A 55,199-nucleotide genomic window follows, 5' to 3' on the forward strand; every position below is an offset into this window, starting at 1 on the left:
CTGCTCCGGCGGCTGAGGCAGCTCCGGCTGCTGCAGCGCCTGCTGCCGCTGCCCCGGCCAGCACCAGCATGGCTGGTGTCGCCATGCCGGCGGCTGCCAAGCTGATGGCCGACAACAACCTGGCTGCCGGTTCCGTGCCCGGTACCGGCAAGGATGGCCGCGTGACCAAGGGTGATGTGCTGGGTGCCGTGGCTTCCGGCGCTGCTGCCAAGCCGGCGGCTGCTCCTGCCGCTCCGGTGCCGCAGGGTGCCCGTCCCGAGCAGCGCGTACCGATGACGCGCCTGCGTGCCCGTGTCGCCGAGCGTCTGCTGCAGTCCCAGTCTACCAACGCCATCCTGACCACCTTCAACGAGGTCAACATGGCACCGGTGATGGACATGCGCAAGCGCTTCCAGGAAAAGTTCGAGAAGGAGCACGGCTGCCGTCTGGGCTTCATGAGCTTCTTCGTCAAGGCGGCCGTGCACGCCCTGAAGAAGTACCCGGTCCTGAACGCCAGCGTCGATGGCAACGACATCATCTACCACGGCTACTTCGATATCGGTATTGCCGTCAGCAGCCCACGTGGCCTGGTGGTGCCGATTCTGCGTGACGTGGACCAGATGAACTTCGCCGACATCGAAAAGAAGATTGCCGAATTCGGTGCCAAGGCCAAGGAAGGCAAGCTGGGTATCGAGGAGTTGACTGGTGGTACCTTCTCCATCTCCAACGGTGGCGTGTTCGGTTCCATGATGTCCACCCCGATCATCAACCCGCCGCAGTCGGCCATCCTGGGCGTACACGCCACCAAGGATCGTGCCGTGGTCGAGAACGGCCAGGTCGTGGTGCGTCCGATGAACTATCTGGCCATGTCCTATGACCACCGCATCATCGACGGCCGTGAAGCCGTGCTGGGCCTGGTCGCCATGAAGGAAGCGCTGGAAGATCCGGCCCGCCTGCTGTTCGACATCTGATAGGAATCGATAGACAGCGATGGCCTGGATTTACCTGCTGCTGGCTGGTGTCTTCGAGATCGGCTGGCCACTCGGATTCAAGCTGTCGCAACAAGCCGAATACCGGATCAGCGGCATCGTCGGGGCCATCATCTCGATGGCCTTCAGCGGTCTGCTGCTCTGGATGGCACAGCGCGAGATTCCGATCGGTACCGCCTATGCGGTATGGACCGGAATCGGTGGCGCTGGCACCTTTCTGATCGGGGTGATGTTTTTTGGCGATCCGGCCTCGCTGGTACGATTCGTGGGCGTGGCCCTGATCGTCGGCGGTGTCATCACCCTCAAGCTTGCACACTGAGCCTGCAGTGTGAAACGGAGATCAACATGAGCACTCAATTCGACGTCATCGTCATCGGCGCCGGTCCCGGCGGCTACATCGCTGCCATCCGCGCAGCACAACTGGGCAAGAAAGTTGCCTGTATCGATGCCTGGAACAACAGCAAGGGCGGCCCGGCGCCGGGTGGCACCTGCACCAACGTGGGTTGCATTCCCTCCAAGGCCCTGCTGCAAAGCTCCGAGCATTTCGAGCACGCCAACCTGCACTTTGCCGACCACGGCATCAGCGTCAAGGACGTGAAGATGGATGTGGCCAAGATGATTGGCCGCAAGGATGATGTCGTCAAGCAGAACAACGACGGCATCCTGTACCTGTTCAAGAAGAACAAGGTCAGCTTTTTCCATGGCCGTGGCTCCTTCGTCAAGGCTGCCGAAGGTGGCTACGAAATCCAGGTTGCCAATGGCGACAAGACCGAAAGCATCAGCGGCCAGCATGTGATCGTGGCAACCGGCTCCAACGCTCGCGCACTGCCGCAGGTGGCGTTCGACGAGGAAACCGTGCTGTCCAACGACGGTGCCCTGCGCATCGGCGGCGTGCCGAAGAAGCTGGCCGTGATCGGTTCCGGCGTGATCGGTCTGGAAATGGGTTCTGTCTGGCGCCGCCTGGGTGCGGATGTCACCATCCTGGAAGGCCTGCCCACGTTCCTGGGCGCAGTCGACCAGCAGATTGCCAAGGAAGCCAAGAAGGCGTTCGACAAGCAGGGCCTGAAGATCGAGCTGGGCGTCCAGGTCGGCGACATCAAGACCAGCAAGAAGGGCGTGAGCATCGCCTACACCAATGCCAAGGGCGAAGAGCAGAAGCTGGATGCCGACAAGCTGATCGTGTCCATTGGCCGCGTGCCGAATACCGATGGCCTGAACGCTGAAGCCGTCGGCCTGAAGCTGGACGAGCGTGGCGCGATCGTGGTGGATGACGACTGCAAGACCAACCTGCCCAATGTCTGGGCCGTGGGTGACGTGGTGCGCGGCCCGATGCTGGCGCACAAGGCGGAAGAAGAGGGTGTGGCCGTGGCCGAGCGCATTGCTGGCCAGCACGGTCACGTGGACTTCGCACTGGTGCCCTGGGTCATCTACACCAGCCCGGAAATCGCCTGGGTGGGTCGTACCGAGCAGCAGCTGAAAGAGCAGGGCGTGGTCTACAAGGCGGGTACTTTCCCGTTCCTGGCCAACGGTCGCGCACGTGCCCTGGGTGACACCACCGGCATGGTGAAGTTCCTGGCCGATGCCACGACCGATGAAATCCTGGGCGTGCATATTGTCGGCCCGATGGCTTCTGAGCTGATCGCCGAAGCCTGTGTGGCCATGGCCTTCCGCGCCAGCAGCGAAGACATCGCCCGCATCTGCCATGCCCACCCGAGCCTGAGCGAATCCACCAAGGAAGCCGCCCTGGCCGTAGACAAGCGTACCCTGAACTTCTGATGACGGATCAGGAGAGTACGATGGGTCCGGTATCCCGCATCTACCAGCAACGTCTGGCAGAAAAGGGATTCCGGAGCGATCCGGCCCAGTTGCGGGCCATTCAGGAGCTGGACCGTTGCGCCGAAGAGTGGTCGCACTACAAGCGCAAGCGTTCCAGTTCACTGAAGAAATTCATCCACCGCCTGCCGGTCCCGAAAGGGGTCTACATGTACGGCGGTGTGGGTCGTGGCAAGAGCTTCCTGATGGACTGCTTCTACGACGCGGTTCCGATCAAGCGCAAGACGCGTCTGCACTTCCACGAGTTCATGCGCGAAGTCCATCGCGAACTCGCCAATCTGCAGGGCACGGAAAACCCGATTGATGTGCTTGGCGTGCGCATGGCCAAGCGCTTCAAGCTGATCTGTTTTGACGAGTTTCATGTCAACGATGTGGCTGATGCCATGCTGCTGCATCGCATGCTGCAGTCGCTGTTCGACAACCAGGTCGGCTTTGTCACTACCTCCAACTTCCGTCCGGACCAGCTCTATCCCAATGGCTTGCACCGTGATCGTATCCTGCCGGCAATTGCACTGCTGAACGAACGCCTGGAAGTGATGAGCGTAGACAACGGCACCGATTATCGTCAACGCACGCTGGAAAAGCTGCGTCTGTACCTGACCCCGATCAGCCCCGATACCGATGCCGAAATGCACCAGGCATTCGACGAGCTGAGTGCCGGCAACGACGAAGAACCGGTGTTCGAACTGAAGTCGCGCAAGATCAAGGCACGCCGCCGCCGCGGCCCGGTGATCTGGTTCGATTTCCGCGACCTGTGCGGAACGGCCAGCTCACAGAACGACTATCTGGAAATCGCCACGCAGTGTCATACCGTGCTGTTGTCCAATGTGCCCGAGATGGATGCCAGCATGTCCACCAGCGCGCGTCGCTTCACGCTGCTGATCGATGTGCTTTATGATCGTCGTGTCAAGCTGATGGTGTCGGCTGCGGTAGGGCCCACGCGTCTGTATACCAAGGGTGCGCTGGCGCACGAGTTCGTGCGTACGGCGTCGCGGCTGGAAGAAATGCAGTCGGCCGAATACCTGGCACTGGAACACCGCAGTGTCGACATCACGATTACCTGAGATCGGACTGATGCCGTTTCGTTCCCACTTCCTGCTCCCGGCTCGTCAGGCTGGTGCCGTGCTGTGCATCCTCTCGGCGGCAGCCTTGGCGGCCTGTACGCCACCAAAAATTCCCGATCCGACCCCTACGCCCGAGGAAGTGCCGTTCCTGGGCCGGCAGCTGACGCAACAGGACATTGCGCAGTTGCGCCAGCAGGTCAAGGGCCAGCGTGCCAATCTGCGTCAGGGCTGGGAGGCGGACAAGCGCAACTGCTACCAGCGCTTCTGGGTGGACGCCTGCCTGAAACAGCAGCGCCGTGACTATCTGGCGCAGGATCTGGTCCTGCAGAAGCAGGAGGTGGAGCTGAATCGCCAGGACCGCCGGCTGCAGGAAATCGACCGCCAGCTGCGCCTGCAGCAGAAGGCACACGAAGCGGCTGCGCAGTCTGCACCGGTGCCGCAGGCAGCCAGGCCCGGTCTGCCCGGCTGGGCTGCCGATGCACCACAGCAACCGGTCAGTGCCGTGCGGGCTCCGGCAACCCCCTGATGTCCCGCGCTACCTGCAGGTGTGGCCAGTCCGGTCCTGCGGGTTTGACATACAGTAGGCGTGATGCGCAGTTCTCCGACAGATTCCCCTCGGCCCGCACATAGCGAGCTGGCCGAACAGGTCACCCACATGTTGTCGGCCTATGGGCCGCTGGCACGTGACAATCCATCCTATCGCCAGCGCGATGGCCAGCTGGACATGGCCTGTGCCGTGGCCGATGCCATCGCACGCAGCGAGGCGCTGGTGGTGGAGGCCGGCACGGGCGTGGGCAAGACCTTTGCCTATCTGATCCCGGCGCTGCTCAGTGGCGAGCGCGTACTGGTATCGACCGCTACCAAGAACCTGCAGGACCAGCTCTTCACACGTGACCTGCCGTACCTCACCGGCCTGCTGGGCTTGCCGCTGCGCAAGGCCTTGCTGAAGGGGCGCAGCAGTTATCTGTGCCTGTACCGGCTGGAGCTGGCACGCCAGGATCCGGTGGTACACCTGAGAGAGCTGCAGGCCGGCATGCACCGCATCGAGCAGTTTGCGCGCAGCACCTGCAGCGGGGACATGAGCGAGCTGGAGGGCGTGGATGAACGTTCGCCGCTGCTGCCTCTGGTGACCTCCACGCGTGACAACTGTCTGGGCCAGCAATGCCCGCACAGCAAGAATTGCCATGTCAATCTGGCGCGGCGTGAGGCCATGGCGGCCGATGTGGTGGTGGTGAATCACCATCTGTTCTTTGCCGATATGGCGGTGCGCGAATCGGGGGTAGCAGAGCTGCTGCCCACCGTGCATACGGTGATTTTTGACGAGGCACACCAGCTCAACGATATCGGTACGCAGTTCCTGGGGCAGCAGCTGTCCAGCAGCCACGTGCTGGATTTCAACCGTGACATGTTGGCCACCGGCATGCAGTTGGCACGTGGTCTGGCTCCCTGGCAGGAGCTGTCGCGCGATCTGGAGCAGGCGGTGCGCGAGTGGCGGCTGGCGGGTGGTCGCCATGCCACCGGCACGCGGCTGCGCTGGACCGGCGAGATTCCCGAAGGCCTGGATCCGGATGTCTGGCTGGCAGCGATGCGCGGCCTGCAGGAGCGCCTGCAACAGACGCAGCAGGCGCTGGACATGATGTCCGAGTTGGGACCGGACTTTGTCCGGCTGCGCCAGCGTGCAGCCGAACTGATCGACAAGGTACAGCTGTTCCGGCATCCCTGCACAGACGAATCGGTGCGCTGGCTGGATGCTTCCGGCGCGCTGAGGCTGGTGCAGTCCCCCCTCGATATCGCCAGGGTGGTACGCGAGAAGCTGCTGCAAGGCAATGCACAGGCCATTCCGGAGCTGGCGGACGCGTGCGCGGATGGGTCGCAGCAAGACGATGCTGACATGCCCTGGCACGATGATCTGCCCGAGCCGGAGTGGAGCATCGTCGAGTCGCCGCTGCCTGTCGTGCAGCAGCGCGCCTGGATTTTCACGTCAGCCACCCTGGGCGAGAATGAGCGGCTGGAGTGGTTCACCCGGCCTTGCGGGCTGGATGAGGTGCCGACGCTGCGTGTCGACAGCCCCTTTGATTACGCGCGCCAGGCGGCCGTTTATGTGCCGCGCAGTTTTCCGCCACCGGGGGGTATCGATCATCTGCATGCGGTGGCCGATCTCGCGGCGCGCTCGGCCCGTGTACTGGGCGGACGCACGCTGGTGCTGACGACCACGTTGCGCGGCCTGCGCGCGATTGGCGAGCGTCTGCGTGAACAGCTGGCGCATGACAGCGGGCTGGTCGTGCTGTTGCAGGGCGAGGCGAGCAAGGCGCGGCTGATAGCGCGATTCCGCGAGGGCAGTACCGGCGCACAGGGTCAGGGTTGCGTTCTGGTGGCATCGGCCTCGTTCTGGGAAGGGGTGGATGTGCCGGGCGATGCCCTGGAGCTGGTCGTGATCGACAAACTGCCCTTTCCGCCGCCGCAGGATCCGCTGGTGGAAGCGCGCACCCGGCGGCTGGAACGTGAGGGTGGCAATGCCTTCCGCGAGTATTTCCTGCCGGAAACCGCGGTGATGCTGAAGCAGGGGGCCGGGCGGCTGATCCGCAGCGAAACAGACCAGGGCGTACTCATCATCGGCGATGCACGCCTGTTGCAGAAGAATTACGGCAATCGTCTGTTGCGCGTACTGGGTGATGTGCGTCGTCTGCCGGACGAGGCGGCACTGGACACGGCGCTGCAGCAGCTGGCCAAAACACATCAGGCCTGAAATTTCAGGCCTGATGAGGGGAGATTACCAGAGGCGGAACAGCGAGCGCTTTTCCCTGGGCTTGTAGTTCGGATCCAGATAGCGGCTCTGCGGATAGTTTTCCTTGAGCACGCGCAGGGCATCGTCACGGGGCTGCTCCATGCCCATGGCGTGGTAGGACTGCGCCATGATGCCGAGCGCCTGTTCCTGGGCTGGCGTGCCAGGATAGTTGGTCAGCGTGGACTGGGCGCGGTTGATGGCCGCCACATAGGCTTCACGGCTGAAGTAGTAGTTGGCGATGGCGACTTCGGACGAGGCCATGGCATTGACGATATAGGTCATGCGCGCGCGGGCATCGGGCGTGTAGCGCGAGTTGGGGAAGCGTGTCACCAGCTCCTTGAAGGCGGCGAAGGATTCGCGCGCGGCAGCCATGTCGCGCTCGGACAGGTCATTCGCGTTCAGGAAGTCCAGCCAGCCGGACTGCTCGTTGAAGTTGACCAGGCCCTTCAGGTAATAGGCATAGTCCAGTGCCGGGCTGGTGGGGTTCATCTGGATGAAGCGGTCGAGCGTGAAGTTGGCGTCAACGTAGTCTTCGTTCTGGTACTGGGCGTAGGCCTTTTCGAGCTGGGCCTGCTGGGCCAGCGGCGTGCCCTGGGCACGTGCTTCCAGCACGTTGTATAGCGGAATGGCCTGGTCGTAGCCACCGGACAGGCGCTCCTCGCGGGCTTCGCTGTAGATGCGGTTGGGGCTCCAGTCGGCCGTTTTCTCCTGTACCGTGGGCGGGGTCTTGCAGGCAGCCAGCAGCGTGGCCGTGCCAAGGCCCAACAGGACGGGACGGAGGTAACGGGAGATTAGAATGCTGCGATTCGGTTGAGGCATGGGTGACTACTCTTCGGTCAGGTCAGATTGCCAAAGATTATAGCCAGCAGACTTTGGCCACCAGTGAGGAAATGCAAGTGCAAGCCATAGATGACGAGGAACAGCCAGGCGCAGACGAGGTTCAGGCCGAGGCCGAACTGCGTGTGCTGCAGGTAGATGCTGCCGGCAACGGCATGCGACTGGACCGTTATCTGGCGGAGCAGGTGTCGGAGTTTTCACGCAGTTATCTGCAGCAGCTGATTGAGCAGGGGCTGTTGCGCCGTCTGGGCCAGCCCTGCAGCAAGGCGGCGACCAAGCTGCGCGTGGGCGACCGGCTGGAGCTGGAACTGCGTCCGACGGCGCAGTCCCAGGCCTTCGTGCCGCAGGATATTCCACTCGACATCGTGCATGAGGATGCGCACCTGGCCATCGTGCACAAGCCGGCCGGGCTGGTGGTGCATCCGGCAGCGGGCAACTGGAGCGGCACCTTGCTGAATGCGCTGTTGCACCATTACCCCGAATCGCGCATGTTGCCGCGTGCCGGCATCGTGCATCGGCTGGACAAGGATACCAGCGGCCTGATGGTGGTGGCGCGTGACCGCGCAGCCATGGATGGCCTGGTGCGGCAGATTGCGGCACGCGAGGTGCATCGTGAATACCAGGCGCTGGCGCATGGCATCTGGCGCGAATCGGCTGGCGGCGTGACCGCGGTCGATGCGGCCATTGGGCGCGATGTGCGCAACCGGCTGCGCATGGCAGTGGTGGATCTGGCGCACCAGGCTGGCAAGCCGGCACGCACCGACTTTCGTCTGCTGCGCCAGGGCCTGCTCGATGGTCAGCCGGTCTGCCATGTACAGGCCACGCTGCACACCGGCCGTACGCATCAGATCCGCGTGCACATGCAGCACCTCGGCCATCCACTGCTGGCCGATGCCGTGTACGGCGGCAAGCCGGTGGCCGGACTGCAGCGCCAGGCCCTGCATGCCTTCCGGCTGTCGTTGCAGCACCCGCTGACGCAGCAGCCGATACAATGCGAAGCGCCCTTGCCGGCAGACCTGCAGCAGGTGCTGCAGGCGCTGGCATGACTTTTCCCATCTGTTGCCGCCGTTGCGGTTTTCCGGCATGAACGCTTTCCAGGCCCGACGCATTCTCGAAACAGCGCTGCTGTGCGCCCAGCAGCCGCTATCGCTGCGCGAGATGCGCCAGTTGTTCGAGGATAGCGTCGCGCCCGACACCATTCGCCAGCTGCTGCACGAGATCGGCCAGAGCTGGGAGCAGCGCGGCATGGAGCTGTGTTGCGTGTCTACCGGCTGGCGTTTTCAGAGCCGGCCCGAAATGCGCGAATACCTGGACCGGCTGCACCCCGAAAAACCGCCACGCTACAGTCGCGCCACGCTGGAAACTCTGGCCATCATCGCCTACCGGCAGCCGGTGACGCGTGGCGATATCGAGGATATCCGGGGTGTCACGGTCAACTCGCAGCTGATCAGGCAGCTGGAGGATCGTGGCTGGATCGAAACCATCGGCTACCGCGAAACCGTCGGCCGGCCGGCATTGCTGGCCACCACGCGGCAGTTCCTGGATGATCTCGGCCTGTCGGCCCTGGACCAGCTGCCGGTGCTGGAAGATGCCGATCAGGCGGTGCTGCTGGAGCAGCTGGCCAGTCTGGACGCGCTGCCGGCGCAAGGCGATGCGGACAGCGATCAGCCCGAACTCGACATCACGCTGCAGCCGGTGCTTGATTCTGCTGTCGCAGAAGCGGACAATACGGGTGTTGCCAAAACGGCACCAGCGGTTGCGGACACCTCGGGAGAGGCATCCGGTTCTGCTGACACCTCCGATACATCCGATATCCCTTCGCATTCCTGATCCGGCACACGGCCGCATCCGCACGATATCCTGCCGGCATTTCTGCCGGCAGCCATGCAGGTACCACCTTATGCAAACCCCATCTGAACACGATTCCGACCAGCAGCCGTCTGCCGAGGGCAACGAGACACCGCGTCCGCGCAGCCGCAAGCCAGCCAGTCAGCCGCGCAGCCGCGCACCGCGCAAGCCTGCAGCAGATGCTACGCGCCGCCCGCGCAAGCCCGCTGAGGTTGCCGAGGGAGAGGCCATCGAGCGCGATGAAGACCTGTTTGCCGCCGTCATCTCCGGCGAATTCGATGTGGACGGACAGGGCGAGGCAGCCGAAGCACCGGCCAAGCGTGTGCTGCTGCCGCAACCCGACGCGCCCAAGCTGCACAAGGTGCTGGCCCAGGCTGGCCTGGGCTCGCGCCTGGAAATGGAACAGATGATCACCGAAGGTCGCATTTCGGTGAACAACGAGCCGGCCCACGTGGGCCAGCGCATCCAGTTTGGCGATGTCGTCAAGATCAATGGCAAACCGGTGCGCCTGCGCATTGCGCCGCCGCCCACGCGCGTGATTGCCTACCACAAACCGGTTGGCGAGCTGGTCACGCATGACGATCCGCAGAACCGCCCGACCGTGTTCCGCAAGCTGCCGCGCCTGCCGCAGGGCAAGTGGCAGTCGGTCGGTCGTCTGGACCTGAACACCGAGGGCCTGTTGCTGATCACCAACTCCGGTGCCCTGGCCAACCAGCTGATGCACCCGCGCTTCGGCCTGCAGCGCGAATACGCCGTGCGCGTCCTTGGTGCGCTGTCGGATGAGGAAAAGCAGCGTCTGCTCGACGGAGTGCAGCTCGATGATGGTCCGGCACAGTTCGGCAGCATCGAGGAGGGCGGTGGTGAAGGCGCCAACTGCTGGTATCGCGTGACGATTTCCGAAGGCCGCAACCGCGAGGTGCGCCGCATGTTCGAGGCGGTGGGCCATGCCGTGAGCCGCCTGATCCGTATCCGCTACGGCATGATGAACCTGCCGCGCTTCCTGCGTCGAGGTGCCTGGATGGAGCTGTCCGAACGCGATGTCAAGAACCTGATGGCCGAAGTCGGCCTGAAGGAAAGTGTCGATCTGGAACAGCTGCGTCGCCAGGAGCAGGGCGTGCGTCGTCGCAACCCGGATCGCCCGGGTTCTGCCGCCAGCAAGCGCGCCAAGTCCGGCCCGGGTCGCTCGGCGCCGCGCGCCGCCAGTCAGCCTGATCCGCTGCAGACCTCGTTCGGCTATCTGGATGGCCGCAAGCCGGAATCGCGTGGCAAGCGCCCGAGCGGTGGTGGTGGCCGCAGTGCGCCGGCAGGCTGGATGGGGCAGGGCAATGGCTCATCCGGCAAGCCGCGTCGCGGCAAGTAAGCGCCTGTTGCCATGGCCTGTTCCCGCGAATGCCATGGCAAGCAGGTAAAATCCCGGGGTTGTGCAGCTGACCGCATGGGCAGGTTGCGCAATCCATCCAGCCGGCCAACCCGGCCGCCCCGGATTTCATTCTCCCAACTATCAGGAAAACACATGGCTATCGAACGCACCCTCTCCATCATCAAGCCCGACGCCGTTGCCAAGAACGTGATCGGCCAGATCTACGCCCGTTTCGAGGCTGCCGGCCTGAAGGTCATCGCTGCCCGCATGATGCACCTGTCCCGCAACGAAGCCGAGGCTTTCTACGCCGTGCACAAGGAGCGTCCCTTCTTCAAGGACCTGGTCGACTTCATGATTTCCGGTCCCGTGATGGTGCAGTGTCTGGAAGGCGAAGGTGCCATCCTGAAGAACCGTGACCTGATGGGCGCCACCGATCCCAAGAAGGCCGACAAGGGCACCATCCGCGCCGACTTCGCCGACAGCATCGATGCCAACGCCGTGCACGGCTCCGACGCCGCCGAAACTGCTGCCGTGGAAGTGGCCTTCTTCTTCCCGGGCATGAACGTCTACTCCCGCTGATCGGCGGCTGACGAGGACATCACCATGACCACCACCAATCTGCTCGACTTCGATCTGGAAGGCCTGGTGGCGTGGTGCGGCCAGCTGGGCGAAAAGCGCTTTCGCGCCACCCAGCTGTTCCGCTGGATCCACCAGAAGGGTGTATCCGATTTCTCCCTGATGAGTGACCTGGCCAAATCGCTGCGCGAAAAGCTGGCTGCCCAGGCCACCATCACCCCATTGCCGGTGCTGACGCAGCAGATGTCTGCGGACGGCACCATCAAGTGGCTGTTCGACGTGGGCGGCGGCAATGCTGTCGAGGCCGTCTTCATTCCTGAAACCGACCGCGGCACGCTGTGCGTGTCCTCGCAGGCCGGTTGCGCCGTGGGCTGTCGTTTCTGCTCCACTGGCCATCAGGGTTTCAGCCGCAACCTGACCACTGGCGAAATCACGGCGCAGCTGTGGTTTGCCGAGCATTTTCTGCGCAAGCACCTGAACACCGACGAGCGCGTCATCTCCAACGTGGTGATGATGGGCATGGGTGAGCCGCTGCAGAACTACTCGGCGCTGGTGCCGGCGCTGCGCACCATGCTGGATGACCACGGCTACGGCCTGTCGCGCCGCCGCGTCACGGTGTCCACCTCGGGCGTGGTGCCCATGATGGACCGTCTGTCGCAGGATTGCCCGGTGGCGCTGGCGGTATCGCTGCATGCGCCCAATGATCCTCTGCGTGACCATCTGGTGCCGCTCAACCGCAAGTACCCGCTGGCCGAGCTGATGCAGGCCTGCCAGCGCTATCTGGAGTTCGCGCCACGCGACTTCATCACCTTCGAATATTGCATGCTGGATGGCGTCAACGACCAACCCGAGCATGCCCGTCAGCTGATCGAGCTGGTGCGCCAGTCCGGCAAGGGAGCCTGGTGCAAGTTCAACCTGATCCCGTTCAACCCCTTCCCGGAATCGGGGCTGAAGTGCTCGCCGCGTGGCACCGTGCTGGAATTCGGTCGCCTGCTGAACGAGGCCGGCATTGTCACCACGGTGCGCAAGACGCGCGGTGACGATATCGATGCCGCCTGTGGCCAGCTGGCCGGCGACGTGCAGGATCGCACGCGCGTGGAGCGCCGCATCGTGCTGCAGCGCATGGCTGATATCCAGCTGGCGCCAGGAGGGCAGGATGACTGAGTCCGGCCTGGTCCGAAGCCTGGTGGCCCTGGTGCTGACGCTGCTGCTGGCAGCCTGCAGCAGCACGCCGCCATCGATGTTCCGGGAAACGCAGGCCACACCGGCTGAACGCACACAGGCCCATCTGCAGTTGGCCATGGCCTATCTGCAACAGGGGCAGACCGATATTGCCCTGCAGGAAATCGGCAGCGTGCTGCAAGCCGATCCGGCTCAGGCCACGGCCTGGCATCTGCAAGGCATGGCCCTGCAGCAGCAGGGGCAGGGCGAACAGGCGGAGCGCAGCCTGCGCCAGGCCCTGCAGCTGGCACCGCAGGATGCCGGCATTCAACACAACCTGGCTGTGCTGCTGTGCGAGCGGCAGCAGCGCGCCGAAGCCGACCGCCTGTTTGCATCGGCCCTGACACTGCAGCCACCTGCTGCACAAGACCTGACCTTGCAGGCACGTGCGCAGTGCGCATCGTCCTCTCCCATCTCCCTATCTCAAGAGCCTCAGGAATGACCGACGTACAGAACGAGTTCCCCGCAACCGGATCCCAGGACAAGCCCCGGATTCGTCTGGATGAGCACCTCAGCCCCGGCAAGATGCTGCGCAGCGCGCGCGAGCAGGCCGGTGTGCAGATGGAAGTGCTGGCGACTGCCCTGAAGGTGCCGCCACAGCGTATCCAGGACCTCGAAAGCGATGATCTGTCGGCCATGCCGGGCGTATTTTTTGCACGCGGGCTGGCAGCCAATATCTGCCGTTACCTGGGTATCGATGCCCAGCCCGTACTATCGCGCATGCCGTCGGACAAGCCACATATCCACACCGATGACGAGTCGATCAATGCGCCGATCAACCAGTCGCGTTTCGGTGCCGGCATGCGTGGCGGCATGGGGCTGCCACTCTGGGCGATCGCCCTGGTGGCAGCGCTGGCCATCGGAGCCGTGCTGCTGTTCCTGCTGCCGACGTTCTCTGCCAAGTGGACCAGCTCCAGTGCTGCCAGTGCCGTTGCCAGCGCGCCGGCTGCTCCGATGGTGACTGGCCAGCTGGCTCCGGCAGCGGGCACGACCCTGGCTCCGGCCCCGGCATTGGCTCCCGCACCGGCGTCTGCCGCAGCACCTGCACTGCAGCCGGCAGCGCCTGCTGCCGTCACGCTGACTCCGGCCAGTGCGCCTGCATCCGCAGCGGCAACCAGCAGCGCCGGCCTGGTATTCCGCGCCAGCGGCGAAACCTGGGTACAGGTACGTGATCAGAACAACCGCACCGTGTTCGAACGCACCCTGGCTGCCGGCCAGGAGCAGGCCGTTCCGGTGGCAGCCTATCCGATCCGCGTCACGATTGGCCGCGCCGAAAACATCCAGCAGCTGCTGGATCGTGGTCAGAGCTTTGATCTGGCCGGTGTGGCGCGTACCGGCGTGGCACGCTTCCAGCTTCAGTAAGCCAGCAAGGAGAGTACAGATGGAACCCCAGACTACTCCCGTTCCGGTGTCGGTACCGCAGCGTGTCCGCACACTGCAGGCACAGGTGCGTCATGGCGACCATGTGGTCACCATCGGTGGGGATGCTCCGGTGCGCGTGCAGTCCATGACCAACACCGATACCGTGGATGCCGTTGCCACCGCCATCCAGGTCAAGGAATTGGCGCAGGCCGGTTCGGAGCTGGTGCGGATCACCGTGAACAGTCCGGAAGCGGCCCAGGCCGTGCCCTATGTCCGCGAACAGCTGGATCGCATGGGCATTCACGTGCCGCTGATCGGCGACTTTCATTACAACGGGCATCGCCTGCTGACCGAATTTCCGGACTGCGCCCAGGCCTTGTCCAAGTACCGTATCAACCCCGGCAACGTGGGCAAGGGCGACAAGAAGGACCGCCAATTCGGCCAGATGATCGAGGCCGCCATGCGCTGGGACAAGCCGGTGCGCATCGGCGTCAACTGGGGCAGCCTGGACCAGGAGCTGCTGGCCGACATGATGGACATCAACAGCCAGCGCACCGAGCCCTGGAGTGGCCAGCAGGTCATGTACGAGGCGCTGATGGCCTCGGCCATCAACTCGGCCGAGCGTGCCGTGGAAATGGGCATGGCACGTTCGCAGATCCTGCTGTCCTGCAAGGTCAGCGGTGTGCAGGACCTGATCGCCGTCTACCGCGCCCTGAGCCAGCGCTGCAACTACCCGCTGCACCTGGGCCTGACCGAGGCCGGCATGGGCGTGAAGGGTACCGTGGCGTCGGCCACGGCGCTGTCCATCCTGCTGCAGGAAGGTATCGGCGATACCATCCGCGTTTCGCTCACGCCGCAGCCGGGCGAGGCCCGCACGCAGGAGGTGGTGATCGCCTCCGAGATCCTGCAGTCGCTCGGCCTGCGCACTTTTGTACCCAGTGTCACCGCCTGCCCGGGTTGTGGCCGCACCACCAGCAGCACCTTCCAGGAGCTGGCCAAGCAGATCGATGACTTCCTGCGGGCACAGATGCCGGTCTGGCGCGATCAGTATCCCGGCGTGGAAAACATGAAGGTGGCGGTGATGGGCTGCATCGTCAACGGCCCCGGCGAAAGCAAGCATGCCGATATCGGCATCAGCCTGCCGGGTACCGGCGAGGCGCCGGCGGCCCCGGTGTTCATCGATGGCGAAAAGGCCCTGACGCTGCGTGGCGAGGGGATTGCCACCGAGTTCCAGCAGCTGGTGACTTCCTATATCGAACGGCGCTTTGGCAGCACTTCCTGAGCCCACCCTGTGGCCCGCCTGGCGGGCCTTGTGTTTCCTGCATCCGACAACAATTCAATGGCACAGAAAATTACCGCGATCAAGGGCATGAACGACATCCTGCCGCCACACTCCGCCCACTGGGAGTGGCTGGAAGGCCAGGTGCGCGAGGTCATGTCGCGTTTCGCCTACCGCAACATCCGTACCCCCATCGTCGAGCCTACCGGCCTGTTCGTGCGCAGCCTGGGTGAGGTGACTGATGTGGTCGAGAAGGAAATGTATTCCTTTGAAGACCGCCTGAACGGCGAGGCGCTGACGCTGCGCCCGGAAAACACCGCTGGCGTGGTGCGTGCCGTGGTCGAGCACAACCTGTTGTACGAGGGCGGCAAGCGCCTGTACTACATGGGCCCGATGTTCCGCCACGAGCGCCCGCAGCGCGGCCGCTACCGCCAGTTTCACCAGATTGGTGCCGAGGCACTGGGCTTTTCCGGCGCGCATGTCGATGCCGAACTGATCCTGCTGGCGCACAGCCTGTGGCAGGCGCTGGGCGTGCGTGACGTGCGCCTGGAAATCAACAGCCTGGGTCAGCCCGAAGAGCGCAAGGCGCACCGCGAGGCCCTGATCCGCCATTTCGAGGCACACCAGGAGTTGCTGGACGAAGACGGCCAGCGCCGCCTGTACAGCAACCCGCTGCGCATCCTGGACACCAAGAATCCGGCCATGAAGGACGTGGTGGAAAGTGCGCCGCGCCTGCTGGACTTTCTGGGCGAGGCCTCGCTGCAGGCCTTCGAGACGCTGCAGCAGATCCTGCGTGCGCACGACGTGGCCTATACCATCAACCCGCGCCTGGTGCGCGGCCTGGACTACTACAACCTCACGGTGTTCGAATTCATCACCGACAGCCTGGGCGCGCAGGGCACCATCTGCGCCGGGGGCCGTTATGATGGCCTGATCGAACAGGTCGGCGGCAAGCCGGCACCCGGCGTGGGTTGGGCCATGGGCGTGGAGCGCGTGCTGGAACTGCTCAAGGAGCAGGACCTGCTGCCTGCCGCACCGGTACCCGATGCCTATGCCGTGATCCCCGACATGCAATCGCTGCCGGTGGCGATGCAGGCACTGCAGCAGCTGCGCCAGGCCGGCCTGGCGGTGCAGATGCATGCCACGCCCACGGGCGAGATGGGCAGCTTCAAGTCCCAGTTCAAGAAGGCCGATGCCAGCGGCGCGCGTTTTGCGCTGGTATTTGGTGCCGACGAGCTGGCCGAAGGCTGCGTGACCATCAAGCAGCTGCGCGATGGTGCCGGCGAACAAAGCAAAAAACCGCTGGCCGAGCTGGCGCAATGGGCGAACAGCCTACAATCACAGGATTAATCCGCCCGCCGCTGGCGGGCCAGATACGGAACAAGCATGGCGATTCAGAATCTCGACCTCGAAGAACAGGAACAACTCGACAAGCTCAGGCACTTCTGGGAGAAGTGGGGCACGCTGATCACGACCGTGGTGGTGCTGGCCCTGCTGGCGTTTGCCGGCTGGCGTGGCTACCAGTGGTACGAATCCAACCAGGCTGTCAAGGCCTCGGCCCTGTACGACCAGATCCAGGCGGATGCCGATGCCGGCGATACCGCCAAGCTGGCCAACAGCCTCAAGCTGATGCAGGATGACTTTGCCTCCACCACCTACGGACAGCATGCCGGTCTGCTGGCAGCACAGGTGTTCCTGGAGAAAGGGCAGGCCGAGCAAAGCCGTGCCGCCCTGGGCATGGTCGCCGAAAAGGGCCCGGACAAGGGCCTGCAGGGTCTGGCACGCCTGCAGCTGGCGCAGCAGATGATCGGGGAGAAGCAGTTTGAGCAGGCGCAGCAGCAGCTGCAACAGGTTGATGCCAGCTATGCTGCGCTGGTGGCTGACCTGACAGGCGATATCCATACGCTGCAGAACCAGCAGCCGCAGGCGATCGAGGCCTATACCAGGGCCTGGCGCGAGCTCGACAGCAACCTGGCTTACCAGCAGATGGTGGGCATCAAGCTGACAGCACTGGGTGTGGATCTGGCCACGCTGGAAACTCCTGCAGCGGCTGCTCCTGCCAGTGCGGCAGCACCAGCAGCGGCCAGCTCTGCCACTCCGGCAGCTGCGTCGAGTGCGGCCAGTGCCTCCAGCGCAGGCTGATTTTCCCGGTTCAGGATCCCGCAACAAGGAGTACGGATGATGCAAGCAACGGTTTCCCGCAAGACTGCCACCTGGCTGGCCACCCTGTTGATGGGTGCGGCCCTGACGGCCTGTTCCAGCTACAAGCCGCCCAAGCCCACACCGCTGCAGCAAAATCCTGCCAGCGTGCCGGCCGTGACCAGCTGGACGCAGAAACTGGCCGGCAATGTGCATTTCCCGCTGCTGGTATCGGCAGAAGGCGGCCAGGTCGTGCTGGGCAGCTCCAATGGCCAGGTGCAGGCCCTGCAGGCTTCCAGCGGAGCGAGCCTGTGGCAGGCGCAGGCCGGCAAATCGCTGAGTGCCGGCGTTGGCACCGATGGCACGACTACCGCCGTGGTGGTAGACAACAACATGCTGGTGGCGCTGCGCAACGGTCAGGAAGTCTGGCGCACGCGACTGGCTTCGCAGGCCTATACGGCACCGCTGGTGGCTGGTGGTCGCGTCTTCGTGCTGACGGCTGACCGCGGCATTACCAGTTACGATGCCGCCAACGGCTACCGCCTGTGGCAGCAGACCGCCCGTGGCAACAGCGCCGACCGCATGGTGCTGGAGCAGTCCTCCCTGCTGATGCCGGCGGGCGGCATGCTGCTGGCCGGCGTTTCCGGCCGTGTGGTGGTGTTCAACCCCGACAACGGCACCGGCATGCTGGAAATGGTGCTGGCCAGCCCGCGTGGCATCCACCAGGTGGCCTCCATGGCAGACGTGATTGCCCCGGCCACGCGCGCCGATACCAGCCTGTGCGCGCGCAGCTTCCAGGCGGCGGTGGGCTGTGTCGACATGACCAATGGCAGCACCGTCTGGACGCAGCCGAGTGACGGCGCGACCGGCGTCACCGGCGATGCCGGTATCGTGATCGGCACCGACCGCACCGGCGACGTGATCGCCTGGAACCGCCAGAATGGTGACCAGCTCTGGCAGAACCGCAATCTGCGCTACCGCAACCTGAGCGCACCGCTGCTGGTGGGCAATCTGGTGGTAGTGGGTGATGGCGATGGCATGGTGCACATCCTGGACCGCAACACCGGTCTGCTGCGCAACCGCATCGCCACCGACGGCTCTGCCATCCAGACAGCACCGGTACTGGCCGGTAATACGGTGGTGGTCGTGACCTCCAGGGGCACGGTCACCGGCATCCGCCTGAACTGATTCAGGCGGAATCTGAATAAAGGAAACGGCGTACATGAAACCCGTGATCGCCCTGGTGGGGCGGCCCAACGTGGGCAAGTCCACCCTGTTCAACCGCATGACCAAGTCGCGCGATGCCATCGTGGCCGATTTTGCCGGCCTGACGCGTGATCGCCATTACGGCAATGGTCGCCAGGGCCGCCGCGAGTTCATCGTCATCGATACCGGCGGTTTCGAGCCGGATGCCGGAACCGGCAGCATTTTCCGTGAAATGGCACGCCAGACGCAGCAGGCGGTGGCCGAAGCCGATGTCGTGATCTTCGTGGTCGATGCGCGCGAGGGCCTGTCGGCGCAGGACCATGACATTGCCAACTACCTGCGCCGCCTCGGCAAGTCCACCATTCTCGCGGCCAACAAGGCCGAGGGCATGAAGGAGGGGCAGCAGCTGACCGATTTCTACGAGCTGGGCCTGGGCGAGGTGCATGCGGTATCCGCGGCGCACGGCCAGGGCATCCGCGGCCTGGTTGACCTGGCGCTGGACAGCATCGGCATTCCCGAGCCCGACGAGGACGAGGATGGCGGCGAGGAAAACAAGACCATCAAGCTGGCCGTGGCCGGTCGTCCGAACGTCGGCAAGTCCACGCTGATCAACACCTGGCTGGGCGAGGAGCGCCTGGTTGCGTTCGACCTGCCGGGTACCACGCGCGATGCCATCAGCGTGCCGTTCGAGCGTGACGGCCAGACTTACGAGCTGATCGATACGGCCGGACTGCGCCGCAAGGGCAAGGTGTTCGAGGCGATCGAAAAATTCTCGGTGGTGAAGACACTGCAGGCGATCGAATCCGCCAATGTGGTGCTGCTGTTGCTGGATGCCACGCAGGGCGTGACCGACCAGGATGCGCACATTGCCGGCTACATCCTGGAATCGGGCCGGGCCGTGGTGATTGCCATCAACAAGTGGGATGCGGTAGATGACTACCAGCGCGAGCTGGTGCTGCGCTCGGTCGAAACCCGTCTGGGCTTCCTCAAGTTCGCGGCCCTGCACTATATTTCCGCCATCAAGCGCCAGGGGGTCGGCCCGCTGTGGAAGTCGATTGCTCAGGCCTATGCGGCGGCCAACTGCAAGATGCCGACGCCGGCACTCACGCGTGCGCTGCACGAGGCGGTGCAATTCCAGGCTCCCAAGCGCTCCGGCATGTACCGTCCCAAGTTGCGTTATGCGCACCAGGGCGGCATGAACCCGCCGGTGGTGGTGGTGCACGGCAACTCGCTCGAGCACGTGACCGATGCCTACAAGCGCTATCTGGAAGGCCGTCTGCGCAAGATCTTCAATCTGACCGGTACGCCGCTGCGTATCGAGATGAAGACTTCGCACAACCCCTACGCCGACAAGGACTGAGCGGCCAACAGGCCGCTGCGTACCGCGCCTTCGAGCGTGGCCGGATAGTCGCCTTCCACGTAGTCGCCGCAGGCGCGCAGCCCCGGCAGAATCTGCATGGGCGGGCGCTGCACATCGGCGCTGCAGACAAACGTGGCGCGTTTGTCCACCAGGGTGCGGATCAGTGTCAGCAGTGACAGACCCAGTTCTGCCCGCGCCTGTTCCAACAGCGCCTGTTCATGCGCTTCCCGTGGCAGTTCGCTGCAGCTGGCGACAAAGGCCAGCAGGCGTTGGCCAGGTTGCACGCCGTCCTGTTCCGGATGGCTGAAGACAAACTGGGCCGGACCACCGGCAAGTGCCTGCATGCGCGGCAGGCGTGCCGCATCGTCCAGCGCGCACCAGGCATAGGTGGTGGCAATCGGCATCCAGCGCAGACTGTGGGCCAGCCTGATCCAGCGCTGGTAGCGTTTGTGCTGCACTTCGCAAAGGTGCGTCTGCATGCCTTGCAGCAGGCGTGCTGCCTCGGTTGCTGGCGTGGCCAGAATCACGCGATCTACCTGCAGCAGGCTGCCGTCATCCAGCTGCAATTGCCAGCCGGCGTTGGGGGAACTGGCACGCAGTGGTTCCAGGCCCTGTACCCGGCAAGCCAGACGTACATTGGCCCCCTGCGCCTGCAGCCAGTGCACGGCAGGTTCGGGCAGCAGCTGGCCCAGGGGTACGCGTGCCACCAGCGCGTCCGATCCGCCGCGCTGTGCCATCAGGGCGTCGTGGATCACGCGCAGAAAGACCTGGCCGCTGGTATGTTCTGGCAGGCTGTTGAAGGCCGATACACACAGGGGCGTAATCAGGGTGCGCAGAATGTCGGCATGCAGTCCCTGGCAGACCTGCAGCACCGTGGCACCGCTGTCACAACGGTAGCCCTGGCGTTGCCAGCGCGCAGCCACACGCAGCAGCGAGAGTCTGGCCGACGGGCTCCAGCCCTTGGCCTGCCAGATGGCGCGCAGCACGTCCCAGGCGGGCAGGGCGGAGGCCGGTGGCATGCGCAGGCCATGGCGATCGGGGCTGCGCAGATCCAGCGGCGCGCGATGCAGCAGCTGAGCCGCATCGACGCCGACTTGCTGCATCAGCTGGAGGCAGCGGGTGTATGCACCGATCAGGATATGCTGGCCGTTATCCATGGTCAGCGTGTCAGTCAGCGCCACGCTGCGGGCTCGGCCGCCGGGTTGGCGTGCGGCTTCGATCAGGCTGACATGCCAGCCCATGCGTTGTGCCTCCACCGCTGCAGCACAGCCGGCCCAGCCGGCACCGACAACGACCACATGGCCGGGGGACGCGCTCATGCCGCTCAGAGCTTGCGCACGCCGAGCGCCTGCACCTTCCAGGCCAGCCAGAATTTGCGCAGTGGCGTCAGGCTGATGCGCTGGTGCAGCACCTGGAAGTCGGACTGCTCGATTTCGCGCAGCAGCGTGCGGTAGATGCTGGCCATCATCAGGCCGGGCTTCTGGCTGCGCCGGTCGATCGTGGGCAGCAGGTCGAGCGCCCGGTCGTAGTACTGGTGGGCACGTTGCCCCTGGTACTGCATCAGGCGCCGGAAGTCTTCGGAATATTCGCGCTTGAGAAGGGTGTTGGCCTTGACGCCAAACTGTTGCAGCTCGTTGATCGGCAGGTAGATGCGGCCACGCATGGCGTCTTCGCCCACGTCGCGGATGATGTTGGTGAGCTGCAGGGCCAGACCCAGCTCGTGGGCATAGCGGGTGGTCTGCTCGTCCTGCTGGCCGAAGATGCGTGCCGAGACTTCGCCGACGATGCCGGCAACCAGATGGCAGTAGCGCTGCAGGCCGGGGAAATCCAGATAGCGCGTCTGCTGCAGATCCATCTGGCAGCCCTCGATCACCGCCAGCAGATGGCGCTGCTCGATGCCGAAGCGATCGGTCCAGGGCATTAAGGCCCGCATGACCGGATGGGTTGGCTGGCCGGCGTAGGCCTGGTGCACCTCGTTGTGCCACCAGGCCAGCTTGGCCTGGGCCACGCCGGGATCTTCCACCTCGTCCACCACATCATCCACCTCGCGACAGAAGGCGTAGAAGGCGACGATGGCGGCGCGCCGCTCGGGCGCCAGGAACAGGAAGGCATAGTAGAAGCTGCTGCCGGAGGAGGCAGCCTTCTGCTGGACGTACTCTTGCGGAGAGGCGGGCGTGGTGTCAGACATGGTGGCCGCTATTGTCCCATGTTCACGGGCCAATCCGGCTCAGGTCAGGCGATGTCGCAGGCTGGCCCAGAGCAGGGCGGGGGCATCGGCCTTGCCGATGCGCGGGCGTTGCGTGGCAATGCGTCCGCCCAGGGCGCGTGTCTTGCGGCCAATGCGCCAGCCACCTTGCATGACCAGGCGCAGTTCCCAGCCGGACAGGTGGCCGGCCTGGTGGCTGACCGTGGCCGGCAACGGCATGCCGGTGTGCATCAGGTCATCGGCACGATCCAGCAGCGCGGCAACCAGGGCCTGGATGGCGGGCTGCGGACTGGCTGCCGGCCGGCGTGCATCCACGCCGTGGGCCTGGCACAGATCCTGCGGCAGATAGTAGCGGCCTCGCGGCACATCGACCGAGATGTCCTGCCAGAAGTTGTAGAGCTGCAGCGCGCTGCAGATGGCATCGCTCTGCTGCAGCGAGACGGCATCGTGCACGCCATACAGGTGCAGCATCAGCCGTCCCACCGGGTTGGCCGAATAGCGGGCGTAATCCAGCAGATCATCATGGCTGGCGTAAATGGCAGCCTGTTCGCTATGGTGAATATCGCGGCGAAAGGCGGTCAACAGGTCCTGCAGCAGCGACAGTGGCAGCTGATGCTGGTGGATCGCCGCTTGCAGCGGCTGCATGATGCCGTGCCAGGGGGCGGCAGCCGGATAGGGCGTGCTGCTGTCAGCCAGCAGCAGCGCTTCACCATAGCGATCCAGTTCCAGCAGGCGCTGCGCGGCAGTTTGCGTGCCTTCGTCGGCGATATCGTCAGCGGTACGTGCAAAGTGGTAGAGCGCCGCCACGGCGGGCCGGATGGCGCGCGGGCACAGCCAGCTGGCCACCGGAAAGTTCTCGTAGTGGGTTACGGGCCGGGCCTGAACGGAGGAGGCAGTCATGGGATCGGTGTTTTGTGTGAATTCTGGTGTTGACCGTGAATTGTCGGTCATTGCAAGCTAAAATCATTGATTACCTGTTTGACGTGATGCGCCTGCATGGCTGCATCACCGGAATCTGCGCGGGTGGCGAAATTGGTAGACGCACCAGGTTTAGGTCCTGACGCCAGCAATGGTGTGGGGGTTCGAGTCCCCCCCCGCGCACCAGCGATTTTCAAGATCGCAGGCTGGCGCCGTGCGCTATGGCCTGCCCTTATCCAGCAAAGGAAATATCCATGTCCGTGAATGTTGAAACCCTCGAAAAGCTCGAGCGCAAGATCACCCTGTCCCTGCCCGTGAAAGAGGTGCAGGACGAAGTCACCAAGCGCCTGCAGCGCCTGGCCCGCACCGTGAAGATGGACGGCTTCCGTCCGGGCAAGGTGCCGGTCAGCGTGGTGGCCAACCAGTACGGCCCGGCCGTGCAGTACGAAGTGATCAACGACAAGGTCGGCCAGGCGTTCTACCAGGCCGCCAACGAAGCCGAACTGCGCGTGGCTGGCCAGCCGGCCATCAGCGAGAAGGATGGCGCTGCCGAAGGCGAAATGCTGTTCGAAGCCGTGTTCGAAGTGCTCCCCGAAGTCAAGATCAACGATCTGGCCGAAACCGAAGTCGAAAAAATCGCTGCCGAAGTGGACGATGAAGCCATCGACCGCACCATCGACATCCTGCGCAAGCAGCGCCGTACCTTTGCCCAACGTGGCAAGGACGAGCCGGCCGTGGACGGCGACCGCGTGACCGTGGACTTCGAAGGCAAGATCGACGGTGAACCTTTCGCCGGCGGCAAGGCCGAAGGCTTCCAGTACCTGGTCGGCGAAGGCCAGATGCTGGCCGAGTTTGAAGATGCCGTGCGTGGCATGAAGATCGGCGAGAGCAAGACTTTTCCGCTGGCCTTCCCCGAGGACTACCATGGTCAGGAAGTGGCCGGCAAGACTGCCGATTTCCTGGTGACCGTGCAGAAGCTGGAAGCAGCCAACCTGCCCGAAGTGAACGAAGAGTTCGCCAAGCAGCTGGGCGTGGGTGATGCGACCGTGGAAGGCCTGCGTGCCGACATCCGCAAGAACCTGGAGCGCGAAGTCAAGTACCGCCTGCTGGCCCGCAACAAGAATGCCGTGATGGACGCCCTGATCAAGAGCGCCGAACTGGATCTGCCCAAGGCCAGCATCCAGGCCGAAGTCAACGCCATGGCCCAGGCTGCGCGCCAGGACCTGGTGCAGCGCGGCATGAAGGACGCTGCCAATGCGGAACTGCCGGCCGAGCTGTTCCAGCCGCAAGCCGAGCGCCGCGTGCGTCTGGGCCTGATCGTGGCCGAGCTGGTGCGAGCTGAAAACCTGCTGGCTACGCCCGAGCAGGTCAAGGCCTACATCGATGATCTGTCCGCCAGCTACGAGAAGCCGGAAGAAGTGGCTCGCTGGTACCTGAACGACCAGCAGCGCATGGCCGAGATCGAGGCCGTGGTGACGGAAGCCAACGTGACCGACTTCGTGCTGGGCAAGGCCAAGGTCAGCGACAAGCAGGTCAGCTTCCAGGAGCTGATGGACCAGCCGGTCTGAGACTGATGCAGTAACGGCCGGCAGCTCCGGTCGTGCTGACAGGCCTGTGTGACGGACTCTTGCAGTCTGGCACCCAGGCCTTATTTATTCGGCATCATTCCCGTCATAATGTATGACAGCCAGGCCGGCAGTATTGCCCGGCCGGAAACCTTTGGAGCCCTACGCATGCAAACTTCGCGCAACAGTGCACTCGACGCCCAGGCCCTGGGCCTGATCCCCATGGTGGTGGAGCAATCCGGCCGTGGCGAGCGCTCCTACGACATCTACTCCCGCCTGCTGAAAGAGCGCGTGGTGTTTCTGGTCGGTCCGGTGAACGACCAGACCGCCAACCTGGTGGTGGCGCAGTTGCTGTTCCTGGAAAGCGAAAATCCGGACAAGGACATTTCCTTCTACATCAATTCCCCGGGCGGCTCCGTCAGCGCCGGCATGGCCATCTACGATACGATGAACTTCATCAAGCCCGATGTGTCCACGCTGTGCATGGGCATGGCCGCCAGCATGGGGGCCTTCCTGCTGTCGTCCGGCACCAAGGGCAAGCGCTTCTGCCTGCCTAACTCGCGCGTCATGATCCACCAGCCGCTGGGCGGCGCCCAGGGTCAGGCCACGGACATCGAGATCCATGCCCGCGAGATCCTGCGCCTGCGCAAGGAACTGAACCAGATCCTGGCCACCAACACCGGTCAGCCGCTGGACAAGATCGAGCGCGATACCGAGCGTGACTACTTCATGGCGGCTCACGAAGCGCGTGACTATGGCCTGGTCGATCAGGTGATCCGCCAGCGCGGCGAAGCGATCTGAGCCCTCTGACTGCCAGGCCTGCGGGTCTGGCGGTTTCCTGATTTTTCTTCTGATATTGCCTGCGGCTGTAGCCGCATGGCCTGATTGCATGACAACCCATAAAGACACGCCCAGCAAGACCACGCACTGCTCGTTCTGCGGCAAGCACCAGGATGAGGTCAAGCAGATGGTTTCGGGCAGCCATGGTGGCCGCTCCGTTTTCATCTGCAACGAGTGCATTGAACAGTGCACCGAGATCCTGCAGGAAAGCGCGAGTCCGGAAGAGGCCGCTCCGGCAGCTGACCGCCTGCCCACGCCGGCCGAACTCAAGGACAACCTCGACAACTACGTGATCGGCCAGGATGCGGCCAAGCGCACGTTGTCGGTGGCGGTCTACAACCACTACAAGCGCCTGCGCTACCAGGAGCAGCAGGGCACGACCGACCAGGTCGAGCTGAGCAAGAGCAACATCCTGCTGATCGGCCCGACCGGTTCCGGCAAGACGCTGCTGGCCCAGACCATGGCGCGCATGCTGGACGTCCCCTTCGTCATGGCCGATGCCACCACGCTGACCGAAGCCGGCTACGTGGGCGAGGATGTCGAGAACATCATCACCAAGCTGCTGCAGAGCTGCGACTACGATGTCGAGCGTGCCCAGCGCGGCATCATCTACATCGACGAGATCGACAAGATTTCGCGCAAGTCCGACAACCCGTCCATCACGCGTGACGTGTCGGGCGAGGGCGTGCAGCAGGCGCTGCTGAAGCTGATCGAGGGGACGCGTGCCAGCATCCCGCCGCAGGGTGGCCGCAAGCATCCCAACCAGGATTTTCTGCAGGTGGACACCACCAACATGCTGTTCATCTGTGGCGGTGCCTTTGCCGGCCTGGAGAAAGTGATCGAGCGCCGTACCGAAGGCTCCGGCATCGGCTTTGGTGCCGAAGTGCGCAGCAAGGAAAACCGCAGCCTGACCGAGATGTTCCAGAGCATCGAGCCGGAAGACCTGATCAAGTACGGTCTGATCCCCGAGCTGATCGGCCGTCTGCCGGTGGTGACAGCCCTGGCAGAGCTTGATGAGGCCGCGCTGGTGCAGATCCTGACGCAGCCCAAGAACGCCCTGGTCAAGCAGTACAGCCAGCTGTTCCAGATGGAAGGCGTAGAGCTGGAGGTGAGCGAATCGGCTCTCAAGGCGATTGCGCAGAAGGCCATGGAACGCAAGACCGGTGCGCGCGGCCTGCGCTCCATCATGGAGCAGGCGCTGCTGGACACCATGTTCGAACTGCCCGAACTCGAGAATGTCGAGAAGGTGGTGGTGGACGATTCGGTGGTGGCCGATGGCAAGCCACCGATGCTGGTGTATCGCGCTGCCGAGAAGAAGGCCTCCTGAGGTCTGACTGCTGCCAGATGCCCGCCAGCCAGCGGGCTTTTTTTGCGCCCGGCGCCGGCCGGGACGAATCCATGCTTGAATATCCGTGCACAGCGCCCATAACTGGTAGCTGAACCTAGAAGACGAGAGTACGCCTACATGACCGATTTTGCCTATCTGCCCCCCGAGAGCGTTGAGCTGCCCATGCTGCCGCTGCGCGATGTGGTGGTGTTCCCGCACATGGTGATCCCGCTGTTCGTGGGCCGCGCCAAGAGCATTGCGGCACTGGAAGCCGCCATGGAAGCGGATCGTACCGTGATGCTGGTGGCCCAGAAGTCGGCCGCCGATGATGAGCCGTCCATCGAGGACATGTTCGAGACCGGCTGCGTGGCCTCCATCCTGCAGCTGCTGAAACTGCCCGACGGCACTGTCAAGGTGCTGGTGGAAGGGCGCCAGCGTGCCAGGATCGAGGCCGTGACTGATGGTGAGGAATACTTCACCGCCAAGGTGCTGCCGGTTGCTGCCGACGAAACGCAGAAACCCGACACGGAAGACGCTGGCCGCGAGCAGGAGGCCCTGCGCCGTGCGCTGATGCAGTCCTTCGAGCAGTACGTCAAGCTCAACAAGAAGGTGCCGCAGGAGATCCTGACCTCCATCACCGGCATCGATGAAGTCGGCCGTCTGGCCGATACCATTGCCGCGCATTTGCCGTTGAGCCTGGAAAACAAGCAGCAGGTGCTGGACCAGGGCCAGGTACAACAGCGTCTGGAATTCCTGTTTGCTCGCATCGAGCACGAGCTCGACATCCTCAACATGGACAAGCGCATCCGTGGCCGCGTCAAGCGCCAGATGGAAAAAAGCCAGCGCGACTTTTACCTGAACGAGCAGGTCAAGGCGATCCAGAAGGAACTGGGCGATGGCGAGGAGGGGGCCGACCTTGAGGAGCTGGAAAAGAAGATCAAGGCCGCCCGCATGCCCAAGGCCGCACTGACCAAGGCCGAATCCGAGCTGCGCAAGCTCAAGCTAATGTCGCCGATGTCGGCCGAGGCCGGCGTGGCGCGCAACTACCTGGACGTGCTGGTCAATCTGCCCTGGAGCAAGAAGACCCGCATCAAGACCAGCCTGGCCGAGGCGCAGCGCATCCTGGACGAAGACCACTACGGTCTGGAGCGTGTCAAGGAACGCATTCTGGAATATCTTGCCGTGCAGCAGCGCGTGGACAAGATCAAGGCGCCGATCCTGTGCCTGGTCGGCCCGCCGGGTGTGGGCAAGACCTCGCTGGGCCAGTCGGTGGCCAAGGCGACCGGCCGCAAGTACGTGCGCATGGCGCTGGGCGGCATGCGTGACGAGGCCGAGATCCGTGGTCACCGCCGCACCTATATCGGTGCGCTGCCGGGCAAGATCCTGCAGAACCTGACCAAGGCCGGTACCCGCAATCCGCTGTTCCTGCTCGATGAAATCGACAAGCTCGGAGCGGATTTCCGGGGCGATCCTTCCAGCGCGCTGCTGGAAGTGCTGGACCCGGAACAGAACCACACCTTCAACGATCACTACGTTGAGCTGGATTTTGACCTGAGCGACGTGATGTTCGTGGCCACCTCCAATTCCATGAAGATCCCGGCTGCGCTGCTGGATCGCATGGAGGTGATCCGCCTGTCGGGTTACACCGAGGACGAGAAGGTCAACATCGCGCGTCGCTACCTGCTGCCCAAGCAGATGGAAAACAACGGCGTCAAGGACAGCGAACTCGAAGTGGCCGATGACGCGATCCGCGACATCGTGCGCTACTACACGCGTGAAGCCGGTGTGCGCGGCCTGGAGCGTGAGCTGGCCAAGATCTGCCGCAAGGTGGTGATGCAGGTGCAGCTCAAGCAGGTGAGCGACAAGGTCACGGTCGATAGCGAGAAGCTCAACGATTACCTGGGCGTGCGCCGTCACCGCTTTGGCCGTGCTTCCGAAGCCAACAAGGTGGGCGAAGTGGTGGGCCTGGCCTGGACCGAGGTGGGCGGCGAGCTGCTGACCATCGAAACCGCCATCATGCCGGGCAAGGGCGTGATCCAGCGCACCGGTTCGCTGGGCGACGTGATGAAGGAGTCGGTCGAGGCAGCGCGCACGGTGGTGCGCAGCCGCGCCGGCCAGCTCGGCATTGCCGATGAAGCCTTCGAAAAGAAGGACATCCACATCCACGTGCCCGACGGTGCCACGCCCAAGGATGGCCCGAGCGCCGGTGCCGCGATGACGACGGCCTTGGTGTCGGCGCTGACCGGCATTCCGGTGCGCAGCGATGTCGCCATGACCGGCGAGATCACGCTGCGCGGCGAGGTCACCATCATTGGCGGCCTGAAGGAAAAACTGCTGGCAGCGCTGCGTGGTGGTATCCGCCAGGTGATCATTCCCGAAGAAAACATGAAGGATCTGCAGGAAATTCCGGACAACGTGAAGGAAGACTTGGAGATCACCCCGGTGAAGTGGATTGACCAGGTACTGGCGATTGCGCTGGAGCGTCAGCCGGAACCGCTGCCGGGAGCCGAGCCGGTGGCTGGTACGGATGCTGACGAGGCGCTGGCGGATGTGCCGCCGGTGGCCAAGGCGAAGCGTGCCACGCGTAGCAAGCGGCAGGCGACCAAGCATTGAGCTGACTGCCGGAGCGGGGTGCATGTTGGTAGGTGAAGAAAAGATGAAAAAATTTCTTCACCTTGCCAAAAAGGCAAAAAACACGCTACAATAATTGCTTCAGCGCGGGAATAGCTCAGTTGGTAGAGCGCAACCTTGCCAAGGTTGAGGTCGCGAGTTCGAGCCTCGTTTCCCGCTCCATATTCCAGAACAAGGGAAGCTTCTGCTTCCCTTTTTCATCAGTCAGCTAGCTGGCTGCATGGAACCACTTTGGCGCGATAGCAAAGCGGTTATGCAACGGATTGCAAATCCGTCTAGTCCGGTTCGACTCCGGATCGCGCCTCCAAGAAACCACAGAAGTTTCAAGCACTTAGCTCCTTCGGGACTAGGTGCTTTTTCTTTTGTGCGATAGTCGCCGCGCTGCAAGATACTTGCCTTGCAATCTGGACGGATTGGCAATCCGCTTGCACGCCGGTCTAGCCCAGCAGCACATGCCCGACGATCCGCACCGCCATCCCCACCAGCGATCCCAGCGCCGCATACTTCCACACTGCCGCAATGCGCCGCCCGGCAGAGATCAGCACGGCGATGCCGGTCAGGTCCAGCGGTGACAGCAGCCAGCCGGCAGACAGGTTGATCAGGGCGGCATCGACCTGGCCAGCCCGATGCAGCTCCGACATCACGGCCAGCATGGCGCTGCCGCCAGCCAGGTACTTGGTCAGTGTGGGCAGCACCAGCACCGGGTCGATGTGCAGCAGGGTGAGCAGGGGAGTGAGAGCCGTCGTCAGCCAGGCGATGCTGCCGCTGCGCTGCAGCAAGCCGACCACCACCAGCGACAGCACCATGATCGGAATCGCGCCCAGGGCAATCTTGAACGCCTCGGAGCCGGCAGCGTTGATCACATCCAGCAGGCCCTTGCCGCCGCTGACAGTGGCGTGATTGAGCTTGTCCGGGCTGGGGGCTTCCTTGTCCGGTAGTCTGCGTCCGATCAGATGCCAGGTGACGGCTGCAGCGATCAGGCCGCCGACAAGCGACAGCAGCAGCGTCAGCCCGATATCCAGCCCGAGCGCCATCATCGGGAACGAGGCATTGGCCTGCGCCATGGCGAACACCATGGCCAGGGTGGCGGCGATCTGCCGTTGCGAGGTGCCGCGCTGGTCCATGATGCTCAGCGTGGCAACCGGTGCGGCAAAGCTGACGAAGCTGATCTGCAAGGCGGCAAAAATGCCGAGACCGCCGAGACCAAAGGGCTTGAGCACCGGTGTGAGCTTGTGCACGATCCAGTCCAGCCAGCCGTGCGCTTCCATCAGCCGCATCAGGAACAGCATGACGATCATGATGGGCAGCATCACGAACAGGGAAAACTCGATGCCGGCGCGGCCGGCTTGCAGGATGATGTCGATCAGCATGGTGACAAGGTCAGGGCAATCCTGCACTGTAGCAAAAGGCCGTGCCCGTACCCGTGCCGGATGCGACTTCCGTCACGCTGGTGCCCCCGGGAAAATCCCGATGCCACCCTGAAGCCGGCTTTCCATCTGCTACATTGAAGCGCAGATGCCGGCCACGAGAGGCTGTGCAGTGTGCCAACCAGAATCTGTTTGCCATGACGCCATCTGCTTTTTCCCTGTCCCGATTCTGTTTGCCGGCCCTGGCCGGTTGTGGTGTGCTGGCCTTCAGTCCCTGGGCGCAGGCGGCCAGCTGGCTGCAGGAGGATCAACTCACGCTGCGGCCGCAGGCCAGCCAGGCGGTGCAGGTGCTGGGCCAGGCCCGTGCCGAAGGCTTGAACCCAGCCGATTACAGCGCCGCTGCCTTGCAGAAAGCCGTGCAGCAGGCCGCCAGCCAGCCACTCGGTGCCGACCAGGCCGCCAGTCTGGATGCCAGATTGCACCAGGCCGTGCAGCGCTATCTGACTGACCTGCACAATGGCCGGGTCGATCCGCGCACGCTGAAGGAAAACTACAAGGATGACCACCGCAAGGATTTTGATGCCTCCGTGGTGCTGAACCAGGCACTGGACAACGGCGACCTGGGCCAGGCCTGGAAGGCCGCTACGCCTTCGTTTCCGGCCTACGCCAGCCTGCGCAAGGCCTTGCATCAGCTGCAGGCGCTGTCCGGCCATGCGGCCTGGAACAGCCAGCTGCCGGCATTGCCCAAATCGGGACGGATTGCCGCCGGCCAGGAGTGGGCCGGCCTGCCTGTCGTGGCGCAGCGTCTGGCTGCACTGGGCGATATGGCCGCGGTTCCTGCAGGCACGCCTGCCACGCTGACGCCGGCGCTGCGTGAGGGTCTCAAGGCTTTCCAGGCGCGCCATAGCCTCAGCGCCAATGGCTTGCTGGATCGCAAGACGGTCGATGCGCTGAATATCAAGCCGGAGGCCCGCGCGGAGCAGGTAGCGCTGGCGATGGAGCGCGCACGCTGGACGCCACTGGCGCAGGGCAAGCGCATGATTGTGGTCAACGTCCCGCAGTTCCGCCTGTACGGCTATGAAATCGATCAGGGCAAGGTGATTCCCAAGGTCAGCATGCGTGTCATCGTCGGCAAGTCGCTGGATACGCGCACGCCAATGTTCGACGAGGACATGACCTACGTCGAGTTCAGCCCCTACTGGAACGTGCCGATCTCGATTGCGCGCAGCGAAACCATTCCGCGCATCAAGCGCGATCCCGGTTACATGGCACGCCAGGGCTTCGAGATCGTGCAGGGCAATTCGGTCAGCAGCAGCCCGTCGGCTGCCAATCTGAATGCGGTGCTGAATGGCAGTGCCCGCATTCGCCAGAAGCCGGGGCCGCGCAACGCGCTGGGCGACGTGAAGTTCATGTTCCCCAACAACATGAATATCTATCTGCATCACACGCCATCGACCGGACTGTTCAACCGCGACAAGCGCGATCTGAGTCATGGCTGCGTGCGCGTGGAAGAGCCGGTGCAACTGGCGCAATTCGTGCTGCAGGATGATCCGTCCTGGACCAAGGAGCGCATCAGCAAGGCCATGGGGGGCAGCAAGCCGACCATTGCCCGCCTGAAGGAACCGCTGCCGGTGGTGCTGACCTACAGCACCACGGTGGTGCTGGACGGCAAGCCGCATTACTTTGCCGACCTGTACGGCCACGACAAGCTGCTGGCACAGCAGCTGGCCAAACGCAGTCCTGCAACTGTCAGCTCCAAGTAGGCGTCGGCGTTACAAAAAACCTCTGGCGCGCAAAAACCCTACTGCCTACAATGTCAGGTTAAGTAGTATCCAACCTGTGTCTATCTGTAGCCATCTGCAGTCAAAACACGGGTTTTGCAGTTGGAGTAACAGGGGTATGCGATCTTCTCGCCGTGGTTTTCTGGGACATGGCCTGCGCGCAGTGGCGGCAGGCGGATTGGTGATGCAGGCAGCGCCTGCGATGGCGGCTTTCGGTTATGGGCAGCGTCGGCTGTCGCTGGACCATTTGCATACCAACGAGCGCCTGTCGCTGGTGTATGCCGTGGGCGAGGACTTTCTGCCGCAATCCATCAGCCGGCTCAACTATTTCCTGCGTGACCACTACACCGGCATTGCTGGCATCATGGATCCGCGTTTGTACGACATCATGCACCAGGTGCGTGGCCTGCTCGCGACCAACGCTCCCTTCGAGATCATCTCCGGCTACCGCAGCCCGGCAACCAACGAACGCCTGCGTACCACGCGCGGCGGCGGTGTTGCCAAGCAGAGTCTGCACACGCAGGGCAAGGCGGTGGATATCCGCATGACTGGCGTACCGCTGGCCGAACTGCGCGATGCGGCCAAGTCTCTGGAGGCCGGCGGTGTCGGCTATTACCCGCGCGACAACTTCGTGCATATCGATACCGGCCGCGTACGCTACTGGTAAGCCGCCGTATCGCGCAGCGGGCCGGGCAGGGCGGATCAGGCCGGGGCCTGCCAGTGACCGCTCTTGCCGCCGATTTTTTCGAGCAGGCGTACGCCGCCAATCTCCATGCCGCGATCCACGGCCTTGAGCATGTCATAGATGGTCAGCAGACCGGCCATGGTGCCGCTCAGGGCTTCCATTTCCACGCCGGTACGGCCCACGGTCTCGGTGGTCACGCGCAGGTGCATGCGATGCAGCGCGGCTTCGGGTTCGAATTCCACGCCCACATGCGTCAGCGCCAGCGGGTGGCACAGCGGAATCAGCTGGGCTGTCTGCTTGGTGCCCTGAATGGCGGCCAGGCGCGCCACGCCCAGTACATCGCCCTTTTTGGCGCTGCCGGCCATCAGCATGGCGAAGGTGTCCGGCTGCATGCTGATGTGGCCGGTGGCCGTGGCGATGCGGCGGGTTTCGGACTTGCTGCCGACATCGACCATATGGGCCTGGCCGGAGCTGTCAAAATGGGTCAGTTCACTCATGGGGAAAACAATGGGAATGGCTGAAGACAATGCAGCAAGTGTAGCCGCTGCACAAAGACTGCCTCCGGTGCTGGGCATGGTCGGCTGGTCCGGCAGCGGCAAGACCACGCTGCTGGAACAGCTGCTACCGGTGCTGCGGGCACGTGGCGTCTCGGTGTCGGTGATCAAGCACAGCCACCATGACATCGTGCTGGATGTGCCGGGCAAGGACAGCGATCGTCATCGCCGCGCCGGAGCGCAGGAGGTGATGGTGGTATCGCCGCAGCGCTGGGGCCTGTTTGCCGAAACGACGGAGATGCCGACGCTGGAGCAGCAGCTGCAGCGGCTGGCGCCGGTCGATCTGGTGCTGGTGGAAGGGCAGAAACAGCTGGCGATTCCCAAGATCGAGATTGTCCGGCCTGCGGTAGGCGCATTGCCGCGCTATCCGGCGGACTGTCATATCATTGCCGTAGCCAGTGACGCGGCCCCCGCAGCGGAGGGCGTGCCACCGGGCATCGCCTGGCTGGACCTGAACGATGTGCCCGGTGTGGCCGATTTCCTGCAGCAGTGGCTGCAGCGACAGCAACAGAAGTGATCCCAACCATGATTCGAATTCTTTACTTTGGCATGCTGCGTGACAAGCTGGGCCGCGACCAGGAACAGCTCGAATGGCAGGGCGGCAGCACCAGCGAACTGCTGGCACAACTGCGCAGCCGCGATACGCAATGGGCCGAGGCGCTGGCGCCCGGCCAGGTGTTCCGCGTGGCGGTGAACCGCCAGATGGCCTACGAAGACATGCCGATTCCGGACGGTGCCGAAGTCGGCATTCTGCCGCCAGTGACGGGAGGCTGAACATGTGGCTGAAGGTGACGGTGCAGGAAGAGGCCTTCGACCTGCAGCACGAAGAGCAGCGGCTGTTGCAACAGGCCGGCGATGCCGGCGCACTGGTGGCCTTTCAGGGCATGGTGCGTGCGCATGACCAGCAGCATCCGCTGGCTGCGCTGCATCTGGAACACTACCCCGGCATGACCGAAGCCGAAATCGAGCGCATTGCGCACCAGGCCGCTGAACGCTGGCCGGTATCGGCCTGCCGCGTGATCCACCGCGTGGGTCGGCTCACGCCCGGCGCGGGCATCGTGCTGGTGCTGGTGGCATCGGCACACCGCCGCGCTGCATTTGCCGCCTGCGAATACCTGATGGACTTCCTGAAAACCGAGGCTCCCTTCTGGAAACGCGAGGAATTTGCCGACGGCAGTCACAGCTGGGTGGCTGCCAAATCCAGCGATGATGCAGCGCGCGAGCGCTGGCAGGCATGACGCAGGTGCTGGGCCTGCTGCTGGCCGGCGGGGAAGGGCGGCGCATGGGTGGCCTGGACAAGGGCCAGCTGCTGTTGCAGGGCAGGCCGCTGGCGCAGCATGTGTTGCAGCGGCTGCAGCCCCAGGTGCAGCAGTTGCTGATCAGCGCCAATCGCCATCTGCCGCAGTATGCGGCACTGGGTGCACCGGTGCAGACCGATGCCCCCGCCTGGCAGGGCATGGGCCCGCTGGCAGCACTGGCCACGCTGGCCGGTCAGGCCGCACCCGGGCCCGCGCCTGATTACCTGCAACTGGTGCCCTGCGACACCCCGCATCTGCCCGCCGATCTGGTGGCGCAGCTGTTGCAGCGCCTGCAGCAGGATCCGTCACTCGAACTGGTCTACCCCTCTACCAAGGAGGGGGTGCAGCCCGCCTGTCTGCTGGCACAATGGTCTATCGTGGCCAGCGTGCCTGGCTACCTGACGCAGGGCGGACGCAGCCTGCGTGGCTGGATCGCCACCCGCAGGGCCGCTGTCGTACCCTTTGCGGCAGCCGCCGATTTTGCCAATGCCAATGATCCCCAGACCCTGGCACGGCTTGAACAACACTGATTCCGAGACGCCATGCTTCTAGACTACTACGATGCACGCCGGCAGCTGCTGGCCTCCCTGCCGGCCGTGAGCGATAGCCAGGTGCTGCCGCTGACACAGGCCGTGGGCCAGGTGCTGGCCGCCGATGTGACGGCCAGTTATGACACCCCGCAATTCGACAACAGCGCCATGGACGGCTACGCGATTGCCGATCCGCAGGCCGAACGGCTGCAGTTCAGCCTGGTCGGTCGCATTGCTGCCGGTGACAGCGCCGAGGGCGTGCAGCTGCAGCCGGGACAGGCGGTGCGCATTTTTACTGGCGCGCCGGTGCCTGCCGGCACCAGTGCCGTGGTGCCGCAGGAAGAGATCGAAGCCGGCGACGGCCAGATCACGCTGCAGCGTCCGGCCCGCGTTGGCCAGCATATCCGCTACCGTGCCGAGGAATATGCGGCCGGCAGCCAATTGCTGGCCGCCGGCACCCGGCTCGATGCGGCGGCCATCGGCCTGGCCGCCAGCCAGGGGCATGCCAGCCTGCCGGTGCTGCGCCCGCTGCGCGTCACGGTGTTTTCCAGCGGCGACGAGCTGCGCGAGCCGGGCCAGCCACTCGGTCCGGGCCAGATCTACGATGCCAACCGTTTCCAGATGCTGGCCTGGCTGGCCGGCATGCAGGTCGAACTGGTGGACGGCGGTGCCTTGCCCGATGATGCGCAAGTCACCAGCGAACGCCTGGAAGCCGCAGCGCAGCAATCCGATGTGATCCTGACCAGTGGCGGCGTGTCCGTGGGCGAAGAGGACCATGTGCGCAATGCCCTGCAACGCATCGGCAGGATCGAATTCTGGAAGCTGGCGATCAAGCCGGGCAAGCCGTTTGCCTGGGGCCAGTCCGGCCGCGCGCAGATCTTCATGCTGCCGGGCAACCCGGTCGCCACTTTCGTCACCTTCTTCATGCTGGTGGCGCCGGCGCTGCGCCGCATGCAGGGGCTGTCCCGGCCCGATCCGGTCAGTTTCCGGGCCACCTCCAGCTTTGAGCGCAGCAAGCGCGAACCGCGTCGCGAGTTCCTGCGCGGTGTGGCCAGCATCGGGCCGGATGGCCAGTGGAGTGTGCGTGCACTGCAGGGCCAGAGCTCGGCCATGTTGTCGGCCTGCGTGGCCGCCAATGTGCTGATCGAGATCCTGCCCGATACCCCGGTGGCCGTGGGCGATACGCTGACGGTATACCCGCTGCCCGGAAAAGGAGTGCTGTGATGACGGAAGCCACCTTGCCTGCCATCACCATCGGTCTGGTATCGGTCAGTGACCGCGCTAGCAGCGGCGTATACCAGGATGAGGGCCTGCCGGCGCTGCGCGAGTGGCTGCAGGCGGCCCTGTGCAACCCGGTGCAGTTCGAGCAGCGCCTGATTCCCGACGAGCAGCCGCTGATCGAGTCCACTCTGAAGGAATTGGCCGATGAGCGTGGTTGCTGCCTGGTGCTGACTACCGGCGGTACCGGCCCGTCCCCGCGCGATGTGACGCCGGAAGCCACGCTGGCCGTGGCCGATCGCGTCATGCCGGGCTTTGGCGAGCAGATGCGTCAGGTCAGCCTGCATTACGTACCCACCGCCATCCTGTCACGCCAGGTGGGCGTGACGCGCGGCAGCTGCCTGGTGCTGAATCTGCCGGGTCGTCCCAAATCGATCCGTGAAACGCTGGAAGGCGTACGCGCGGATGACGGCCAGGTGCTGGTACACGGCGTATTTGCCTCGGTGCCGTATTGCATCGAGCTGATGGGCGGCCCTTATATCGAGACGCGCCCGGAGTACGTTACTGCTTTCCGCCCGAAGAAAAAGTAGCCGCTTCAGCCGCCAGTCATCGACATGAAGCGGATGGACTGCTCGGGTTTTTCCAGAAACTCGTGGCGCTCCGGCTTGAGTTCGATGGCTTCGCGGATGGCGGCTTCCAGTTCGTCATCGGTACAGCCGGCGCGCAGCAGCGGGCGCAGCTCGAAGCTTTGCTCCTGGCCCAGGCACATGTACAGCGTGCCGTCCACTGCCAGCCGCACGCGGTTGCAGGCGGCACAGAAATGCTGCGACATGGGGGTGATCAGGCCGAGCGTGAAGCCGGAATCAGGGCTGGTCCAGTAGCGCGCCGGGCCGCCACCCAGCTTGACATCGCTCGGGATCAGGCCGTATTTCTGCTGCAATTCCCAGGTCAGGTCGGTCAGTGACAGCCCCTGGGTTTCGCGGCCGGTGTGGCCCATCGGCATGGCCTCGATCAGGCGCAGCACGAAATCGTTGTCCATGCAGAATGTCACCATGGCATCGAGATCGATATCGTTCACACCGATCATCGGCACCATGTTGATCTTGATGCGGGTAAAGCCGGCCTGCTTGGCCGCCTGCAGGCCGTTGAGCACCTTTTCCAGACTGTCGCTGCCGGTGATCTGCTGCACGCATTCGCCGCGCAACGAGTCCAGGCTGACGTTGAGACGATCCACGCCGGCATCGCGCAGCGCCTGCGCATGCTTGACCAGCTGCGTGCCGTTGGTGGTGAGCGACAGGTCTTCCACATGGGGCAGGGCGGCAATGCGTGCCGCCAGCGCGGGCAGATTGCGGCGCAACAGCGGCTCGCCTCCGGTCAGGCGAAAGCGCGTGGTGCCCATGCGCGCAAAGGCGGCGATCACGCGTTCGACCTCGTCAAAGGTGAGCCAGTTGTCCGGCTCCTCGAAATCGCGGAACCCCTTGGGGATGCAATAGCTGCAACGCAGGTCGCAGCGATCCGTCACCGATACGCGCAGGTAGTCGATGGTGCGGCCAAAACGGTCTTGCAGGCTGGTAGTCATGCGCTGATTGTCGCTGTTTTGAGAGTCCGCACAGCGGATGGGCTTACGCGAGTCAGGCGAATCGGGTCGGACAGCAGAAATGCATGTCCTGGCTGCTGACCGGATGCGGGATCTGCAGCGCATAGGCGTGCAGTAGCAGGCGTGTTGCCATGGCCTGATTCGCGGCATCGCCATACAGGGTGTCGCCGGCAATCGGGTGGCCGATGGAGAGCAGGTGTACGCGCAGCTGGTGCGAGCGGCCGGTGACCGGCTCCAGATCCAGCACGCTGTGCGCCTGCGCCGGGCGGAAGTGGTCCCGCGCCAGACCGACACAAGATTCCTGTTCGCCCAGATGCCGCCAATGCGTCACACTCGGCTTGCCGATGGCGTGGTCCACCTTGCTGCGCGGCCGGTTCGGCCAGTCCACGATCAGCGGCGCGTCAATCGTGCTCCAATCGGCCCGTTGCGGCAGCTCACCTTGTGCGATGGCGACATAGCGCTTGCGCGTACGGCGTTCGGCAAAGTGCTGGCTCAGCGTGCGCTGTGCCTCGATGCCGCGTGCCATCACCAGCAGGCCGCTGGTGCCCATGTCGAGCCGATGCACGATCAGCGCATCGGGAAACTGCGCCTGGACGCGCACGCTCAGCGAGTCGTGGTTTTCCGGGCCACGGCCAGGAACGGAGAGCAAGCCGGAGGGCTTGTCCAGCACGATCATGGCCTCATCGGCATACACAATGGGCAGGGCGGCACTCATTCGGGCAGCGTTTCCGCACCGGCGCCGAGCACGCGTTCCACCATCACGATATCGAGCCAGCGTCCATGCTTCCAGCCGCAATTGCGGATGATGCCGGCTTCGGTAAAACCGTGGCGGCGGTGCAGGCCGCGCGAGGCCTGATTGTGCGAATCGCCAATCACCGCAATCAGCTTGCGGATGCCGAGCGCCTCGGCCCGACGGATCAGCTCACCCAGCAGCAGCGTGCCCAGACCCTGGCCACCGGCTTCCGGAGCCAGGTAGATACTGTCCTCCGCGCTGTAGCGGAAGGCCGCACGTGGCCGGAACCAGTTGCAGTAGGCAAAGCCCGCTACCTGGCCGTCCAGCTCTGCCACCAGCCAGGGCAGGTCGCGGCTGTAGACTTCCTGCAGTCGCTGGCGCATCTGTTCCAGCGTGGGTGGTTCGGTTTCGAATGTGCCGGTGCCATGCAGCACATGGTGGCTGTAGATGGCGGTAATGCGTGGCAGGTCGGCCTCGGTGGCCGGCCGGATCTGGGGCGTTGCAGACATGGGACGGAATTGGTGAAAAAGTGCGCTGGGCTTGAGCAAGCCGAAGGTATGCGTTTATAATCTTGTGTTTTCAGTGTGTCGCTGGCCGGGTGGCCAGTCGCGTGTCTCAAACGCTGAAAGAACTTTTACCACCCAAGGATATCACCATGGTCGTTATTCGACTCTCTCGCGGCGGCAGCAAGGGCCGTCCGTTCTTCAACGTTGTTGTGGCTGACAAGCGCGTGCGTCGCGATGGCCGTTTCATTGAGCGCATCGGTTTCTACAACCCCAGCGCCAAGGAAGCTGCCGAAGGCCTGCGCATCGCCCAGGACCGTCTGGCCTACTGGAAGAGCGTGGGTGCACAGGTGTCTCCCACCGTGCAACGCCTGGAAAAGCAGCTGGCCAAGACTGCTGCCTGATCCATCCGTCACTTGACGAGCAAAGCCCAGTGCGATCCACTGGGCTTTGTTTTTCCCGATTGCCGAAAAAGCCATGAGCATTGACCTGACAAGCCTGCTGGATACCGCATCACTGCCCGAAGACGCGGTTGAAGTCGCCCGTATCGGCGAAGCCTGGGGCATCAAGGGCTGGTTCCGCGTGATTCCCTACAACACGCTGACCGAAGCCCTGTTTGCCTGCAAACAGTGGTATCTGTTGCCGGCCGAACGCGGAGCGCGCCATTTCAGCGGCACGCTGACCATGCCGGTAGCGCAGGTGCGCGAACATGGCGATGGCCTGGTGGCGCACAGCCGCAGCATTGCCGACCGCAATGCCTCCGAACTGCTCAAGGGCGCGCGCATCTGCGTACCGCGCTCGGCCTTCCCGCCGCCGGAAGAGGGCGAGTTCTACTGGGTGGATCTGATCGGCTGTGCCGTCAGCAACCGCGAAGGCGTAGCCTTGGGCGCGGTGCGCGATCTGCTGGCCACCGGCCCGCAGACCACGCTGGTCCTCGAAGCCCAGGAAGATGACAAGACGGTCGAACGCCTGATTCCCTTTGTCGCCGCCTTTATCGACGAGGTGGATGTGGCCGGCAAGCGCATCATCGCCGACTGGCAACCCGACTACTGATTTTCCGGCAAAGCCTGTCCATGCGCTTCGACATCATCACCCTGTTCCCGGAACTGATCGAGCCCTGGCTGCACAGCGGCGTGACGCGTCGCGCCTATGACAGCGGCCAGGTGCAGGTGCGCCTGTGGCAGCTGCGCGATTTTGCCGAGGGCAATTACCGCCGCGTCGATGACCGTCCGTTTGGTGGCGGTCCCGGCATGGTGATGCAGGCCGGGCCGCTGGCACGCTGCCTGCAGGCGATCCGCACCGATCGGGCCGAAGCGGTGCAGGAGCAGGCCCCGGTGGTGCTGTTCAGCCCGATTGGCGAACGGCTCGACCATGCCGGTGTCAGCCGCTGGGCCGAAAGCCGTGGTGCGATCCTGCTGTGTGGTCGCTACGAGGGCATGGACCAGCGCTTTGTCGATCGCCATGTGGACCGGCAGATCAGCCTGGGGGATTTTGTCGTTTCCGGTGGCGAGATTGCCGCCGTGACCCTGCTCGATGCCGTGGCGCGCCTGCAGCCCGGCGTGCTGCAGGACGAGGCCAGCCATATCCAGGACAGTTTCAATCCGGCGCTGGATGGCCTGCTCGATTGCCCGCACTACACGCGTCCGGAAATCTGGGAAGGCGAGGCCGTGCCCGAGGTGCTGCTGGGCGGCAACCACGCCGCGATTGCACGCTGGCGGCGTGAACAAAGCCTGCGCCTGACGCGCCAGCACCGGCCGGAACTGCTGGAGCAGGCCCGTGCACAGGGTCTGCTGGACGCGAAGGACGAGGCCTGGCTGGCCGCGCAGCGGGGCTGAGGCTCAGAACGCCGGCGGCGTTTGCTGACGCGCCTGGTGGTCGAGCGCCGTGGCCTCGACAAAGCAGTCCACATAGCTGAAGTACTGCGAGGCAAAAAACATGCAGGTGACGATGATCATCAGGAATTGCATGACCACGGCGGCCACCATGGAACCAAACAGCGTGGCCAGCAGCAGCGATGCGCCAAAAATCACCGCCACGGCAACCCCGACCCAGCCCAGCAGGAACAGCACATAGGCCGGGAAGTTGCGGATGCAGGCCACCAGACTGAAGAACATCGCCTTGATGGCCGGCACCTGGTGCCAGTGCAGCAGCGCCGAGGCATGCCAGAACAGCATGGCAATCAGCACATTGCTGACCGCCGCCACCAGCGTGGCCAGCTGAAAGCTGCCATCACCGGCAATCTGGCGGATTTCTTCCGGCGAGGTGCTCACGCCCAGCAGATACAGCTTGATGAACTGGCCGCCATCGATCAGCTGCGTCAGCGCCATGCTGGCGCCGAACAGCATGGCGTAGATGCCACCCAGCAGCAGCATGCCGTGCAGCTGCTCCTTGCCGGCCCGGAACGCCGTCAGCAGCACTGTCGGCATCGGAAAATCCCCGTGCGCGACGGTACGCGTGGCGCTCATGAAGCCCAGCGTCACCGCCGGCAGCAAGGCCAGCGCCAGCACCAGTCCGATCCACGGGATCATCGCCAGAATGCTCATGGCGAGCAGGAAGATCATGAACAGGCCGAGCAGGGCGACCGGCCGTTTGCCAAAGGTGCGGATGCCCTGCTGCATCCAGGCAAAGCCACGGCTGGCAGGAACGAGCTGCAACTGCATGCGCCGTGACTCAGGCCAGCACCGGCGCGTCGGCCAGCGTCAGCGGATGGGCAATGCGTTCACGCAGCACGCGCTCGAAGTGGGTCGGATCGTGCGGCACCAGCATGCTGGCCTCGCGCGGCAGGTGGAAATCCCACAGGCGCGAGATCCAGAAGCGCAGCGCGGCAGCGCGCAGCATGGCCGGCAGCAGCTCGCGCTCGGCGGCCTGCAGCGGACGCACCGTCTGGTAGGCATCGAGCAGGGCACGTGTCTTGTCCAGCTCAAGGGCGCCGCTGGCATGGTCGATACACCAGTCGTTCAGGCAGACCGCCAGGTCGAACAGCCAGCTGTCGTTGCCGGCAAAGTAGAAATCGAAGAAACCGGTCAGGGTCTCGCCGTCGAACATGGCGTTGTCGCGGAACAGATCGGCGTGGATCGGGCCGCGTGGCAAGGCCTGGAAGGCGCTGCCGGCAGCGACGTGGTTCTGGTAGGCCAGTTCGGCGCGCAGCAGGGTGCTCTGCTGTTCGTCCAGGTGCGGATAGACCAGTGGAGCGGTCTCGTTCCACCAGGGCAGACCACGCAGATTGGGCTGTTCGCGACCGAAATCCTGGGCTACCAGATGCATGCGCGCCAGCGTGCTGCCGACGGCCGTGCAGTGCACCGGCTGCGGTTGCAGCTGGCTGCTGCCACGCAGCTTCTCGACCACGGCAACCGGCTTGCCGCACAGGGTGAACAGGATGTCGCCATCGGCATCGCTGGCCGGCAGCGGCACCGGAATGCCGCGCTGTGCCAGATGCTGCATCAGGTACAGATAGTAGGGCAGCTGCTCATGCGTCAGGCGCTCGAACAGGGTCAGCACATACTCGCCCTGATCGGTGGTGGCGAAATAATTGGTGTTTTCAATACCGCCCTGGATGCCACGCAGCTGCGTGAGCGTGCCCAGGTCGAGGCGCTGGAACAGCGGCTGTGCTGTCTCCAGCGAGACTTCCGTATAGACTGCCATGGATGCTCAGAATTTCAGCAGGTTCCAGACGCGTTGGCCGCTGCTGGTGCTGGGGGTGGGAGTAGTGGGCTTGATTTCGTAGGCGGCACCAGCGCGGCTGGGGGTCACGATCAGGCTGCGGGTTTCGCCACCCACGCGCAGTTCGTCGACCGAGCCGCCGGCATCGCTGTGGTGGATGCGCTCGATGCGCTGGTCACCGGCCTGCAGCGGCTCGGCCTGGCCCGTGGGGGTGGCGATGACCGGAGCTGCCGCATCGTGGCCGGCAGCGGCATGCTGGCCGGTCTGGGCACAGCCCGCCAATGCCAGCGTCAGGGAAGCCGCCAGGGCGGAAAGCGTCAGGGAGTGTTTCATGCTGGAAGTGGCTGAAAGAGGCGCACGGCATGGGCTCATGGCTGGCGCAATGTTCCGATTTTAAACGATTACCGTCGTGCGACAGGGCGCAGGGAGATGTCCCGGCAGCACGCTTTGCAGGCACAATGCCCACATGCAAGAATCCCCCGCCACCCCCGTCATTTCCGAACCCGCCACACCGGACAACACCCTGTTGCTGGTGGATGGCTCCAGCTATATCTACCGCGCCTTCCATGCCGGCGGAAACTGGAGTGTGCCGCTGCCGGACGGCAGCCAGCAGCCGACCGGCGCACTGCGCATCATGGTCAACATGATGCAGTCGCTGACGAAGGAGTATCCGGCTGCCTACGCGGTCTGCGTATTCGATGCCAAGGGCACAACTTTCCGCAACGATATCTATCCCGAGTACAAGGCCCAGCGCGCGCCCATGCCGGACGATTTGCGCAGCCAGATCGAGCCGATTCACGAGGTGGTGCGATTGCTGGGCTGGCAGGTGCTGGCGATTAAGGGGGTCGAGGCCGACGACGTGATCGGCACGCTGGCACACATGGCGTCGGAGCGCGGCATGCGCGTGGTGATTTCCAGCGGCGACAAGGACCTGAGCCAGCTGGTCAACGCGCAGGTCAGCATCATCGATACCATGAGTGGCAAGGTGCGTGACGTGGCCGGCGTGACGACAGAATTTGGCGTGCCGCCCGCCCTGATGGTCGATTACCAGACGCTGGTCGGCGACCCGGTCGACAACGTGCCCGGTGTGGACAAGGTCGGCCCGAAGACGGCTGCGAAGTGGCTGAACGCCTATGGCTCGCTGGATGCGCTGATGCAGCGTGCCGACGAGATCAAGGGCGTGGCCGGCGAGAACCTGCGCAAGGCGGCCGACTGGCTGCCGACCGGCCGCAAGCTGGTCACCATCGTCACCGATTGCGATCTGTCGCCGCATGTCAGTGGCTTGCCGGACATGCAGGCGCTGACCCTGCAATCGCCCGATGTTGCCGCGCTGCGCGATTTCTACACGCGCTACCAGTTCCGTTCGCTGCTGAAGGCGCTGCCGGATGAGCGCCAGGCTGTGGCAGCCGGCAACGGGGCTACCGACGACCTGTTTGCCTCGCCAGCCACGGCCGAAGCCGGCCCGGCAGCGACTGAAACCGATTACCGCATGATCACCACAGAGCAGCAGCTGCAGGAGCTGCTGCAGCGTCTGCAACAAGCCGAGCTGGTCGCCCTCGATACCGAAACCACCTCGCTGAACGCGCTGCAGGCGACACTGGTCGGCATGAGCTTTTCGATCCGGGCGGGTGAGGGCGTGTATATCCCGATCGCGCACGATGGCATGGATGCGCCACCGCAGCTGCCACTTCAGCTGGTACTGGAAACGCTGCGCCCGTGGCTGGAAAATGCCGGCCGCGCCAAGCTGGGCCAGCACATCAAGTACGACCGCCATGTGTTTGCCAACCACGGCGTGCAGGTGCACGGCTATGTCCACGACACCATGCTGCAGAGCTATGTGCTGGAAGCCCACCGTCCGCACGGTCTGGAAAGCCTGGCGTTGCGCCACCTGAGCCGCGACGGTACCAGTTACGAGGAGTTGTGTGGCAAGGGGGCGAGCCAGATTCCGTTCAGCCAGGTGCCAGTCGACAAGGCGACCCACTATGCCTGTGAGGACACCGACTTCACCCTGCAGGTGCACCAGCTGCTGTGGCCGCAACTGGAGCAGGACGAGCAGCTGCGCGCGATTTACGAGCTCGAAATCGCCACCAGCGAGGTGCTGTTCCGCATGGAGCGCGAAGGCGTACTGGTGGATGCGCAGCAGCTGGCGCGACAGGGTAACGAGCTCGGCATGCGTCTGCTGGAGCTGGAGAAACAGGCCCATGCTGTCGCCGAACAGAGCTTCAACCTGGGATCGCCCAAGCAGATTGGCGAGATCTTCTTTGGCAAGTTGGGTCTGCCGGTGATCAAGAAAACCTCGACCGGCGCACCCAGCACGGACGAGGAAGTGCTGGAAAAACTGGCCGAGGACTTTCCGTTGCCGCGCATCATTCTCGAATACCGCGGCCTGTCCAAGCTCAAGAATACCTATACCGACAAGCTGGCCGGCCTGGCCGATCCGGTGACGGGCCGCGTGCATACCAATTACGCGCAGGCCGTGGCCGTGACCGGCCGCCTGTCCAGCAACGATCCCAACCTGCAGAACATCCCGGTGCGCACACCGGAAGGCCGCAAGATCCGCGAAGCCTTTGTGGCACCGCCCGGCAGCCTGATTGCCAGTGCCGATTACAGCCAGATCGAGCTGCGCATCATGGCGCATATCAGCCAGGACCCGGCCCTGATCCATGCCTTCGAGACCGGCGCCGATGTGCACCGCGCCACCGCCGCCGAGGTATTTGGCGTGGCCCCGGATCAGGTCAGCAGCGAGCAGCGCCGCTATGCCAAGGTGATCAACTTTGGCCTGATCTACGGCATGAGCAGCTTTGGCCTGGCCAAGTCGCTCGGCATCGACAACACGGCAGCACGCAACTATATCCAGCGCTATTTTGAGCGCTACCCCGGTGTGCAGGCCTACATGGAGCGCACGCGCGAACTGGCGCGTGACCAGGGCTATGTGGAAACCGTGTTCGGCCGCCGCCTGTACCTGCCCGATATCCGCAGCGGCAATGGCCAGCGCCGTGCCGGTGCCGAGCGCGCGGCCATCAACGCACCCATGCAGGGTACCGCCGCCGACCTGATCAAGAAAAGCATGGTCGAGGTACAGCGCGTGCTCGATACCGGCGGCCATGCCACCCGCATGATCATGCAGGTACACGACGAACTGGTGTTCGAGGTGCCCGAAGCCGAAGCCGACTGGGTACGGCAGGAGATTCCGCGCATCATGGCTGGTGTGGCGCAGCTGCGTGTGCCCTTGCTGGCCGAAATCGGTCTGGGACCCAACTGGGAACAGGCCCACTGATTCTTTCACTCGTACCGGAGACAAGCCATGCCGAACCGTGACCAGATCCAGGATGCCAGGGCGTTGCTGCCCGAAGGCCCGTCAGGCACCAGCCGCCGTACCGTGTTGCAGGCGGCCATCGCCAGCGGCCTGTTCGCGGCGGCAGTGCAGCCGGTCAGCGCACAGACCATGATCGTGACCTCCTCCGATGGCCTGAAGGCGGGCGATGTCCGCATCGATGTGAACGGTTTTGCCATGCCGGCCTACCGCGCTGCGCCCCAAGGCAGGCAAAACCTGCCGGTGGTGCTGGTGCTATCGGAAATTTTTGGCGTGCATGCGCATATCGCCGATGTGGCACGTCGGCTGGCGCACCAGGGCTATCTGGCGATTGCGCCGCAGCTGTTCGTGCGGCAGGGCGATGCCGCCAGCTACACCGATATCCCGACGCTGATGCGCGAGGTGATCGCGAAAGTGCCGGATGCGCAGGTGCTGGCCGATCTGGACGCCACGGTGCGCTGGGCCGGCCAGCATGGTGGCGATACCAGCCGTCTCGGCGTGACCGGTTTCTGCTGGGGCGGTCGCATGACCTGGCTCTATGCCGCGCACAACCCGCAGGTCAAGGCTGGCGTGGCCTGGTATGGCCGGCTGGTGGGTGACAAGACAGCGCTCACGCCGCAGCAGCCGGTCGATCTGGCCGCGCAGCTCAAGGCTCCGGTGCTCGGCCTCTATGGCGAGGCCGATACCGGCATCCCGATGGAGACCGTGGAACGCATGTCCGACGCGCTGAAAGCCGCGGGCGAGCAGGGTAATGCGGCGGCACGCAAGAGCCTGATCGGCGTCTACAAGGATGCGCCGCATGCCTTCCATGCCGATTACCGCGCCAGTTACCGCGAGCAGGATGCCCGGCACGGCTGGAAAGCGATGCTGGACTGGTTCCGCCAGAACGGTGTGCGCTGACCCAAGGGTTGCCGCTGGCTGATCCACGCCGGTGCTGCGTGGATGCCAGCCGGAGCTGGAGAACTCAGCCGCGCTCCACCGGCAGTGCCGGCTCGGTCGTGCACCATTCGCTCCAGCTGCCGGCATAAAGGGCAGGGCGGGGCAGTCCGGCCAGCTCCATCGCCACGATGTTGGGCACGGCACTGACACCGCTGCCACAGTGAATGGTCACGCCAGCCGGATCACGGCCCTGCAGCAGCTGTGCAAACTCCTGGCGCAGCTGGGCGGCCGGCTTGAAGCGGCCCTCGGCATCCATGTTCAGCGGGAACGGGCGATTCAGTGCGCCGGGAATATGGCCAGCCACCGGATCGATGGGTTCCTCGGCTCCGCTGTAACGTGCCGGGCCACGGGAATCGATCAGGGTGTGTTGCGGCTGTTCCAGCCCGGCGACCACGCTGGCGGTATCGGCCAGACGCACGCGCGATGCACCGATAACAAAGGGCGCATTGCTGGAGGATGAGGTGACGGTGCCGCTTTCCAGCGGCAGGCCAGCCGCCTTCCAGGCCGCCAGACCGCCATCGAGTATCGCCACGGCCTCATGGCCCAGCCAGTTCAGCATCCACCACAGACGACCGCAGTAGTTGTTGCCGTTGCGGTCATAGACCACGGCCTGCATGTCGTTGCGGAAACCGATGGCCTGCAGCGCAGCCGCAAAATCCTCGCGCAAGGGCAGCGGATGGCGGCCGCCACTGGCACGGCGCTGCGCATCCTGGCTGCTGAGCAAGCGGTCCAGATCGGCATGCACGGCGCCCGGAATATGCGCCTCGGCAAACATCGCTGCGCCCAGGGCAGGATCGGACAGGTCAAAGCTGCAGTCAAACACCATCAGGGGCTTGCCGGAGGTCTGCAGGAGCTGAAGTTGTTCGACGCTGATCAGGTGGGTATACATGGCTTGTCCAGAAAATGGGAGCAGAATTACCGATTCTAGAGATTATTCCCTCCCGGACATGGCAGCGTCGGGCACAGGGCCTACTCGACAGCCGCCAGCGCCGCCTTGCGCACCTGATGCCCGCGCACCGCTGTCGCCGCCACGCCGCTCAGAATGATGATGGTCATGCCCAGCCAGGCCAGTGGCTGCGGCATCTCATCAAACAGCCACAGGCCAAACAGGGTGCCATACACGATATTCAGATACTGCAGCGTCGCGGCCAGCATGGTGGCTCCGCGCGAGTAGGCGCGCGTCAGGCACCACTGCCCGAGCGAGGCAAACACGCCGCTGCCGAGCAGCCAGATGGCGTTTTCACGCGTGACCGGGTGAAATTCCCCTGTGGCCAGTACCCCCAGCAGGCCCAGCAACACGGTGCCCACCGAAAAATAGAACACCACGCGCGACTCCGGCTCGCCCGCCTTGCCCAGCGCACCCACCTGCATGTAGGCCAGTGCTGCCATCATGCCTGCCCCCAAGCCGATCATGCCGGCCAGTGGCGGCAGGCTGTCAAAACGCGGATTCAGCAGCATCAGCACGCCGGCGAAGCCGGTCAGCACAATCACGAACAGCCAGGGATGGGTAATGCGGCGCAGCCGCCACCAGTTGCCGGCCAGCACGATGGTGCCCACCCAGACACTGCTCATGCTGTTGAGCGACATGGCGGTGGACATGGGCAGATGGGCAATCGTGTAGAACCACAGCGACATCGACAGCACGCCCACGATGCTGCGGCGCACATGCAGTACCGGCACCGGCGTGGCCAGGGAGACACCCTGCAACCGCATCAGCAGCCCGAACAGCACGATGCCGACCAGGCCGCGGTAGACCAGAATCTCCATGATGCCGTGGGCTTCCGAGGCGAGGCGGATGCACAGCGCCATCAGGGTGAAAAACAGGGCACCCAGGGCCATCCAGAGGGCTTGCATAAATCAGTAGGGGAGTGAATCGGACAAAAAAAGAGATGGCGTCATGAAAAACGCCATCTCATATTGTAGGAAATCAGGCCGGATCGTGCTTAACGCAGGGCATCCACGGCCAGTTCCTCGGGGTGGCCCACCTTGCGACGGTACCACGCGTGAAAATGCTGCATGCCATCTTCCATCGGGCTCTGGTAGGGGCCGACCTCGTTGTCGCCACGCTCCAGCAGCGCCTTGCGGCCGGCATCCATGCGCTCGGCAATCTCGTCATCCTCGATGCAGGTTTCCATGTAGGCGGCCTTTTGCGCCTCGATGAATTCCGGCTCGAAAGCGGCAATCTCCTCGGGATAGAAGAACTCCACCAGATTGAGTGTCTTGTCCACGGCGAGCGGATGCAGGGTGGACACGGTCAGCACATTGGGATACCACTCGACCATGATGTGCGGGTAGTAGGTCAGCCAGATCGCACCCTGTTCGGGCAGTTCGCCATTGCGATACTGCATCAGCACCTCGTGCCACTTCTGGTAGACCGGGCTGCCGGGCTTCTGCAGCTGGTTGGCGATGCCGACCGTCTGCACCGAGTACTCGGGCTTGAATTCCCAGGCCAGATCGTCGCAGGTGACAAAGTTGCCCAGGCCGGGATGGAACGGACCCACGTGGTAGTCTTCCAGATAGACCTCGATAAAGGTCTTCCAGTTGTAGTTGCAGATGTGCGATTCGACATGGCTCAGTACAAAGCCGTCGAAGTTGAGCGCAGACGCCGGGCCCATATCGGCCAGATCGGCGTGAATGTCACGGCCGTTGTCCTCGAACAGCAGGCCGTTCCAGCTCTGCAGCTGGTACTTGTTCAGATTGAGGCAGGGATCCTCGGGAAAATGCGGTGCGCCCAGCAGGGTGCCTTCACTGCTGTAGGTCCAGCGGTGCAGCGGGCAGACGATGTTGTTGCCCTGCGGCAGCGTGCCGCGGCCTTTCAGCATCACGGCCTGGCGATGCCGGCAGACGTTGGAAATCAGCTGGATGCCGTTGGGCGTGTGCACCAGTGCACGGCCCTCGTTTTCCTGGGGCAGGGCGTAGTAATCGCCCACATGGGGCACGGCAGCAGCATGCCCCACGTAGCGCGGGCCTTTCGCAAAAATGGTTTCCAGCTCACGCTGGAACAGGGCCTCGCTGAAATAGCTGCTGACGGGGAATTGGCTTGTGGCCTGCTGTAATTGAAGACTCAAATCAGACATTGTGTCCTGACCTAAAGACTCCCCCTATGAAGGGGCAGGGTGCGCGTAGCGCGGAAAAGGTGAAGCATGAGAGGTACATGCGAAGGAAGCACATGCCACCATGCCTCCACCGGCGAACAGCGATTCTACCCGCAGCCCCCGATTTGCGGGTGATTTTCGTGGTTTTTATGTAGCAATTCGCGTCAATTCGGGCATTTCATGTAGATAAAAATCCAGATTGTCATATGGCTTGCATATTTCTGTCGGATTTGGCTGGCAATTCTTGCCTCCGTAGGGCACCGGTACAATGGTCCTCATCACATTGGCAGGAAACGCATGAGCACGCACACCGATTCTCCCGATCAACTCCCCGAAACCTACGAGGCTGCCCTGGCAGAACTCGAAGCCCTGGTGCAGGCGCTGGAAACCGGTCAGACCCCGCTGGAACAGTTGCTGACCAGCTACCAGCGTGGCGCGGCGCTGCTGGCGTTCTGCCGTGGCAAGCTGCAGGCGGTGGAAGACCAGATTCGCGTGCTCGATGCCGGCAATGGCCAGTTGCGTCCCTGGGAGGATGCGTGATGACAGAGCACCGCGACTTTGACGCCTGGACCTCCGCCCGTCTCCAGCAAGTGGAACAGGCGCTGCAGGGCTGGGTCGGCGAGGCTGCTCCGGCAGGCCTGCGCGAGGCCATGCGCTATGCCGTCCTGGACGGGGGCAAGCGCCTGCGCCCCTTGCTGGTGCTGGCCGCCAGCGAAGCCGTGCAGGGCCAGCCCGAAGCCGCCCTGCGTGCTGCCTGCGCCATCGAGCTGATCCATGCCTATTCGCTGGTGCACGATGACATGCCCTGCATGGACAATGACGTGCTGCGCCGTGGCAAGCCGACCGTGCACGTGCAATTTGGTGAAGCGGCTGCGCTGCTGGCCGGCGATGCGCTGCAGACCCAGGCCTTCGAGTTGCTGACGCCGCCGGATACCGCCCTGGTCCCGGCAGCCATGCAGGCCGACCTGTGCCGTATCCTGGCACGGGCATCGGGCGGGCAGGGCATGGCCGGCGGACAGGCGATTGATCTGGCCAGCGTCGGCCTGCAGTTGTCGCAGGACGAGTTGCAGCACATGCATGCGCTCAAGACCGGTGCGTTGCTACAGGCCAGCGTGATGCTGGGCGTGGCCACCGGCCAGGGCAGTGCCGATGCCGTGGCCCAGCTGCAGCAGTATGCCGCGGCCATCGGCCTGGCGTTCCAGGTGGTAGACGACATCCTCGATGTGACGGCCGATTCCCAGACCCTGGGCAAGACTGCCGGCAAGGATGCCGCCAACGACAAGCCGACCTATGTCTCGCTGATGGGCCTGGAGGCATCACGCCAATATGCACAACAGCTGCAGCAGCAGGCGCAGGCGGCACTGCAGGCCAGCGGCCTTGCCAATACGGACAAATTGCACGCGATTGCCGACTGGGTGATCGATCGTGCTTACTGATGCACGGTCGTCAGAAGCTACAATGAACTTTTGGTCGCGACAGAAGTCGGGCGTCAGCCTGTCCTCTCGTGACCTGACAGTCTGATCTGTCTGCCTTCCATCATGCTTTCAGGATTCATCCGCGATGTCCGATCTGCTAGCCAGCATTCAATCTCCCCATGACCTGCGCAAGTTGCCGCGCGAGCAGCTCAAGCCCCTGGCCAAAGAGTTGCGGGAGTTTCTGCTGGACAGCGTTTCCCGTACCGGTGGTCACCTGAGTTCCAACCTGGGCACGGTCGAGCTGACGGTGGCCCTGCATTACGTGTTCAACACGCCCGAAGACCGCATCGTCTGGGACGTGGGCCACCAGACCTATCCGCACAAGATCCTGACCGGCCGCCGCGACCGCATGCCGACGCTGCGCCAGCTCGACGGCCTGAGCGGCTTCCCGCGCCGCGATGAAAGCGAATACGACACTTTTGGCACGGCCCATTCCTCCACCAGCATTTCTGCCGCGCTGGGCATGGCTGCTGCCGCGCGCCAGAAGGGCGAGCAGCGCCACAGCATCGCCGTGATTGGCGACGGTGCCATGACGGCCGGCATGGCCTTCGAGGCGCTGAACAATGCCGGCGTGGAAGACAATATCCGCCTGCTGGTGATCCTGAACGACAACGACATGAGCATCAGCCCGCCGGTGGGTGCGCTGAATCGCTATCTGGCACAGCTGATGAGCGGCCAGTTTTACGCGGCAGCCAAGCAGGTCGGCAAGAGCGTGCTCAAGAATGCGCCGCCGCTGTTGAACCTGGCACGCCGTATCGAGCAAGGGGCCAAGGGCATCGTGGTGCCGGGCACGCTGTTCGAGAAGTTCGGCTTCAACTACGTTGGTCCGATTGACGGCCATGACCTGGATTCGCTGATTCCGACGCTGGAAAACCTGCGCCAGCTGGAAGGCCCGCAGTTCCTGCACGTGGTCACGCGCAAGGGGCAAGGCTACAGCCTGGCCGAGGCCGATCCGATCGCCTACCACGGCCCGGGCAAGTTCGATCCGGCTGTCGGCCTGCAAAAGCCGGCCACGCCGCCCAAGCCCACCTTTACCCAGATCTTCGGTACCTGGCTGTGCGACATGGCCGAGCAGGACCCGCGCCTGGTCGGCATCACGCCGGCGATGCGCGAGGGCTCCGGCATGGTCGAGTTCCACAAGCGTTTCCCGGAGCGCTACTACGATGTCGGCATTGCCGAGCAGCATGCCGTGACCTTTGCCGCCGGCATGGCCTGCGAGGGCTTGAAGCCGGTCGTGGCCATTTACTCCACCTTCCTGCAGCGCGCCTATGACCAGCTGATCCACGATGTGGCGCTGCAAAACCTGCCGGTGGTGTTTGCTCTGGACCGCGCCGGTCTGGTCGGTGCCGACGGTGCCACCCATGCCGGCAATTACGACATCGCTTTCACACGCTGCATTCCCAACATGAGTGTGGCCTGCCCGGCAGACGAAGCCGAATGCCGCCAGCTGCTGAGCACCGCCTACGAACAGGATCACCCGGTCACCGTGCGTTATCCGCGTGGCACCGGTGCTGGTGTCACGCCGGCCGCATCACTCGAAGGCCTGCCGTTCGGCAAGGGCGAGATCCGGCGTCAGGGGCAGGGCGGTGTTGCCATGCTGGTGTTCGGCTCGCTGCTGTACCCGGCCCTGCAGGCCGCCGAGCAGCTTGATGCCACCGTGGTCAACATGCGCTGGGCCAAGCCGCTGGACGAGGCACTGCTGCTGCAGGTTGCCGGCAGCCATGCGCAGCTGGTCACCATCGAGGATGGCTGCATCATGGGTGGGGCCGGCAGTGCCGTGCTGGAGGTGCTGGAAGCGCACCAGATCGAGCGTCAGGTGCTGCAACTGGGTCTGCCCGACAGCTTTATCGAGCATGGTGACCCGGCCAGGCTGTACCAGATGCAGGGTCTGGATGCCGATGGCATTGCGGCGTCTATCCGCAAGCGTTTTGCTGCCTGAAGCCGGGCCGGGCTCAAATACATCGCCTGACATATTTACAAATCGCTGCAGGCCGGGTAAAACCGGTCTGTCTGCCTGTTTCCGGGAATCTATAATTTTCCGGTTAAGCCAATCCTTTTTTACAACTACTTCCTGGAGATATACATGGATCGTCGTTCCATCGTCAAGAGCATCGGCATTGCCGGTGCTACCGTTGCAGCTGGTGCACTGGCTGCCTGCGGCAAGAAAGAAGATGCCGCTGCACCTGCTGCCTCGGGCGCAGCGCCGGCTCCGGGCGGTGCTCCGGCGGTACACACCTCGGATTCCGTGCGTTGGCGCCTGGCTTCCAGCTTCCCCAAGTCGCTGGACACCATTTTCGGTAGCGCCGAGCGCTTTGCCCATACCGTGAAGGAACTGTCTGGCGGCAAATTCGAAGTGACCGTGCACGCTGCTGGCGAGCTGATGCCCGCTTTCGGCGTGGTCGATGCGATCCAGAACGACACCGTGGAAATGGCCCAGTCCGCTTCCTACTACTACACCGGCAAGGATCCGATCTTTGCCTTTGGCTGCGCCGTGCCTTTCGGCCTGACCGCACGCCAGATGGACGCCTGGATGGAAGTCGGCAATGGCCGCAAACTGATGGACGAGTTCTACGCCCGTTACAACATCAAGAGCGCCAGCGCCGGCAACACCACCACCCAGATGGGTGGCTGGTATCGCCGCGAGATCAACACCGTTGCCGACCTGAACGGCCTGAAGATGCGCATGGGTGGCGGCCTGTTCGGCGAAGCCATGCAGAAGCTGGGCGTGGTGCCGCAGAACATGCCGGCCGGCGACGTCTACCAGTCGCTGGAAAAGGGCACGCTGGACGCGACCGAATTCGTTGGTCCGCACGATGACGAAAAGCTGGGCTTCAACAAGGTGGCTCCGTACTATTACTACCCGGGCTGGTGGGAAGGCGGTGCCGAGCTGGAGTTCTACATCAACAAGAAGGCCTACGAAGCGCTGTCCGCTACCAACAAGGCCATCGTGGACGCTGCAACCCGCGTGGCGGCCCGTGAAATGACCAACAAGTACGATGCCTTCAACCCGATCGCCCTGAAGAAGCTGGTGGCTGCCGGTACGCAGTTGAAGCCGTTCTCCAAGGAGATTCTGGACGCCGGCTTCAAGGCTTCCATGGAAGTGTTTGCCGAGCACGAGGCGCGTTC

General features: G+C 63.9%; 54 protein-coding genes and 3 tRNA genes (2 of these 57 only partly in view). 42 read left to right on the forward strand and 15 right to left on the reverse strand.

Going from position 1 to position 55,199, the window contains the following annotated elements; all coding sequences use genetic code 11:
• From odhB to C513_RS0107850, 6 genes are all read left to right on the forward strand, one after another.
• Positions 1-950, forward strand: partial view of a 2-oxoglutarate dehydrogenase complex dihydrolipoyllysine-residue succinyltransferase gene (odhB, locus tag C513_RS0107825; RefSeq protein WP_018715495.1) — the 3' portion only. Its footprint begins 268 nt before the window's first position; the window shows 950 of its 1,218 coding nt (coding positions 269-1,218); its start codon lies beyond the left edge, outside the window; its stop codon occupies positions 948-950.
• A gap of 19 nt (positions 951-969) precedes the next feature.
• The gene (locus tag C513_RS0107830; RefSeq protein WP_018715496.1) at positions 970-1,287 is read left to right on the forward strand and encodes a DMT family transporter; all 318 of its coding nucleotides are present in this window, start codon (positions 970-972) and stop codon (positions 1,285-1,287) included.
• 26 nt (positions 1,288-1,313) lie between these two features.
• Positions 1,314-2,744 (forward strand): dihydrolipoyl dehydrogenase, encoded by a 1,431-nt coding sequence (gene lpdA / locus C513_RS0107835; protein ID WP_018715497.1) that lies wholly within the window; start codon positions 1,314-1,316, stop codon positions 2,742-2,744.
• 20 nt (positions 2,745-2,764) lie between these two features.
• Positions 2,765-3,865: a cell division protein ZapE gene (gene zapE, locus C513_RS0107840; protein ID WP_018715498.1), complete on the forward strand. Its 1,101-nt coding sequence runs from the start codon at positions 2,765-2,767 to the stop codon at positions 3,863-3,865.
• Positions 3,866-3,875: 10 nt separating this feature from the next.
• The gene (locus tag C513_RS0107845) at positions 3,876-4,391 is read left to right on the forward strand and encodes a hypothetical protein (RefSeq protein ID WP_156816068.1); all 516 of its coding nucleotides are present in this window, start codon (positions 3,876-3,878) and stop codon (positions 4,389-4,391) included.
• Positions 4,392-4,520: 129 nt separating this feature from the next.
• Positions 4,521-6,611: an ATP-dependent DNA helicase gene (locus C513_RS0107850; protein ID WP_018715500.1), complete on the forward strand. Its 2,091-nt coding sequence runs from the start codon at positions 4,521-4,523 to the stop codon at positions 6,609-6,611.
• A gap of 24 nt (positions 6,612-6,635) precedes the next feature.
• On the opposite strand, the gene C513_RS0107855 is transcribed toward C513_RS0107850, so the two are convergent.
• Entirely contained in the window at positions 6,636-7,469 is an 834-nt protein-coding gene (locus tag C513_RS0107855; protein ID WP_051084416.1) for an outer membrane protein assembly factor BamD, read from the reverse strand.
• A gap of 71 nt (positions 7,470-7,540) precedes the next feature.
• On the opposite strand from C513_RS0107855, the gene C513_RS0107860 reads away from it, so the two are divergent.
• The 12 genes from C513_RS0107860 (at position 7,541) to der (ending at position 19,838) form a co-directional block, all read left to right on the forward strand.
• Complete coding sequence (locus C513_RS0107860) at positions 7,541-8,533, forward strand: RluA family pseudouridine synthase (RefSeq protein WP_018715502.1); 993 nt, start codon at positions 7,541-7,543, stop codon at positions 8,531-8,533.
• 37 nt (positions 8,534-8,570) lie between these two features.
• Complete coding sequence (scpB, locus tag C513_RS0107865; protein WP_033394959.1) at positions 8,571-9,317, forward strand: SMC-Scp complex subunit ScpB; 747 nt, start codon at positions 8,571-8,573, stop codon at positions 9,315-9,317.
• A gap of 70 nt (positions 9,318-9,387) precedes the next feature.
• Positions 9,388-10,695, forward strand: a complete 1,308-nt coding sequence (locus C513_RS0107870) for a pseudouridine synthase (protein ID WP_018715504.1) — start codon at positions 9,388-9,390, stop codon at positions 10,693-10,695.
• A gap of 153 nt (positions 10,696-10,848) precedes the next feature.
• Complete coding sequence (ndk, locus tag C513_RS0107875; protein WP_018715505.1) at positions 10,849-11,274, forward strand: nucleoside-diphosphate kinase; 426 nt, start codon at positions 10,849-10,851, stop codon at positions 11,272-11,274.
• Positions 11,275-11,298: 24 nt separating this feature from the next.
• Positions 11,299-12,435 (forward strand): dual-specificity RNA methyltransferase RlmN, encoded by a 1,137-nt coding sequence (gene rlmN, locus C513_RS0107880; protein ID WP_018715506.1) that lies wholly within the window; start codon positions 11,299-11,301, stop codon positions 12,433-12,435.
• The gene (locus C513_RS12995) at positions 12,428-12,934 is read left to right on the forward strand and encodes a tetratricopeptide repeat protein (protein ID WP_018715507.1); all 507 of its coding nucleotides are present in this window, start codon (positions 12,428-12,430) and stop codon (positions 12,932-12,934) included. Before rlmN ends, C513_RS12995 begins: the two co-directional genes overlap by 8 nt.
• A complete protein-coding gene (locus C513_RS0107890; protein WP_018715508.1) occupies positions 12,931-13,854 on the forward strand; it encodes a helix-turn-helix domain-containing protein in 924 nt (307 codons plus the stop codon). Before C513_RS12995 ends, C513_RS0107890 begins: the two co-directional genes overlap by 4 nt.
• A 19-nt stretch (positions 13,855-13,873) precedes the next feature.
• The gene (gene ispG, locus C513_RS0107895; protein WP_026320678.1) at positions 13,874-15,136 is read left to right on the forward strand and encodes a flavodoxin-dependent (E)-4-hydroxy-3-methylbut-2-enyl-diphosphate synthase; all 1,263 of its coding nucleotides are present in this window, start codon (positions 13,874-13,876) and stop codon (positions 15,134-15,136) included.
• Between the two features lie 57 nt (positions 15,137-15,193).
• Positions 15,194-16,483 carry a histidine--tRNA ligase gene (hisS, locus tag C513_RS0107900; protein ID WP_018715510.1) on the forward strand — a complete coding sequence of 430 codons (1,290 nt, stop codon included), beginning with the start codon at positions 15,194-15,196 and terminating at the stop codon, positions 16,481-16,483.
• Positions 16,484-16,519: 36 nt separating this feature from the next.
• Positions 16,520-17,275: a YfgM family protein gene (locus C513_RS13000; RefSeq protein ID WP_018715511.1), complete on the forward strand. Its 756-nt coding sequence runs from the start codon at positions 16,520-16,522 to the stop codon at positions 17,273-17,275.
• Positions 17,276-17,311: 36 nt separating this feature from the next.
• Positions 17,312-18,460, forward strand: a complete 1,149-nt coding sequence (locus C513_RS0107910; RefSeq protein ID WP_018715512.1) for an outer membrane protein assembly factor BamB — start codon at positions 17,312-17,314, stop codon at positions 18,458-18,460.
• 34 nt (positions 18,461-18,494) lie between these two features.
• Positions 18,495-19,838 (forward strand): ribosome biogenesis GTPase Der, encoded by a 1,344-nt coding sequence (gene der / locus C513_RS0107915; protein WP_018715513.1) that lies wholly within the window; start codon positions 18,495-18,497, stop codon positions 19,836-19,838.
• On the opposite strand, the gene hpnE is transcribed toward der, so the two are convergent.
• From hpnE to hpnC, 3 genes are read right to left on the reverse strand one after another with little or no spacing between them, the layout of a single operon-like run.
• Positions 19,820-21,157: a hydroxysqualene dehydroxylase HpnE gene (gene hpnE / locus C513_RS0107920; protein ID WP_018715514.1), complete on the reverse strand. Its 1,338-nt coding sequence runs from the start codon at positions 21,155-21,157 to the stop codon at positions 19,820-19,822. The two genes, der and hpnE, sit on opposite strands and share 19 nt — an antisense overlap.
• A gap of 5 nt (positions 21,158-21,162) precedes the next feature.
• Positions 21,163-22,026 (reverse strand): presqualene diphosphate synthase HpnD, encoded by an 864-nt coding sequence (gene hpnD / locus C513_RS0107925; RefSeq protein WP_018715515.1) that lies wholly within the window; start codon positions 22,024-22,026, stop codon positions 21,163-21,165.
• Positions 22,027-22,065: 39 nt separating this feature from the next.
• Positions 22,066-22,944, reverse strand: a complete 879-nt coding sequence (gene hpnC, locus C513_RS0107930) for a squalene synthase HpnC (RefSeq protein WP_018715516.1) — start codon at positions 22,942-22,944, stop codon at positions 22,066-22,068.
• Between the two features lie 117 nt (positions 22,945-23,061).
• Here hpnC and C513_RS0107935 point away from each other — a divergent pair.
• The 7 genes from C513_RS0107935 (at position 23,062) to C513_RS0107965 (ending at position 29,632) form a co-directional block, all read left to right on the forward strand.
• Positions 23,062-23,148 (forward strand) — tRNA-Leu (locus tag C513_RS0107935).
• A 68-nt stretch (positions 23,149-23,216) separates the two neighbouring features.
• Positions 23,217-24,530, forward strand: a complete 1,314-nt coding sequence (gene tig, locus C513_RS0107940; RefSeq protein ID WP_018715517.1) for a trigger factor — start codon at positions 23,217-23,219, stop codon at positions 24,528-24,530.
• A 165-nt stretch (positions 24,531-24,695) separates the two neighbouring features.
• A complete protein-coding gene (clpP, locus tag C513_RS0107945; RefSeq protein ID WP_026320679.1) occupies positions 24,696-25,328 on the forward strand; it encodes an ATP-dependent Clp endopeptidase proteolytic subunit ClpP in 633 nt (210 codons plus the stop codon).
• Positions 25,329-25,416: 88 nt separating this feature from the next.
• A complete protein-coding gene (gene clpX, locus C513_RS0107950; RefSeq protein WP_018715519.1) occupies positions 25,417-26,694 on the forward strand; it encodes an ATP-dependent Clp protease ATP-binding subunit ClpX in 1,278 nt (425 codons plus the stop codon).
• A 138-nt stretch (positions 26,695-26,832) separates the two neighbouring features.
• Complete coding sequence (gene lon / locus C513_RS0107955; RefSeq protein ID WP_018715520.1) at positions 26,833-29,307, forward strand: endopeptidase La; 2,475 nt, start codon at positions 26,833-26,835, stop codon at positions 29,305-29,307.
• Between the two features lie 104 nt (positions 29,308-29,411).
• Positions 29,412-29,487: transfer RNA gene (locus tag C513_RS0107960), tRNA-Gly, on the forward strand.
• 71 nt (positions 29,488-29,558) lie between these two features.
• A tRNA-Cys gene (locus C513_RS0107965) sits at positions 29,559-29,632 on the forward strand.
• A gap of 130 nt (positions 29,633-29,762) precedes the next feature.
• Here the strand turns inward: C513_RS0107965 and C513_RS0107970 are convergent.
• Positions 29,763-30,695 carry a nucleoside recognition domain-containing protein gene (locus C513_RS0107970; protein ID WP_018715521.1) on the reverse strand — a complete coding sequence of 311 codons (933 nt, stop codon included), beginning with the start codon at positions 30,693-30,695 and terminating at the stop codon, positions 29,763-29,765.
• Between the two features lie 194 nt (positions 30,696-30,889).
• On the opposite strand from C513_RS0107970, the gene C513_RS0107975 reads away from it, so the two are divergent.
• Positions 30,890-32,455: a L,D-transpeptidase family protein gene (locus C513_RS0107975; RefSeq protein ID WP_156816069.1), complete on the forward strand. Its 1,566-nt coding sequence runs from the start codon at positions 30,890-30,892 to the stop codon at positions 32,453-32,455.
• 136 nt (positions 32,456-32,591) lie between these two features.
• Complete coding sequence (gene mepK, locus C513_RS0107980; protein WP_026320680.1) at positions 32,592-33,140, forward strand: peptidoglycan L,D-endopeptidase MepK; 549 nt, start codon at positions 32,592-32,594, stop codon at positions 33,138-33,140.
• A gap of 35 nt (positions 33,141-33,175) precedes the next feature.
• Here the strand turns inward: mepK and moaC are convergent, their stop codons facing one another.
• Positions 33,176-33,655, reverse strand: coding sequence for a cyclic pyranopterin monophosphate synthase MoaC (gene moaC, locus C513_RS0107985; protein ID WP_018715524.1), 480 nt, complete (start codon positions 33,653-33,655; stop codon positions 33,176-33,178).
• A gap of 76 nt (positions 33,656-33,731) precedes the next feature.
• On the opposite strand from moaC, the gene mobB reads away from it, so the two are divergent.
• Genes mobB through mog form a run of 6 tightly spaced genes read left to right on the forward strand, consistent with a single transcriptional unit; the run spans position 33,732 to position 37,348 of the window.
• A complete protein-coding gene (mobB, locus tag C513_RS0107990; RefSeq protein WP_033394972.1) occupies positions 33,732-34,229 on the forward strand; it encodes a molybdopterin-guanine dinucleotide biosynthesis protein B in 498 nt (165 codons plus the stop codon).
• A gap of 8 nt (positions 34,230-34,237) precedes the next feature.
• Complete coding sequence (locus C513_RS0107995) at positions 34,238-34,486, forward strand: MoaD/ThiS family protein (protein WP_026320682.1); 249 nt, start codon at positions 34,238-34,240, stop codon at positions 34,484-34,486.
• A gap of 2 nt (positions 34,487-34,488) precedes the next feature.
• Positions 34,489-34,950 (forward strand): molybdenum cofactor biosynthesis protein MoaE, encoded by a 462-nt coding sequence (locus C513_RS0108000; protein WP_018715527.1) that lies wholly within the window; start codon positions 34,489-34,491, stop codon positions 34,948-34,950.
• The gene (gene mobA, locus C513_RS0108005; protein ID WP_018715528.1) at positions 34,947-35,540 is read left to right on the forward strand and encodes a molybdenum cofactor guanylyltransferase MobA; all 594 of its coding nucleotides are present in this window, start codon (positions 34,947-34,949) and stop codon (positions 35,538-35,540) included. Before C513_RS0108000 ends, mobA begins: the two co-directional genes overlap by 4 nt.
• Positions 35,541-35,552: 12 nt before the next feature.
• Positions 35,553-36,764: a molybdopterin molybdotransferase MoeA gene (locus C513_RS0108010; protein WP_018715529.1), complete on the forward strand. Its 1,212-nt coding sequence runs from the start codon at positions 35,553-35,555 to the stop codon at positions 36,762-36,764.
• Positions 36,764-37,348: a molybdopterin adenylyltransferase gene (gene mog, locus C513_RS0108015; protein WP_018715530.1), complete on the forward strand. Its 585-nt coding sequence runs from the start codon at positions 36,764-36,766 to the stop codon at positions 37,346-37,348. The genes C513_RS0108010 and mog overlap by 1 nt, the downstream gene beginning before the upstream one ends.
• 5 nt (positions 37,349-37,353) lie before the next feature.
• Here the strand turns inward: mog and moaA are convergent, their stop codons facing one another.
• From moaA to C513_RS0108030, 3 genes are read right to left on the reverse strand one after another with little or no spacing between them, the layout of a single operon-like run.
• Positions 37,354-38,337 (reverse strand): GTP 3',8-cyclase MoaA, encoded by a 984-nt coding sequence (gene moaA / locus C513_RS0108020; protein ID WP_018715531.1) that lies wholly within the window; start codon positions 38,335-38,337, stop codon positions 37,354-37,356.
• A 52-nt stretch (positions 38,338-38,389) separates the two neighbouring features.
• On the reverse strand, positions 38,390-39,070 hold the full coding sequence (locus C513_RS0108025) for an RluA family pseudouridine synthase (protein ID WP_018715532.1): 681 nt from the start codon (positions 39,068-39,070) through the stop codon (positions 38,390-38,392).
• Positions 39,067-39,597, reverse strand: a complete 531-nt coding sequence (locus tag C513_RS0108030) for a GNAT family N-acetyltransferase (RefSeq protein ID WP_018715533.1) — start codon at positions 39,595-39,597, stop codon at positions 39,067-39,069. Before C513_RS0108030 ends, C513_RS0108025 begins: the two co-directional genes overlap by 4 nt.
• 146 nt (positions 39,598-39,743) lie before the next feature.
• Between C513_RS0108030 and rpsP the strand changes: the two genes are divergently transcribed.
• From rpsP to trmD, 3 genes are all read left to right on the forward strand, one after another.
• A complete protein-coding gene (gene rpsP / locus C513_RS0108035; RefSeq protein ID WP_026320683.1) occupies positions 39,744-39,995 on the forward strand; it encodes a 30S ribosomal protein S16 in 252 nt (83 codons plus the stop codon).
• 73 nt (positions 39,996-40,068) lie between these two features.
• Positions 40,069-40,644: a ribosome maturation factor RimM gene (rimM, locus tag C513_RS0108040; protein WP_026320684.1), complete on the forward strand. Its 576-nt coding sequence runs from the start codon at positions 40,069-40,071 to the stop codon at positions 40,642-40,644.
• Between the two features lie 20 nt (positions 40,645-40,664).
• Positions 40,665-41,426: a tRNA (guanosine(37)-N1)-methyltransferase TrmD gene (gene trmD / locus C513_RS0108045; RefSeq protein ID WP_018715536.1), complete on the forward strand. Its 762-nt coding sequence runs from the start codon at positions 40,665-40,667 to the stop codon at positions 41,424-41,426.
• Positions 41,427-41,429: 3 nt separating this feature from the next.
• Here the strand turns inward: trmD and C513_RS0108050 are convergent, their stop codons facing one another.
• From C513_RS0108050 to C513_RS0108060, 3 genes are read right to left on the reverse strand one after another with little or no spacing between them, the layout of a single operon-like run.
• A complete protein-coding gene (locus C513_RS0108050; protein ID WP_018715537.1) occupies positions 41,430-42,251 on the reverse strand; it encodes a BPSS1780 family membrane protein in 822 nt (273 codons plus the stop codon).
• Positions 42,252-42,261: 10 nt separating this feature from the next.
• Positions 42,262-43,233, reverse strand: coding sequence for a homoserine kinase (locus C513_RS0108055; protein ID WP_018715538.1), 972 nt, complete (start codon positions 43,231-43,233; stop codon positions 42,262-42,264).
• A gap of 6 nt (positions 43,234-43,239) precedes the next feature.
• Positions 43,240-43,584 (reverse strand): hypothetical protein, encoded by a 345-nt coding sequence (locus C513_RS0108060; protein ID WP_018715539.1) that lies wholly within the window; start codon positions 43,582-43,584, stop codon positions 43,240-43,242.
• Positions 43,585-43,717: 133 nt separating this feature from the next.
• Between C513_RS0108060 and polA the strand changes: the two genes are divergently transcribed.
• Together polA and C513_RS0108070 are read left to right on the forward strand one after the other, a co-directional pair.
• A complete protein-coding gene (gene polA / locus C513_RS0108065) occupies positions 43,718-46,528 on the forward strand; it encodes a DNA polymerase I (protein ID WP_018715540.1) in 2,811 nt (936 codons plus the stop codon).
• A gap of 27 nt (positions 46,529-46,555) precedes the next feature.
• Positions 46,556-47,464, forward strand: coding sequence for a dienelactone hydrolase family protein (locus tag C513_RS0108070; RefSeq protein ID WP_018715541.1), 909 nt, complete (start codon positions 46,556-46,558; stop codon positions 47,462-47,464).
• Positions 47,465-47,528: 64 nt separating this feature from the next.
• Here the strand turns inward: C513_RS0108070 and C513_RS0108075 are convergent, their stop codons facing one another.
• The 3 genes from C513_RS0108075 to C513_RS0108085 form a co-directional block, all read right to left on the reverse strand.
• On the reverse strand, positions 47,529-48,392 hold the full coding sequence (locus C513_RS0108075) for a sulfurtransferase (RefSeq protein ID WP_018715542.1): 864 nt from the start codon (positions 48,390-48,392) through the stop codon (positions 47,529-47,531).
• Between the two features lie 80 nt (positions 48,393-48,472).
• The gene (locus tag C513_RS0108080; protein WP_026320686.1) at positions 48,473-49,357 is read right to left on the reverse strand and encodes a DMT family transporter; all 885 of its coding nucleotides are present in this window, start codon (positions 49,355-49,357) and stop codon (positions 48,473-48,475) included.
• Between the two features lie 89 nt (positions 49,358-49,446).
• The gene (locus tag C513_RS0108085) at positions 49,447-50,580 is read right to left on the reverse strand and encodes an aromatic ring-hydroxylating oxygenase subunit alpha (RefSeq protein ID WP_018715544.1); all 1,134 of its coding nucleotides are present in this window, start codon (positions 50,578-50,580) and stop codon (positions 49,447-49,449) included.
• 315 nt (positions 50,581-50,895) lie between these two features.
• Between C513_RS0108085 and xseB the strand changes: the two genes are divergently transcribed.
• The 4 genes from xseB to C513_RS0108105 form a co-directional block, all read left to right on the forward strand.
• Entirely contained in the window at positions 50,896-51,138 is a 243-nt protein-coding gene (gene xseB, locus C513_RS0108090) for an exodeoxyribonuclease VII small subunit (RefSeq protein WP_018715545.1), read from the forward strand.
• Positions 51,138-52,034: a polyprenyl synthetase family protein gene (locus C513_RS0108095; RefSeq protein WP_018715546.1), complete on the forward strand. Its 897-nt coding sequence runs from the start codon at positions 51,138-51,140 to the stop codon at positions 52,032-52,034. The genes xseB and C513_RS0108095 overlap by 1 nt, the downstream gene beginning before the upstream one ends.
• A 124-nt stretch (positions 52,035-52,158) precedes the next feature.
• Positions 52,159-54,012: a 1-deoxy-D-xylulose-5-phosphate synthase gene (gene dxs / locus C513_RS0108100; protein WP_018715547.1), complete on the forward strand. Its 1,854-nt coding sequence runs from the start codon at positions 52,159-52,161 to the stop codon at positions 54,010-54,012.
• 144 nt (positions 54,013-54,156) lie between these two features.
• Positions 54,157-55,199: the 5' portion of a TRAP transporter substrate-binding protein gene (locus C513_RS0108105; RefSeq protein WP_018715548.1), read on the forward strand. Its footprint extends 118 nt past the window's final position; the window shows 1,043 of its 1,161 coding nt (coding positions 1-1,043); the start codon lies at positions 54,157-54,159; its stop codon lies off the right edge, out of view.

Origin of the sequence: Allobrachymonas chironomi DSM 19884, assembly GCF_000374625.1 — a bacterium.
In the GTDB taxonomy this organism is placed as follows: domain Bacteria; phylum Pseudomonadota; class Gammaproteobacteria; order Burkholderiales; family Burkholderiaceae_C; genus Brachymonas; species Brachymonas chironomi.

Excerpts from the sequence above, each read along its gene's own strand:
- ndk (WP_018715505.1), top strand. The coding sequence starts at position 10,849 with ATGGCTATCGAACGCACCCTCTCCATCATCAAGCCCGACGCCGTTGCC.
- lon (WP_018715520.1), top strand. The coding sequence starts at position 26,833 with ATGACCGATTTTGCCTATCTGCCCCCCGAGAGCGTTGAGCTGCCCATG.
- xseB (WP_018715545.1), top strand. The coding sequence starts at position 50,896 with ATGAGCACGCACACCGATTCTCCCGATCAACTCCCCGAAACCTACGAG.
- C513_RS0107860 (WP_018715502.1), top strand. The coding sequence starts at position 7,541 with ATGCAAGTGCAAGCCATAGATGACGAGGAACAGCCAGGCGCAGACGAG.
- moaA (WP_018715531.1), bottom strand. The coding sequence starts at position 38,337 with ATGACTACCAGCCTGCAAGACCGTTTTGGCCGCACCATCGACTACCTG.
- C513_RS0107870 (WP_018715504.1), top strand. The coding sequence starts at position 9,388 with ATGCAAACCCCATCTGAACACGATTCCGACCAGCAGCCGTCTGCCGAG.
- C513_RS0108085 (WP_018715544.1), bottom strand. The coding sequence starts at position 50,580 with ATGTCTGATTTGAGTCTTCAATTACAGCAGGCCACAAGCCAATTCCCC.
- der (WP_018715513.1), top strand. The coding sequence starts at position 18,495 with ATGAAACCCGTGATCGCCCTGGTGGGGCGGCCCAACGTGGGCAAGTCC.
- C513_RS0107845 (WP_156816068.1), top strand. The coding sequence starts at position 3,876 with ATGCCGTTTCGTTCCCACTTCCTGCTCCCGGCTCGTCAGGCTGGTGCC.
- C513_RS0107890 (WP_018715508.1), top strand. The coding sequence starts at position 12,931 with ATGACCGACGTACAGAACGAGTTCCCCGCAACCGGATCCCAGGACAAG.
- zapE (WP_018715498.1), top strand. The coding sequence starts at position 2,765 with ATGGGTCCGGTATCCCGCATCTACCAGCAACGTCTGGCAGAAAAGGGA.
- C513_RS0107855 (WP_051084416.1), bottom strand. The coding sequence starts at position 7,469 with ATGCCTCAACCGAATCGCAGCATTCTAATCTCCCGTTACCTCCGTCCC.
- C513_RS0108050 (WP_018715537.1), bottom strand. The coding sequence starts at position 42,251 with ATGCAGTTGCAGCTCGTTCCTGCCAGCCGTGGCTTTGCCTGGATGCAG.
- C513_RS0107975 (WP_156816069.1), top strand. The coding sequence starts at position 30,890 with ATGACGCCATCTGCTTTTTCCCTGTCCCGATTCTGTTTGCCGGCCCTG.
- tig (WP_018715517.1), top strand. The coding sequence starts at position 23,217 with ATGTCCGTGAATGTTGAAACCCTCGAAAAGCTCGAGCGCAAGATCACC.
- C513_RS0108095 (WP_018715546.1), top strand. The coding sequence starts at position 51,138 with ATGACAGAGCACCGCGACTTTGACGCCTGGACCTCCGCCCGTCTCCAG.
- C513_RS0107830 (WP_018715496.1), top strand. The coding sequence starts at position 970 with ATGGCCTGGATTTACCTGCTGCTGGCTGGTGTCTTCGAGATCGGCTGG.
- hisS (WP_018715510.1), top strand. The coding sequence starts at position 15,194 with ATGGCACAGAAAATTACCGCGATCAAGGGCATGAACGACATCCTGCCG.
- C513_RS13000 (WP_018715511.1), top strand. The coding sequence starts at position 16,520 with ATGGCGATTCAGAATCTCGACCTCGAAGAACAGGAACAACTCGACAAG.
- lpdA (WP_018715497.1), top strand. The coding sequence starts at position 1,314 with ATGAGCACTCAATTCGACGTCATCGTCATCGGCGCCGGTCCCGGCGGC.
- trmD (WP_018715536.1), top strand. The coding sequence starts at position 40,665 with ATGCGCTTCGACATCATCACCCTGTTCCCGGAACTGATCGAGCCCTGG.
- C513_RS0108000 (WP_018715527.1), top strand. The coding sequence starts at position 34,489 with ATGTGGCTGAAGGTGACGGTGCAGGAAGAGGCCTTCGACCTGCAGCAC.
- rpsP (WP_026320683.1), top strand. The coding sequence starts at position 39,744 with ATGGTCGTTATTCGACTCTCTCGCGGCGGCAGCAAGGGCCGTCCGTTC.
- dxs (WP_018715547.1), top strand. The coding sequence starts at position 52,159 with ATGTCCGATCTGCTAGCCAGCATTCAATCTCCCCATGACCTGCGCAAG.
- mog (WP_018715530.1), top strand. The coding sequence starts at position 36,764 with ATGACGGAAGCCACCTTGCCTGCCATCACCATCGGTCTGGTATCGGTC.
- C513_RS0108025 (WP_018715532.1), bottom strand. The coding sequence starts at position 39,070 with ATGAGTGCCGCCCTGCCCATTGTGTATGCCGATGAGGCCATGATCGTG.
- C513_RS0107995 (WP_026320682.1), top strand. The coding sequence starts at position 34,238 with ATGATTCGAATTCTTTACTTTGGCATGCTGCGTGACAAGCTGGGCCGC.
- C513_RS0108055 (WP_018715538.1), bottom strand. The coding sequence starts at position 43,233 with ATGGCAGTCTATACGGAAGTCTCGCTGGAGACAGCACAGCCGCTGTTC.
- C513_RS0107910 (WP_018715512.1), top strand. The coding sequence starts at position 17,312 with ATGATGCAAGCAACGGTTTCCCGCAAGACTGCCACCTGGCTGGCCACC.
- mepK (WP_026320680.1), top strand. The coding sequence starts at position 32,592 with ATGCGATCTTCTCGCCGTGGTTTTCTGGGACATGGCCTGCGCGCAGTG.
- C513_RS0108010 (WP_018715529.1), top strand. The coding sequence starts at position 35,553 with ATGCTTCTAGACTACTACGATGCACGCCGGCAGCTGCTGGCCTCCCTG.
- C513_RS0108060 (WP_018715539.1), bottom strand. The coding sequence starts at position 43,584 with ATGAAACACTCCCTGACGCTTTCCGCCCTGGCGGCTTCCCTGACGCTG.
- C513_RS0108080 (WP_026320686.1), bottom strand. The coding sequence starts at position 49,357 with ATGCAAGCCCTCTGGATGGCCCTGGGTGCCCTGTTTTTCACCCTGATG.
- clpP (WP_026320679.1), top strand. The coding sequence starts at position 24,696 with ATGCAAACTTCGCGCAACAGTGCACTCGACGCCCAGGCCCTGGGCCTG.
- hpnD (WP_018715515.1), bottom strand. The coding sequence starts at position 22,026 with ATGTCTGACACCACGCCCGCCTCTCCGCAAGAGTACGTCCAGCAGAAG.
- polA (WP_018715540.1), top strand. The coding sequence starts at position 43,718 with ATGCAAGAATCCCCCGCCACCCCCGTCATTTCCGAACCCGCCACACCG.
- rlmN (WP_018715506.1), top strand. The coding sequence starts at position 11,299 with ATGACCACCACCAATCTGCTCGACTTCGATCTGGAAGGCCTGGTGGCG.
- scpB (WP_033394959.1), top strand. The coding sequence starts at position 8,571 with ATGAACGCTTTCCAGGCCCGACGCATTCTCGAAACAGCGCTGCTGTGC.
- C513_RS12995 (WP_018715507.1), top strand. The coding sequence starts at position 12,428 with ATGACTGAGTCCGGCCTGGTCCGAAGCCTGGTGGCCCTGGTGCTGACG.
- C513_RS0108075 (WP_018715542.1), bottom strand. The coding sequence starts at position 48,392 with ATGTATACCCACCTGATCAGCGTCGAACAACTTCAGCTCCTGCAGACC.
- C513_RS0108070 (WP_018715541.1), top strand. The coding sequence starts at position 46,556 with ATGCCGAACCGTGACCAGATCCAGGATGCCAGGGCGTTGCTGCCCGAA.
- hpnE (WP_018715514.1), bottom strand. The coding sequence starts at position 21,157 with ATGAGCGCGTCCCCCGGCCATGTGGTCGTTGTCGGTGCCGGCTGGGCC.
- C513_RS0107970 (WP_018715521.1), bottom strand. The coding sequence starts at position 30,695 with ATGCTGATCGACATCATCCTGCAAGCCGGCCGCGCCGGCATCGAGTTT.
- C513_RS0108030 (WP_018715533.1), bottom strand. The coding sequence starts at position 39,597 with ATGTCTGCAACGCCCCAGATCCGGCCGGCCACCGAGGCCGACCTGCCA.
- mobB (WP_033394972.1), top strand. The coding sequence starts at position 33,732 with ATGGTCGGCTGGTCCGGCAGCGGCAAGACCACGCTGCTGGAACAGCTG.
- clpX (WP_018715519.1), top strand. The coding sequence starts at position 25,417 with ATGACAACCCATAAAGACACGCCCAGCAAGACCACGCACTGCTCGTTC.
- mobA (WP_018715528.1), top strand. The coding sequence starts at position 34,947 with ATGACGCAGGTGCTGGGCCTGCTGCTGGCCGGCGGGGAAGGGCGGCGC.
- ispG (WP_026320678.1), top strand. The coding sequence starts at position 13,874 with ATGGAACCCCAGACTACTCCCGTTCCGGTGTCGGTACCGCAGCGTGTC.
- moaC (WP_018715524.1), bottom strand. The coding sequence starts at position 33,655 with ATGAGTGAACTGACCCATTTTGACAGCTCCGGCCAGGCCCATATGGTC.
- rimM (WP_026320684.1), top strand. The coding sequence starts at position 40,069 with ATGAGCATTGACCTGACAAGCCTGCTGGATACCGCATCACTGCCCGAA.
- hpnC (WP_018715516.1), bottom strand. The coding sequence starts at position 22,944 with ATGACTGCCTCCTCCGTTCAGGCCCGGCCCGTAACCCACTACGAGAAC.
- C513_RS0107850 (WP_018715500.1), top strand. The coding sequence starts at position 4,521 with ATGTTGTCGGCCTATGGGCCGCTGGCACGTGACAATCCATCCTATCGC.